The organism is Pseudomonas sp. YuFO8, from assembly GCF_035065025.1.
GTDB classification, from domain to species: domain Bacteria; phylum Pseudomonadota; class Gammaproteobacteria; order Pseudomonadales; family Pseudomonadaceae; genus Aquipseudomonas; species Aquipseudomonas putida_AE.
On sequence record NZ_JAXDEQ010000018.1, the window covers coordinates 1 to 55,614 of the forward strand.

58 protein-coding genes and 4 tRNA genes are annotated in these 55,614 nt (G+C 57.9%); 55 read left to right on the plus strand and 7 right to left on the minus strand.

What is annotated here, in order from left to right:
• Window positions 1-196: 196 nt before the first annotated feature.
• From birA to bfr, 49 genes are all read left to right on the plus strand, one after another.
• Entirely contained in the window at window positions 197-1,156 is a 960-nt protein-coding gene (gene birA / locus SOP95_RS17185) for a bifunctional biotin--[acetyl-CoA-carboxylase] ligase/biotin operon repressor BirA (protein WP_274074385.1), read from the plus strand.
• Complete coding sequence (locus tag SOP95_RS17190) at window positions 1,146-1,895, plus strand: pantothenate kinase (protein WP_323607742.1); 750 nt, start codon at window positions 1,146-1,148, stop codon at window positions 1,893-1,895. Before birA ends, SOP95_RS17190 begins: the two co-directional genes overlap by 11 nt.
• A 7-nt stretch (window positions 1,896-1,902) precedes the next feature.
• On the plus strand, window positions 1,903-2,343 hold the full coding sequence (locus tag SOP95_RS17195) for a hypothetical protein (RefSeq protein ID WP_274074387.1): 441 nt from the start codon (window positions 1,903-1,905) through the stop codon (window positions 2,341-2,343).
• A gap of 143 nt (window positions 2,344-2,486) precedes the next feature.
• A tRNA-Tyr gene (locus tag SOP95_RS17200) sits at window positions 2,487-2,571 on the plus strand.
• A 24-nt stretch (window positions 2,572-2,595) separates the two neighbouring features.
• A tRNA-Gly gene (locus tag SOP95_RS17205) sits at window positions 2,596-2,669 on the plus strand.
• A gap of 26 nt (window positions 2,670-2,695) precedes the next feature.
• Window positions 2,696-2,771: transfer RNA gene (locus tag SOP95_RS17210), tRNA-Thr, on the plus strand.
• A 169-nt stretch (window positions 2,772-2,940) separates the two neighbouring features.
• Window positions 2,941-3,016 (plus strand) — tRNA-Trp (locus tag SOP95_RS17215).
• 45 nt (window positions 3,017-3,061) lie between these two features.
• Window positions 3,062-3,430 (plus strand): preprotein translocase subunit SecE, encoded by a 369-nt coding sequence (secE, locus tag SOP95_RS17220; RefSeq protein WP_274074388.1) that lies wholly within the window; start codon window positions 3,062-3,064, stop codon window positions 3,428-3,430.
• A gap of 9 nt (window positions 3,431-3,439) precedes the next feature.
• Window positions 3,440-3,973: a transcription termination/antitermination protein NusG gene (nusG, locus tag SOP95_RS17225; RefSeq protein ID WP_007933727.1), complete on the plus strand. Its 534-nt coding sequence runs from the start codon at window positions 3,440-3,442 to the stop codon at window positions 3,971-3,973.
• A 117-nt stretch (window positions 3,974-4,090) separates the two neighbouring features.
• Window positions 4,091-4,522, plus strand: coding sequence for a 50S ribosomal protein L11 (rplK, locus tag SOP95_RS17230; protein ID WP_007933726.1), 432 nt, complete (start codon window positions 4,091-4,093; stop codon window positions 4,520-4,522).
• Entirely contained in the window at window positions 4,522-5,217 is a 696-nt protein-coding gene (gene rplA, locus SOP95_RS17235) for a 50S ribosomal protein L1 (RefSeq protein ID WP_003186095.1), read from the plus strand. Before rplK ends, rplA begins: the two co-directional genes overlap by 1 nt.
• A 198-nt stretch (window positions 5,218-5,415) precedes the next feature.
• Complete coding sequence (gene rplJ / locus SOP95_RS17240) at window positions 5,416-5,916, plus strand: 50S ribosomal protein L10 (RefSeq protein WP_007970413.1); 501 nt, start codon at window positions 5,416-5,418, stop codon at window positions 5,914-5,916.
• A gap of 75 nt (window positions 5,917-5,991) precedes the next feature.
• Window positions 5,992-6,357: a 50S ribosomal protein L7/L12 gene (gene rplL, locus SOP95_RS17245; RefSeq protein WP_034148078.1), complete on the plus strand. Its 366-nt coding sequence runs from the start codon at window positions 5,992-5,994 to the stop codon at window positions 6,355-6,357.
• Window positions 6,358-6,577: 220 nt separating this feature from the next.
• Window positions 6,578-10,651 (plus strand): DNA-directed RNA polymerase subunit beta, encoded by a 4,074-nt coding sequence (gene rpoB, locus SOP95_RS17250; protein WP_008018199.1) that lies wholly within the window; start codon window positions 6,578-6,580, stop codon window positions 10,649-10,651.
• Between the two features lie 64 nt (window positions 10,652-10,715).
• Window positions 10,716-14,915: a DNA-directed RNA polymerase subunit beta' gene (rpoC, locus tag SOP95_RS17255; protein WP_008065703.1), complete on the plus strand. Its 4,200-nt coding sequence runs from the start codon at window positions 10,716-10,718 to the stop codon at window positions 14,913-14,915.
• A 215-nt stretch (window positions 14,916-15,130) separates the two neighbouring features.
• A complete protein-coding gene (gene rpsL / locus SOP95_RS17260; RefSeq protein WP_003186084.1) occupies window positions 15,131-15,502 on the plus strand; it encodes a 30S ribosomal protein S12 in 372 nt (123 codons plus the stop codon).
• A gap of 119 nt (window positions 15,503-15,621) precedes the next feature.
• A complete protein-coding gene (rpsG, locus tag SOP95_RS17265) occupies window positions 15,622-16,092 on the plus strand; it encodes a 30S ribosomal protein S7 (RefSeq protein WP_002555493.1) in 471 nt (156 codons plus the stop codon).
• Window positions 16,093-16,122: 30 nt separating this feature from the next.
• Entirely contained in the window at window positions 16,123-18,228 is a 2,106-nt protein-coding gene (gene fusA, locus SOP95_RS17270) for an elongation factor G (RefSeq protein WP_034148075.1), read from the plus strand.
• A gap of 30 nt (window positions 18,229-18,258) precedes the next feature.
• Window positions 18,259-19,452: an elongation factor Tu gene (tuf, locus tag SOP95_RS17275; protein ID WP_008065716.1), complete on the plus strand. Its 1,194-nt coding sequence runs from the start codon at window positions 18,259-18,261 to the stop codon at window positions 19,450-19,452.
• Between the two features lie 158 nt (window positions 19,453-19,610).
• The gene (rpsJ, locus tag SOP95_RS17280; RefSeq protein ID WP_003186070.1) at window positions 19,611-19,922 is read left to right on the plus strand and encodes a 30S ribosomal protein S10; all 312 of its coding nucleotides are present in this window, start codon (window positions 19,611-19,613) and stop codon (window positions 19,920-19,922) included.
• 80 nt (window positions 19,923-20,002) lie between these two features.
• Window positions 20,003-20,638, plus strand: a complete 636-nt coding sequence (gene rplC, locus SOP95_RS17285; protein WP_003186059.1) for a 50S ribosomal protein L3 — start codon at window positions 20,003-20,005, stop codon at window positions 20,636-20,638.
• A gap of 12 nt (window positions 20,639-20,650) precedes the next feature.
• Window positions 20,651-21,253, plus strand: a complete 603-nt coding sequence (rplD, locus tag SOP95_RS17290) for a 50S ribosomal protein L4 (RefSeq protein WP_003228735.1) — start codon at window positions 20,651-20,653, stop codon at window positions 21,251-21,253.
• Window positions 21,250-21,549, plus strand: coding sequence for a 50S ribosomal protein L23 (gene rplW, locus SOP95_RS17295; protein WP_002555488.1), 300 nt, complete (start codon window positions 21,250-21,252; stop codon window positions 21,547-21,549). Before rplD ends, rplW begins: the two co-directional genes overlap by 4 nt.
• A gap of 14 nt (window positions 21,550-21,563) precedes the next feature.
• The gene (rplB, locus tag SOP95_RS17300; protein ID WP_003186055.1) at window positions 21,564-22,388 is read left to right on the plus strand and encodes a 50S ribosomal protein L2; all 825 of its coding nucleotides are present in this window, start codon (window positions 21,564-21,566) and stop codon (window positions 22,386-22,388) included.
• Window positions 22,389-22,404: 16 nt separating this feature from the next.
• Window positions 22,405-22,680, plus strand: a complete 276-nt coding sequence (rpsS, locus tag SOP95_RS17305) for a 30S ribosomal protein S19 (RefSeq protein ID WP_002555486.1) — start codon at window positions 22,405-22,407, stop codon at window positions 22,678-22,680.
• 11 nt (window positions 22,681-22,691) lie between these two features.
• Window positions 22,692-23,024 carry a 50S ribosomal protein L22 gene (gene rplV, locus SOP95_RS17310; protein WP_003103908.1) on the plus strand — a complete coding sequence of 111 codons (333 nt, stop codon included), beginning with the start codon at window positions 22,692-22,694 and terminating at the stop codon, window positions 23,022-23,024.
• 13 nt (window positions 23,025-23,037) lie between these two features.
• Window positions 23,038-23,724 carry a 30S ribosomal protein S3 gene (gene rpsC, locus SOP95_RS17315; protein WP_008065719.1) on the plus strand — a complete coding sequence of 229 codons (687 nt, stop codon included), beginning with the start codon at window positions 23,038-23,040 and terminating at the stop codon, window positions 23,722-23,724.
• A 12-nt stretch (window positions 23,725-23,736) separates the two neighbouring features.
• Window positions 23,737-24,150, plus strand: a complete 414-nt coding sequence (gene rplP / locus SOP95_RS17320; protein WP_003228729.1) for a 50S ribosomal protein L16 — start codon at window positions 23,737-23,739, stop codon at window positions 24,148-24,150.
• On the plus strand, window positions 24,150-24,341 hold the full coding sequence (gene rpmC / locus SOP95_RS17325) for a 50S ribosomal protein L29 (RefSeq protein ID WP_002555481.1): 192 nt from the start codon (window positions 24,150-24,152) through the stop codon (window positions 24,339-24,341). The genes rplP and rpmC overlap by 1 nt, the downstream gene beginning before the upstream one ends.
• A gap of 2 nt (window positions 24,342-24,343) precedes the next feature.
• A complete protein-coding gene (gene rpsQ, locus SOP95_RS17330) occupies window positions 24,344-24,610 on the plus strand; it encodes a 30S ribosomal protein S17 (protein ID WP_003176419.1) in 267 nt (88 codons plus the stop codon).
• A 23-nt stretch (window positions 24,611-24,633) separates the two neighbouring features.
• Window positions 24,634-25,002, plus strand: a complete 369-nt coding sequence (gene rplN / locus SOP95_RS17335) for a 50S ribosomal protein L14 (RefSeq protein WP_002555479.1) — start codon at window positions 24,634-24,636, stop codon at window positions 25,000-25,002.
• Between the two features lie 11 nt (window positions 25,003-25,013).
• Window positions 25,014-25,328, plus strand: coding sequence for a 50S ribosomal protein L24 (gene rplX / locus SOP95_RS17340; RefSeq protein ID WP_003186046.1), 315 nt, complete (start codon window positions 25,014-25,016; stop codon window positions 25,326-25,328).
• Between the two features lie 20 nt (window positions 25,329-25,348).
• Window positions 25,349-25,888, plus strand: a complete 540-nt coding sequence (gene rplE / locus SOP95_RS17345; RefSeq protein WP_003210069.1) for a 50S ribosomal protein L5 — start codon at window positions 25,349-25,351, stop codon at window positions 25,886-25,888.
• Window positions 25,889-25,901: 13 nt separating this feature from the next.
• The gene (gene rpsN, locus SOP95_RS17350) at window positions 25,902-26,207 is read left to right on the plus strand and encodes a 30S ribosomal protein S14 (protein ID WP_003176414.1); all 306 of its coding nucleotides are present in this window, start codon (window positions 25,902-25,904) and stop codon (window positions 26,205-26,207) included.
• A gap of 208 nt (window positions 26,208-26,415) precedes the next feature.
• Entirely contained in the window at window positions 26,416-26,808 is a 393-nt protein-coding gene (gene rpsH, locus SOP95_RS17355; protein ID WP_008065722.1) for a 30S ribosomal protein S8, read from the plus strand.
• 12 nt (window positions 26,809-26,820) lie between these two features.
• On the plus strand, window positions 26,821-27,354 hold the full coding sequence (gene rplF / locus SOP95_RS17360; protein ID WP_003176412.1) for a 50S ribosomal protein L6: 534 nt from the start codon (window positions 26,821-26,823) through the stop codon (window positions 27,352-27,354).
• A 10-nt stretch (window positions 27,355-27,364) separates the two neighbouring features.
• Window positions 27,365-27,715 carry a 50S ribosomal protein L18 gene (rplR, locus tag SOP95_RS17365; protein WP_003186037.1) on the plus strand — a complete coding sequence of 117 codons (351 nt, stop codon included), beginning with the start codon at window positions 27,365-27,367 and terminating at the stop codon, window positions 27,713-27,715.
• A gap of 3 nt (window positions 27,716-27,718) precedes the next feature.
• Window positions 27,719-28,219 carry a 30S ribosomal protein S5 gene (rpsE, locus tag SOP95_RS17370; protein WP_003186035.1) on the plus strand — a complete coding sequence of 167 codons (501 nt, stop codon included), beginning with the start codon at window positions 27,719-27,721 and terminating at the stop codon, window positions 28,217-28,219.
• Window positions 28,220-28,221: 2 nt separating this feature from the next.
• Window positions 28,222-28,398, plus strand: coding sequence for a 50S ribosomal protein L30 (gene rpmD / locus SOP95_RS17375; RefSeq protein WP_003176408.1), 177 nt, complete (start codon window positions 28,222-28,224; stop codon window positions 28,396-28,398).
• Between the two features lie 3 nt (window positions 28,399-28,401).
• A complete protein-coding gene (gene rplO, locus SOP95_RS17380; protein ID WP_003228720.1) occupies window positions 28,402-28,839 on the plus strand; it encodes a 50S ribosomal protein L15 in 438 nt (145 codons plus the stop codon).
• A complete protein-coding gene (gene secY, locus SOP95_RS17385; RefSeq protein WP_274074389.1) occupies window positions 28,840-30,168 on the plus strand; it encodes a preprotein translocase subunit SecY in 1,329 nt (442 codons plus the stop codon).
• A 24-nt stretch (window positions 30,169-30,192) separates the two neighbouring features.
• Complete coding sequence (gene rpmJ / locus SOP95_RS17390; RefSeq protein ID WP_002555468.1) at window positions 30,193-30,309, plus strand: 50S ribosomal protein L36; 117 nt, start codon at window positions 30,193-30,195, stop codon at window positions 30,307-30,309.
• A gap of 130 nt (window positions 30,310-30,439) precedes the next feature.
• On the plus strand, window positions 30,440-30,796 hold the full coding sequence (gene rpsM / locus SOP95_RS17395) for a 30S ribosomal protein S13 (RefSeq protein WP_009045849.1): 357 nt from the start codon (window positions 30,440-30,442) through the stop codon (window positions 30,794-30,796).
• 30 nt (window positions 30,797-30,826) lie between these two features.
• Window positions 30,827-31,216, plus strand: coding sequence for a 30S ribosomal protein S11 (rpsK, locus tag SOP95_RS17400; RefSeq protein WP_002555466.1), 390 nt, complete (start codon window positions 30,827-30,829; stop codon window positions 31,214-31,216).
• 18 nt (window positions 31,217-31,234) lie between these two features.
• The gene (gene rpsD / locus SOP95_RS17405; protein ID WP_003176404.1) at window positions 31,235-31,855 is read left to right on the plus strand and encodes a 30S ribosomal protein S4; all 621 of its coding nucleotides are present in this window, start codon (window positions 31,235-31,237) and stop codon (window positions 31,853-31,855) included.
• Window positions 31,856-31,877: 22 nt separating this feature from the next.
• Window positions 31,878-32,879, plus strand: coding sequence for a DNA-directed RNA polymerase subunit alpha (locus SOP95_RS17410; protein WP_007970428.1), 1,002 nt, complete (start codon window positions 31,878-31,880; stop codon window positions 32,877-32,879).
• 42 nt (window positions 32,880-32,921) lie between these two features.
• Window positions 32,922-33,308 (plus strand): 50S ribosomal protein L17, encoded by a 387-nt coding sequence (gene rplQ, locus SOP95_RS17415; protein WP_007970429.1) that lies wholly within the window; start codon window positions 32,922-32,924, stop codon window positions 33,306-33,308.
• A gap of 236 nt (window positions 33,309-33,544) precedes the next feature.
• On the plus strand, window positions 33,545-34,999 hold the full coding sequence (locus SOP95_RS17420; protein WP_323607754.1) for a catalase: 1,455 nt from the start codon (window positions 33,545-33,547) through the stop codon (window positions 34,997-34,999).
• Between the two features lie 149 nt (window positions 35,000-35,148).
• On the plus strand, window positions 35,149-35,613 hold the full coding sequence (gene bfr, locus SOP95_RS17425; protein ID WP_008053867.1) for a bacterioferritin: 465 nt from the start codon (window positions 35,149-35,151) through the stop codon (window positions 35,611-35,613).
• A 65-nt stretch (window positions 35,614-35,678) separates the two neighbouring features.
• Here bfr and uvrA read toward each other — a convergent pair whose 3' ends face one another.
• Window positions 35,679-38,513, minus strand: coding sequence for an excinuclease ABC subunit UvrA (gene uvrA / locus SOP95_RS17430; protein WP_323607757.1), 2,835 nt, complete (start codon window positions 38,511-38,513; stop codon window positions 35,679-35,681).
• A 191-nt stretch (window positions 38,514-38,704) separates the two neighbouring features.
• Here uvrA and SOP95_RS17435 point away from each other — a divergent pair, with 191 nt between their 5' ends.
• Both SOP95_RS17435 and SOP95_RS17440 read left to right on the plus strand, forming a co-directional pair.
• Window positions 38,705-40,102 carry an MFS transporter gene (locus SOP95_RS17435; protein WP_323607759.1) on the plus strand — a complete coding sequence of 466 codons (1,398 nt, stop codon included), beginning with the start codon at window positions 38,705-38,707 and terminating at the stop codon, window positions 40,100-40,102.
• A gap of 9 nt (window positions 40,103-40,111) precedes the next feature.
• Window positions 40,112-40,633, plus strand: a complete 522-nt coding sequence (locus SOP95_RS17440; RefSeq protein ID WP_020799826.1) for a single-stranded DNA-binding protein — start codon at window positions 40,112-40,114, stop codon at window positions 40,631-40,633.
• Window positions 40,634-40,738: 105 nt separating this feature from the next.
• Here SOP95_RS17440 and SOP95_RS17445 read toward each other — a convergent pair whose 3' ends face one another.
• The gene (locus SOP95_RS17445; RefSeq protein ID WP_274074393.1) at window positions 40,739-41,287 is read right to left on the minus strand and encodes a cysteine hydrolase family protein; all 549 of its coding nucleotides are present in this window, start codon (window positions 41,285-41,287) and stop codon (window positions 40,739-40,741) included.
• A gap of 102 nt (window positions 41,288-41,389) precedes the next feature.
• On the opposite strand from SOP95_RS17445, the gene SOP95_RS17450 reads away from it, so the two are divergent.
• From SOP95_RS17450 to SOP95_RS17460, 3 genes are all read left to right on the plus strand, one after another.
• On the plus strand, window positions 41,390-42,382 hold the full coding sequence (locus tag SOP95_RS17450) for a GlxA family transcriptional regulator (RefSeq protein ID WP_274074394.1): 993 nt from the start codon (window positions 41,390-41,392) through the stop codon (window positions 42,380-42,382).
• Between the two features lie 301 nt (window positions 42,383-42,683).
• Window positions 42,684-43,793, plus strand: a complete 1,110-nt coding sequence (locus SOP95_RS17455) for a DUF3182 family protein (protein ID WP_323607760.1) — start codon at window positions 42,684-42,686, stop codon at window positions 43,791-43,793.
• Window positions 43,783-44,541 carry an alpha/beta hydrolase family protein gene (locus tag SOP95_RS17460; protein ID WP_274074396.1) on the plus strand — a complete coding sequence of 253 codons (759 nt, stop codon included), beginning with the start codon at window positions 43,783-43,785 and terminating at the stop codon, window positions 44,539-44,541. The genes SOP95_RS17455 and SOP95_RS17460 overlap by 11 nt, the downstream gene beginning before the upstream one ends.
• 38 nt (window positions 44,542-44,579) lie before the next feature.
• Here the strand turns inward: SOP95_RS17460 and SOP95_RS17465 are convergent, their stop codons facing one another.
• From SOP95_RS17465 to SOP95_RS17480, 4 genes are read right to left on the minus strand one after another with little or no spacing between them, the layout of a single operon-like run.
• Window positions 44,580-45,566, minus strand: a complete 987-nt coding sequence (locus SOP95_RS17465; protein ID WP_323607761.1) for a lysylphosphatidylglycerol synthase domain-containing protein — start codon at window positions 45,564-45,566, stop codon at window positions 44,580-44,582.
• Window positions 45,553-46,848 (minus strand): cardiolipin synthase ClsB, encoded by a 1,296-nt coding sequence (gene clsB, locus SOP95_RS17470; protein ID WP_323607762.1) that lies wholly within the window; start codon window positions 46,846-46,848, stop codon window positions 45,553-45,555. Before clsB ends, SOP95_RS17465 begins: the two co-directional genes overlap by 14 nt.
• Window positions 46,845-47,642 carry an endonuclease/exonuclease/phosphatase family protein gene (locus SOP95_RS17475; protein WP_274074399.1) on the minus strand — a complete coding sequence of 266 codons (798 nt, stop codon included), beginning with the start codon at window positions 47,640-47,642 and terminating at the stop codon, window positions 46,845-46,847. Before SOP95_RS17475 ends, clsB begins: the two co-directional genes overlap by 4 nt.
• Window positions 47,639-48,565, minus strand: a complete 927-nt coding sequence (locus SOP95_RS17480) for a DUF72 domain-containing protein (RefSeq protein ID WP_323607763.1) — start codon at window positions 48,563-48,565, stop codon at window positions 47,639-47,641. Before SOP95_RS17480 ends, SOP95_RS17475 begins: the two co-directional genes overlap by 4 nt.
• Window positions 48,566-48,973: 408 nt before the next feature.
• Here SOP95_RS17480 and SOP95_RS17485 point away from each other — a divergent pair, with 408 nt between their 5' ends.
• Window positions 48,974-51,094: a mechanosensitive ion channel family protein gene (locus tag SOP95_RS17485; RefSeq protein WP_323607764.1), complete on the plus strand. Its 2,121-nt coding sequence runs from the start codon at window positions 48,974-48,976 to the stop codon at window positions 51,092-51,094.
• A 111-nt stretch (window positions 51,095-51,205) separates the two neighbouring features.
• On the opposite strand, the gene SOP95_RS17490 is transcribed toward SOP95_RS17485, so the two are convergent.
• On the minus strand, window positions 51,206-55,510 hold the full coding sequence (locus SOP95_RS17490) for a DEAD/DEAH box helicase (protein WP_323607765.1): 4,305 nt from the start codon (window positions 55,508-55,510) through the stop codon (window positions 51,206-51,208).
• Between the last annotated feature and the right edge of the window lie 104 nt (window positions 55,511-55,614).

Sequence of the window (55,614 nt, forward strand, 5' to 3'; positions counted from 1 at the left end):
CGATGCATCGCCGATGGTAGTGTGGGGTTTCCCCATGTGAGAGTAGGTCATCGTCAAGATTAAATTCCGAAACCCCTATCTGCGCATGCAGGTAGGGGTTTTGTTTTTGTCCGCAGGAAAATCTGTCACCCCGGGTTTCTATGCAAGGGCTCAGGGCGTGGCTATCATGCGGGCCTCATTGTGAGGCGAGACCTGCATGCTGACGTTGTTAGAGCTTCTTAAAGATGGCCGATTCCATTCGGGCGAGGCGCTGGGCGCTGCCCTGGGTATCAGTCGCAGTGCTGTGTGGAAGCAGCTTCAGCATCTTGAGGCTGAGCTGGGGTTGTCCATTCATAAGGTTCGAGGACGCGGCTATCAACTGGCTGCGCCGTTGACTCTGCTTGATCCCGTGGAGGTAGAGCGACTGGCTCCCTCTTGCAAATGGCCAGTTCTGGTCTTCGACTCTCTTGATTCCACCAATGCCGAAGCCTTGCGCGCCATCGAGCGGCACCAGGTTGCGCCTTTTGTTGTGCTTGCCGAGCGGCAGACTGCGGGCCGCGGGCGGCGAGGGCGAAAATGGGTCAGTCCATTCGCAGAGAATATCTACTACAGCCTGGTCTTGCGGATCGAGGGGGGCATGCGCCAGCTGGAAGGCTTGAGCCTTGTCGTGGGGCTCGCCGTCATGCAGGCCTTGCGCGAGCTTGGTATTCCCGGTGTGGGCTTGAAATGGCCCAACGATGTGCTGGTGGGGCAGAAGAAGATCGCCGGCATCCTGCTTGAGTTGGTGGGGGACCCTGCCGACGTCTGTCACGTGGTGCTGGGTGTCGGGATTAATGTAAACATGCAGATGACCGATGAAGTCGACCAGCAATGGACGTCCATGCGCCTGGAGTCGGGCAGGGCGTTTGATCGCAATCGCCTGGTCGCGCAGCTGGGGGAAATGCTGCAGAAGTACCTGGCTCGCCATCAGGCGGATGGCTTTTCGGCAATCCAGGCTGAGTGGGAGCAGCATCACCTGTGGCAGGGGCGTGCGGTGTCGTTGATTGCGGGTGCAAACCAAATAGATGGCGAAGTGCTGGGCATCGATGGTCAGGGTGCGCTGCGCTTGAAGGTGGGTGATGTGGAAAAAGTCTTCAGTGGTGGTGAGCTAAGTCTGAGGTTGCGTCATGATTCTTGAGCTCGACTGCGGAAACAGTTTCATCAAGTGGCGCGTCCTCGAGGCGAATGCCCGTCAGGTCGTGGGAGAGGGTGTCGTCGATTCCGACCTGGCATTGCTTGAGGGTGTGAAAGAGATTCAAGGCCTTGCCCTGAAGTTCTGTCGCCTGGTGAGTGTCAGGACGGCCGAAGAAACCGGTGACTTGATTGCCCGGCTGAAGGCGACCTTCGATATCTCAGTGGTCTGTGCAGCCCCCACAGAGGCAATGGCCGGTGTTCGCAACGGCTATGAGGAATTCGAACGACTGGGCCTTGATCGCTGGCTGGCGCTGCTGGGAGGTTTTCATCTGGCGTCTGGCGCCTGCCTTGTACTTGATTTTGGTACGGCGGTGACTGCGGACTTTGTTTCCGGGAATGGAGAGCATCTCGGAGGGTTCATATGCCCTGGGATGCCATTGATGCGAAACCAGCTGCGCACCCACACCCGCAAGATTCGTTATGGAGATCTGGCGGCTGAGCGCGCCTTGGAGCGGCTTGTTCCAGGTCGTACAACGGTCGAGGCGGTTGAGCGCGGCTGCCTGCTGATGCTTCGGGGGTTCGTTCTGACGCAGCTGGAGATGGCGCGTGGTTATTGGGGGGAGAGTTTTACGGTATTCCTCACTGGTGGCGATGCGACGCTGGTCAGCGAGATCGTGCCTGAGGCTCGGGTGGTTCCCGACCTGGTGTTCGTCGGCTTGGCGATGGCATGCCCTTTGTCCTGAGGTCTTTATGCGTTGGTTGTTTCTGCTGCTGCTCGTTCTCAATGTGTTCTATTACGTCTGGCATCAACAGGAGGCCCCCCTGCGAGCCAAGGATGTGACGCCCCTGAGCTTGTATCGCGGCTCCCAGCAGGACATTCGTCTCTTGAGCGAGGCGACGGACAAGGCCAAGGATAAAGGGCAGGTGGCGCAGGCAGAGGCGGAGTGCCTATATCTGGGTGGTTTTACTCGCCAGGAGGTCGAGCAAGCGCTTGAACGCAGGTTGACCGGCATGGGCGTGAAGTATCAGTCGCTGCCGCCCAGTGCCGCTGAACCCCCTGCGTACTGGGTCCGAGTGGCCCCTGAAAGCAAGCGCTGGCTGGATGACCTGCAGCTGATAAACCTTTCTAGAGAATTCAATGAGTTAAAACATAAAATAATGCTGTGTGGGGGGGTTGCACCCACCGAATAGTTTGCATAGAATGGCGCCCGCTCCACAGCGAAGACCTAAAGCGGTCAACGATGTGAAGCGAGGTCAACGCAGATAAGCTCAGGATTTTAATGAGAAAAATGCTTGACAGAAGGCTGGCATGATGTAGAATGCCGGCTCGCTTAGGAGGGGTTCCCGAGCGGCCAAAGGGATCAGACTGTAAATCTGACGTCTACGACTTCGAAGGTTCGAATCCTTCCCCCTCCACCATTTTTAGCGAGAGCTGCAAGCCTCGCGGGTATAGTTTAGTGGTAGAACCTCAGCCTTCCAAGCTGATGATGCGGGTTCGATTCCCGCTACCCGCTCCACGTTTGCAGGTTTTGCACAGTGTTACGCTCTTGTAGCTCAGTTGGTAGAGCACACCCTTGGTAAGGGTGAGGTCAGCGGTTCAAATCCGCTCAAGAGCTCCATATAACAAGGCAGATATGAAAATATCTGCCTTTGTTTTAATGGCCTGGTTGTGTTTCGTTGTGCTTGAGGGCGGTTTGAGTCCCAGGTGCTGGTGGAGTGCAAAGGTCATTGAGTAAGTGTTGTAAAGTCTTTTTCGGGCCTGCATAATGGTCGGCCTGATTTTGTTTTAGGTCAGTAGCTCAATTGGCAGAGCGACGGTCTCCAAAACCGTAGGTTGGGGGTTCGATTCCCTCCTGACCTGCCAGATTCACTCGGTGTGTCTGGCTTTCTTTTCACAGGATCTTCATAGATGACTCCTAAAGCTGAAGCTCAAGGCTCGCGCTTAGATCTGCTCAAGTGGCTAGTAGTAGTCGCTTTGGTGGCTGTTGGCGTTGTTGGCAATCAGTATTACTCTGCTTCGCCAATCCTGTACCGCGTGCTCGCTTTGCTTGTGATCGCTGCTGTAGCTGCCTTTGTAGGCCTGCAGACGGTCAAGGGCAAGTCTTTCTTTGTACTGGTTAAGGAAGCGCGCACCGAGATTCGTAAAGTCGTATGGCCAACTCGCCAAGAAACCACGCAGACCACGTTGATCGTTGTGGCTGTTGTCCTGGTTATGGCGTTGCTGTTGTGGGGTCTTGATTCCCTGCTCGGCTGGCTTGTTTCCTTGATTGTCGGCTAAGGGTGTCCCGTGGCTAAGCGTTGGTACGTTGTGCATGCTTACTCCGGTTACGAGAAGCATGTTATGCGCTCGCTGATCGAGCGCGTGAAGCTGGCTGGCATGGAAGATGGCTTCGGCGAAATTCTGGTTCCCACTGAAGAAGTGGTTGAAATGCGTAATGGCCAGAAGCGCAAGAGCGAACGTAAGTTCTTCCCTGGCTATGTGCTGGTCCAGATGGATATGAACGAGGGTACTTGGCACTTGGTCAAGGATACTCCTCGTGTGATGGGCTTCATCGGCGGTACTGCCGATAAGCCGGCACCGATCACGGATAAAGAGGCAGAAGCGATTCTGCGTCGCGTCGCCGATGGTAGCGACAAGCCTAAGCCGAAGACGTTGTTCGAGCCGGGCGAGTCGGTGCGCGTCAATGACGGTCCGTTTGCCGATTTCACCGGCACGGTCGAAGAGGTCAACTACGAAAAGAGCCGGATCCAGGTCGCGGTGCTCATTTTCGGACGCTCTACCCCGGTAGAGTTGGAGTTCAGTCAGGTCGAAAAGGTCTAACTGAACAAGCATCCCAACCCCGCAGCCTTAGGCTGTGGGGTTTTGTCGTCACTGGGATAAACGCGCAAGTAACCGGGGAGCCTTTCGAGGCGTTTGAACCCGTAATTGGAGTGCCTCATGGCCAAGAAGATTACCGCTTACATCAAGCTGCAAGTGAAGGCCGCTCAGGCTAACCCAAGCCCACCTGTTGGTCCTGCTCTGGGTCAGCACGGCGTGAACATCATGGAATTCTGCAAGGCTTTCAACGCCCGTACTCAGGGTCTTGAGCCAGGTCTGCCGACTCCAGTGATCATCACTGTCTACAGCGACCGTAGCTTCACGTTCGAAACCAAATCCACCCCTGCTTCGGTTCTGCTGAAGAAGGCGGCCGGTCTGACCAGCGGTTCCGCTCGTCCGAACACCGTTAAGGTTGGCACTGTAACCCGTGCTCAGCTGGAAGAAATCGCGAAAACCAAAAACGCGGATCTGACTGCAGCTGATATGGAAGCAGCCGTGCGTACTATCGCCGGTTCTGCTCGTAGCATGGGCCTTAACGTGGAGGGTGTGTAATGGCTAAGCTGACCAAGCGTCAAAAGGCTATCGCCGGCAAAATCGAAGCAGGCAAGGCCTACAACTTTGTAGACGCCGCTGCTCTGCTGGCTGAGCTGTCGACTGTCAAGTTCAGCGAGTCGTTCGACGTTGCTGTAAACCTGGGTGTTGACCCGCGTAAATCCGACCAGGTCGTTCGTAGCGCTACTGTGCTGCCACACGGCACTGGCAAGACCGTTCGCGTTGCTGTGTTCACCCAGGGTCCAGCTGCTGAAGCCGCTCTGGCTGCCGGCGCTGACCGTGTAGGCATGGACGACCTGGCTGCCGAAATGAAAGGCGGCGACCTGAACTATGACGTAGTGATCGCATCCCCGGATGCCATGCGCGTTGTAGGTCAACTGGGTCAGATCCTCGGTCCACGTGGTCTGATGCCTAACCCGAAAGTCGGTACCGTAACTCCAGACGTAGCTACCGCGGTTAAAAACGCCAAGGCTGGTCAGGTTCGTTATCGCACCGACAAAAACGGCATCATCCACACTTCCGTTGGCAAGATCGGCTTCGACGCCGTCAAGCTGAAGGAAAACGTTGAAGCCCTGATCGCTGATCTGAAGCGTATCAAGCCAGCTTCCTCGAAAGGCATCTACGTCAAGCGCGTTACCCTGAGCACCACTATGGGCCCAGGTCTGGTTATCGACCAGAGCTCGCTGGACGCGTAAGACACAGATTGGCGCGAGTGATCGCGCCAATTGAAAAATTGGGGTCCCTGCCTGGCGGGGGCTATCCAAGACCGTAGGCGACGCAAGTCTTAAACCACAAGCCTACGCAGATGGTGCTCCCGGTTCCTTACCGAATCAGACACCAAAACGACATCCGGTTTCGACCAGATGAAACGGTAACAAGCAGGAGTTAAACCCGTGGCAATTAAACTCGAAGACAAGAAGGCCATCGTCGCTGAAGTCAACGAGGCTGCCAAAGTCGCTCTGTCCGCTGTCGTGGCTGATGCCCGTGGCGTAACAGTAGGCGCGATGACCGGACTCCGTAAAGAGGCTCGTGAAGCTGGCGTTTACGTACGTGTTGTACGTAACACCCTGCTCAAGCGCGCTGTTGCTGACACTGAATTCAGTGTCCTCAACGACGTGTTCACTGGCCCTACCCTGATTGCCTTCTCCAAGGAACATCCAGGCGCTGCTGCCCGGATCTTCAAAGAGTTCGCAAAGGGTCAGGACAAGTTCGAGATCAAGGCAGCTGCGTTCGAGGGCAAGTTCCTCGCAGCTAACCAAATCGACGTACTGGCAACTCTGCCGACCCGTGACGAAGCAATTTCTCAGCTGATGAGCGTGATTCAAGGCGCTACCAGCAAATTGGCTCGTACTCTGGCGGCAATTCGCGACCAGAAAGAAGCTGCTGCAGCCTAAGGCTCGTCAACTTCTCGCGTTTTTTGTTTTTTTCGATGGTCGCGTAGGCCGTCCCCAATATCAGGAATTAGATTCATGTCTATCTCTCAGAACGATATCCTTGAAGCAGTTGGCAACATGTCCGTAATGGAAGTTGTTGAGCTGATCAAAGCTTTCGAAGAAAAATTCGGTGTTACCGCTGCTGCTGCTTCGGCAGGTCCAGCTGCTGCTGCCGCCGTTGTTGAAGAGCAAACTGAATTCAACGTCATGCTGACCGAAGCTGGCGAGAAGAAAGTTAACGTGATCAAGGCAGTACGTGAACTGACCGGTCTGGGCCTGAAAGAAGCCAAGGCTGTAGTTGACGGCGCTCCTGCCATGGTTCTGGAAGCTGTTGCCAAAGACGCAGCTGACAAAGCCAAAGCAACTCTGGAAGAAGCAGGCGCTAAAGTCGAGCTGAAGTAAGCATCGACTTTGCGTCTCCAGCCCGAGCGTTAAGCGACAGGCTGATGGCTGGTGGCTCTTGCCACCGGCCTTTTTCCGTTATTGGCAGCCGACTGGGTCGGTGCCGGTAACGAGCTGTAACCACCCGATGCGGTGGCGCAAACCATGGGGTTTGCACGATTTTCTGGCTGCTCCCGTCGGGAGGGGCCAAACAAGCAGGTGACCAAGCTGGGGAACGCTGATGGCTTACTCATATACTGAGAAAAAACGTATCCGCAAGGACTTTAGCAAGTTGCCGGACGTCATGGATGTGCCGTACCTCCTGGCCATCCAGCTGGATTCGTATCGTGAATTCTTGCAAGCGGGAGCGACTAAAGATCAGTTCCGCGACGTGGGCCTGCATGCGGCCTTCAAATCCGTTTTCCCGATCATCAGCTACTCCGGCAATGCTGCGCTGGAGTACGTCGGTTATCGCCTGGGCGAACCGGCATTTGATGTCAAAGAATGCGTATTGCGCGGTGTAACTTACGCCGTACCTTTGCGGGTAAAAGTGCGCCTGATCATTTTCGACAAAGAATCGTCGAACAAAGCGATCAAGGACATCAAAGAGCAAGAAGTCTACATGGGTGAAATCCCCCTGATGACTGAGAACGGTACCTTCGTAATCAACGGTACCGAGCGTGTAATCGTTTCCCAGCTGCACCGTTCCCCTGGCGTGTTCTTCGACCACGACCGTGGCAAGACGCACAGCTCCGGTAAACTGCTGTACTCCGCGCGCATCATTCCTTACCGCGGTTCGTGGCTGGACTTCGAGTTCGACCCGAAAGACTGCGTGTTCGTGCGTATCGACCGTCGTCGCAAGCTGCCTGCATCGGTACTGCTGCGCGCGCTCGGCTATACCACTGAAGAAGTGCTGGACGCGTTCTACACCACCAACGTATTCCACGTTAAGGGCGAGACCCTGAGCCTGGAGCTGGTGCCTCAGCGCCTGCGCGGTGAAATCGCTGTCCTCGATATCCAGGACGACAAAGGCAAGGTTATTGTCGAGCAAGGTCGTCGTATCACTGCTCGCCACATCAACCAGCTGGAAAAAGCCGGGATCAAAGAGCTGGATGTGCCTCTGGACTACGTCTTGGGTCGCACAACCGCCAAGGTCATCGTGCATCCGGCAACCGGCGAAATCCTGGCAGAGTGCAACACCGAGCTGAACACCGAGATCCTGGCGAAAATCGCCAAGGCCGGCGTTGTTCGCATCGAAACTCTGTACACCAACGATATCGACTGCGGTCCGTTCGTCTCCGACACGCTGAAGATCGACTCCACCAGCAACCAACTGGAAGCGCTGGTCGAGATCTATCGCATGATGCGTCCTGGCGAGCCGCCAACCAAAGACGCTGCCGAGACTCTGTTCAACAACCTGTTCTTCAGCCCTGAGCGCTACGACCTGTCTGCGGTCGGCCGGATGAAGTTCAACCGTCGTATCGGTCGTACCGAGATCGAAGGTTCGGGCGTGCTGTGCAAGGAAGACATCGTCGCGGTACTGAAGACCCTGGTCGACATCCGTAACGGTAAAGGCATCGTCGATGACATCGACCACCTGGGTAACCGTCGTGTTCGCTGCGTAGGCGAAATGGCCGAGAACCAGTTCCGCGTTGGCCTGGTACGTGTTGAGCGTGCGGTCAAAGAGCGTCTGTCGATGGCAGAAAGCGAAGGCCTGATGCCGCAAGACCTGATCAACGCCAAGCCAGTGGCTGCGGCGGTGAAAGAGTTCTTCGGTTCCAGCCAGCTGTCGCAGTTCATGGACCAGAACAACCCGCTGTCCGAGATCACCCACAAGCGTCGTGTTTCTGCACTCGGCCCTGGCGGTCTGACGCGTGAGCGTGCCGGCTTTGAAGTTCGTGACGTTCACCCGACGCACTACGGTCGTGTTTGCCCGATCGAAACGCCGGAAGGTCCGAACATCGGTCTGATCAACTCCCTGGCCGCCTATGCGCGCACCAACCAGTACGGTTTCCTCGAGAGCCCGTACCGTGTGGTGAAAGACGCTCTGGTCACCGACGAGATCGTGTTCCTGTCCGCCATCGAAGAAGCCGATCACGTGATCGCCCAGGCTTCGGCCACGATGAACGACAAGAAAGTCCTGATCGACGAGCTGGTAGCTGTTCGTCACCTGAACGAGTTCACCGTCAAGGCGCCGGAAGACGTCACCTTGATGGACGTATCGCCCAAGCAGGTAGTTTCGGTTGCAGCGTCGCTGATCCCGTTCCTCGAGCACGACGACGCCAACCGTGCGTTGATGGGTTCGAACATGCAGCGTCAAGCTGTACCGACCCTGCGCGCTGACAAGCCGCTGGTAGGTACTGGCATGGAGCGTAACGTAGCCCGTGACTCCGGCGTTTGCGTCGTGGCACGTCGTGGCGGCGTGATCGACTCCGTCGACGCCAGCCGTATCGTGGTACGTGTTGCCGATGACGAAGTTGAAACCGGTGAAGCCGGTGTCGACATCTACAACCTGACCAAGTACACCCGCTCCAACCAGAACACCTGCATCAACCAGCGTCCGCTGGTGCGTAAAGGTGATCGGGTTCAGCGTAGCGACATCATGGCCGACGGTCCGTCCACCGACATGGGTGAACTGGCACTGGGTCAGAACATGCGCATCGCCTTCATGGCATGGAACGGCTTCAACTTCGAAGACTCCATCTGCCTGTCCGAGCGCGTTGTTCAGGAAGACCGTTTCACCACGATCCACATCCAGGAACTGACCTGTGTGGCCCGTGACACCAAGCTTGGCCCAGAGGAAATCACTGCGGACATCCCGAACGTGGGTGAAGCTGCACTGAACAAGCTGGACGAAGCCGGTATCGTTTACGTAGGTGCTGAAGTTGGCGCAGGCGACATCCTGGTCGGTAAGGTCACTCCGAAAGGCGAGACCCAGCTGACTCCGGAAGAAAAACTGCTGCGTGCGATCTTCGGTGAAAAAGCCAGCGACGTTAAAGACACCTCCCTGCGCGTACCTACCGGTACCAAAGGTACTGTCATCGACGTACAGGTCTTCACCCGCGACGGCGTTGAGCGTGATGCTCGTGCCCTGTCGATCGAGAAGTCCCAGCTGGACGAGATCCGCAAGGACCTCAACGAAGAGTTCCGTATCGTCGAAGGCGCTACTTTCGAACGTCTGCGTTCCGCTCTGGTCGGCCACAAAGCCGAAGGCGGCGCCGGCTTGAAGAAAGGCCAGGACATCACCGACGAAGTTCTCGACGGTCTTGAGCACGGCCAGTGGTTCAAACTGCGCATGGCTGAAGATGCTCTGAACGAGCAGCTCGAGAAGGCCCAGGCCTACATCGTTGATCGTCGCCGTCTGCTGGACGACAAGTTCGAAGACAAGAAGCGCAAACTGCAGCAGGGCGATGACCTGGCTCCAGGCGTGCTGAAAATCGTCAAGGTCTACCTGGCAATCCGTCGTCGCATCCAGCCGGGCGACAAGATGGCCGGTCGTCACGGTAACAAGGGTGTGGTCTCCGTGATCATGCCGGTTGAAGACATGCCGCACGATGCCAATGGCACCCCGGTCGACGTCGTCCTCAACCCGTTGGGCGTACCTTCGCGTATGAACGTCGGTCAGATCCTTGAAACCCACCTGGGCCTCGCGGCCAAAGGTCTGGGCGAGAAGATCAACCGCATGGTTGAAGAGCAGCGTAAAGTTGCCGAGCTGCGCAAGTTCCTGCACGAGATCTACAACGAGATCGGCGGTCGTCAGGAAAGCCTCGATGACTTCTCGGACCAGGAAATCCTGGACCTGGCTCAAAACCTGCGTGGCGGCGTTCCAATGGCCACTCCAGTGTTCGACGGCGCCAAGGAAAGCGAAATCAAGGCCATGCTGAAACTGGCAGACCTGCCAGAAAGCGGCCAGATGCAGCTGACCGACGGCCGTACCGGCAACAAGTTCGAGCGCCCGGTTACCGTTGGCTACATGTACATGCTGAAGCTGAACCACTTGGTAGACGACAAGATGCACGCGCGTTCTACCGGTTCGTACAGCCTGGTTACCCAGCAGCCGCTGGGTGGTAAGGCGCAGTTCGGTGGTCAGCGTTTCGGGGAGATGGAGGTCTGGGCACTGGAAGCATACGGTGCCGCTTACACTCTGCAAGAAATGCTCACAGTGAAGTCGGACGATGTGAACGGCCGTACCAAGATGTACAAGAACATCGTGGATGGCGATCACCGTATGGAGCCGGGCATGCCCGAGTCCTTCAACGTGTTGATCAAGGAAATTCGTTCCCTCGGCATCGATATCGATCTGGAAACCGAATAACACGTGACGCGAATCGAGAGCGGGGCAGCACTGCCCGCTCTCTGCTCCGCCAGGAGGAAAGGCCTTGAAAGACCTACTGAATTTGCTGAAAAACCAGGGTCAAGTCGAAGAGTTCGACGCCATCCGTATCGGATTGGCATCGCCTGAGATGATCCGTTCGTGGTCGTTCGGTGAAGTTAAAAAGCCGGAAACCATCAACTACCGTACGTTCAAACCCGAGCGTGACGGCCTGTTCTGCGCCAAGATCTTTGGCCCGGTAAAGGATTACGAGTGCCTGTGCGGTAAGTACAAGCGCTTGAAGCACCGTGGTGTGATCTGCGAGAAGTGCGGCGTTGAAGTCGCGCTGGCAAAAGTTCGTCGTGAGCGCATGGCGCACATCGAACTGGCCTCGCCAGTTGCCCACATCTGGTTCCTGAAATCGCTGCCGTCGCGTATCGGCTTGCTGATGGACATGACCCTGCGCGATATCGAACGCGTTCTCTACTTCGAGAGCTACGTCGTTATCGATCCAGGCATGACCACCCTTGAAAAAGGTCAGCTGCTCAACGACGAGCAGTACTTCGAAGCGCTGGAAGAGTTCGGCGACGATTTCGATGCCCGCATGGGTGCCGAAGCTGTCCGCGAACTGCTGCACGCTATCGACCTGGAACACGAGATTGGCCGTCTGCGTGAAGAAATTCCGCAAACCAACTCCGAAACCAAGATCAAGAAGCTGTCCAAGCGTCTGAAGTTGATGGAAGCCTTCCAGGGTTCCGGCAACCTGCCAGAGTGGATGGTGCTGACCGTTCTGCCGGTTCTGCCGCCAGACCTGCGTCCACTGGTCCCGCTGGATGGCGGTCGCTTCGCGACTTCCGACCTCAACGATCTGTATCGTCGAGTGATCAACCGTAACAACCGTTTGAAGCGCCTGCTGGATCTGTCCGCTCCGGACATCATCGTGCGCAACGAAAAGCGTATGTTGCAGGAAGCTGTCGATGCACTGCTCGACAACGGTCGTCGTGGCCGCGCTATCACCGGTTCCAACAAGCGTCCTCTGAAATCCCTGGCTGACATGATCAAGGGTAAGCAGGGTCGTTTCCGTCAGAACTTGCTCGGTAAGCGTGTTGACTACTCCGGTCGTTCGGTAATTACCGTAGGCCCGACCCTGCGTCTGCACCAGTGCGGTCTGCCGAAGAAGATGGCTCTCGAGCTGTTCAAGCCGTTCATTTTCGGCAAGCTGGAAATGCGTGGTCTGGCGACCACCATCAAGGCTGCCAAGAAGATGGTCGAGCGCGAACTGCCAGAGGTTTGGGACGTTCTCGCTGAAGTGATTCGCGAACACCCGGTTCTTCTCAACCGTGCACCGACCCTTCACCGTCTGGGTATCCAGGCGTTTGAACCGGTACTGATCGAAGGTAAGGCTATCCAGCTGCACCCGCTGGTCTGCGCCGCGTACAACGCCGACTTCGACGGCGACCAAATGGCCGTGCACGTACCGCTGACGCTGGAAGCCCAGCTCGAAGCGCGTGCGTTGATGATGTCGACCAACAACATCCTGTCGCCAGCCAACGGTGAGCCAATCATCGTTCCGTCGCAGGACGTTGTATTGGGTCTGTACTACATGACGCGTGAAGCGATCAACGCCAAGGGCGAAGGTCGTGTGTTCGCGGATCTGCAGGAAGTTGACCGTGTGTTCCGTGCCGGCGAAGCCGCACTGCACGCCAAGGTCAAAGTGCGGATCAACGAAACCGTCAACGACCGTGATGGCGGCAGCGTGACCAACACCCGTATCGTCGACACCACTGTCGGCCGTGCGCTGTTGTTCCAGGTTGTGCCAAAAGGTCTGTCGTACGACGTCGTCAACCTGCCGATGAAGAAAAAGGCGATTTCCAAGCTCATCAACCAGTGCTACCGCGTGGTTGGTCTGAAAGAGACCGTGATCTTCGCTGACCAGTTGATGTACACCGGTTTTGCCTATTCGACCATTTCCGGCGTTTCCATCGGCGTTAACGACTTCGTTATCCCGGATGAAAAAGCCCGCATCATCGGTGCTGCCACCGACGAAGTGAAAGAGATCGAAAGTCAGTACGCCTCCGGCCTGGTAACCCAGGGCGAGAAGTACAACAAAGTGATCGACCTTTGGTCCAAGGCGAACGACGAAGTTTCCAAGGCGATGATGGCCAACCTCTCGAAAGAGAAAGTCATCGACCGTCATGGCGTCGAAGTCGACCAGGAGTCCTTCAACTCGATGTACATGATGGCCGACTCGGGTGCGCGGGGTTCCGCAGCACAGATTCGTCAGCTGGCCGGTATGCGTGGCCTGATGGCCAAGCCGGACGGTTCCATCATCGAAACGCCGATTACTGCGAACTTCCGTGAAGGTTTGAGCGTACTCCAGTACTTCATCTCCACTCACGGTGCTCGTAAAGGTCTGGCGGATACCGCGTTGAAAACGGCGAACTCGGGTTACCTGACCCGTCGTCTGGTAGACGTGGCGCAAGACCTGGTTGTAACCGAGATCGATTGCGGCACCGAACACGGTTTGCTGATGACTCCGCACATTGAAGGCGGTGACGTAGTAGAGCCGTTGGGTGAGCGCGTATTGGGTCGTGTTATCGCCCGTGACGTATTCAAGCCAGGTACCGAGGACGTTATCGTTCCTGCCGGCACCCTGGTGGACGAGAAGTGGGTCGAGTTCATCGAACTCAACAGCATCGACGAAGTGATCGTACGTTCGCCGATCAGCTGCGAAACCCGTTTCGGTATCTGCGCCAAGTGCTACGGTCGCGACCTGGCTCGTGGTCACCAGGTGAACATCGGTGAAGCGGTCGGCGTTATCGCTGCCCAGTCCATCGGTGAGCCGGGTACCCAGCTGACGATGCGTACGTTCCACATCGGTGGTGCGGCAAGCCGGACCTCCGCAGCCGACAGCGTTCAGGTGAAGAATGGCGGTACCGTCCGTCTGCACAACCTGAAACACGTTGAGCGAGTGGATGGTCACCTGGTTGCTGTGTCCCGTTCCGGTGAGCTGGCTATCGCTGATGACTTCGGTCGTGAGCGCGAGCGCTACAAGCTGCCGTACGGCGCCGTGATTTCGGTTAAAGAAGGTGACAAGGTCGACGCTGGCGCAATCGTGGCCAAGTGGGATCCGCACACTCACCCGATCGTTACCGAAATGAAAGGTACCGTGACCTACGTGGGCATGGAAGAAGGCATCACGATCAAGCGTCAGACTGACGAATTGACCGGTATGACCAACATTGAAGTACTCGACGCCAAAGACCGTCCAGCTGCCGGCAAGGATATCCGTCCTGCTGTGAAGATGGTCGATGACAACGGCAAGGATCTGTTGCTGCCAGGCACTGACGTTATCGCTCAGTACTTCCTGCCAGCCAACGCCCTGGTCGGTGTGGCGGACGGTGCGAAGATCGCGATCGGTGATGTTATCGCGCGTATCCCGCAAGAAACTTCGAAGACTCGTGACATCACCGGTGGTCTGCCGCGTGTTGCCGACTTGTTCGAAGCTCGTCGTCCGAAAGAAGCGTCGATCCTGGCTGAAGTCAGCGGCACCATCGCGTTCGGTAAAGAGACCAAGGGCAAGCGCCGTCTGGTTATCACCCCGAACGACGGTAGCGATCCGTATGAAGAGCTGATTCCGAAGTGGCGTCACCTGAACGTGTTCGAAGGCGAACAGGTAAACCGCGGCGAAGTTATCTCCGACGGCCCGAGCGATCCACACGACATCCTGCGTCTGCTGGGTGTGAGTGCGCTGGCCAAGTACATCGTCAACGAGATCCAGGACGTTTACCGTCTGCAAGGCGTGAAGATCAACGACAAGCACATCGAGACCATCCTGCGTCAGATGCTGCGTAAAGTTGAAATCGCTGAATCCGGCGATTCCAGTTTCATCAAGGGCGACCAGATGGAATTGACTCACGTTCTGGTAGAGAACGAGCGTTTGAGCGGCGAAGACAAGTTTGTCTCCAAGTTCACTCGCGTTCTGCTGGGTATCACCAAGGCGTCGTTGTCCACCGAATCGTTCATCTCGGCGGCTTCCTTCCAGGAAACCACTCGCGTACTGACCGAAGCGGCGGTAACCGGCAAGCGCGATTACCTGCGCGGCCTGAAAGAAAACGTGGTCGTGGGTCGTCTGATCCCGGCTGGTACCGGTCTGGCTTATCACAGCGAGCGTAAGCGTCGCCGTGATGCAGACAAGCCGTTGCGCGTGAGCGCCAGTGAAGTGGAAGCTGCACTGACCGAAGCGCTGAACTCGAGCGGTAACTGAGTTCTGCGGTAAATGAGCTGAGGCCCTGGTCACTCCGTTCATCGAATCGAGACAATTTGTCGAGGTTTGATAGGCGGGGAGGTCGGGGCCTTGCCTTGACTGGGGACAAGATCCTCTTTAGACTCTTGTACCCCTAAATTTGGCGGGAATTCGTTCCTGCCATTTTGCTTTTCTTGCAAGACAATAGCGTCGCAAGACAACAGTGGAGCTAGTAGATGGCAACTATCAACCAGCTGGTACGTCAGCCGCGTAAGCGTATCGTCGAGAAATCCGACGTGCCTGCGCTGCAGAACTGCCCGCAACGCCGTGGCGTGTGCACCCGTGTGTACACCACCACGCCGAAAAAACCTAACTCGGCACTGCGTAAAGTATGCCGTGTGCGCCTGACCAACGGTTTCGAGGTTTCCTCGTACATCGGCGGTGAAGGCCACAACCTGCAAGAGCACAGCGTGGTACTGATCCGCGGCGGTCGTGTAAAAGACTTGCCAGGTGTTCGTTACCACACCGTTCGCGGTTCGTTGGATACTTCCGGCGTTAAAGGTCGTAACCAGGGTCGTTCGAAGTACGGTACCAAGCGTCCGAAGTAATGGTCGCTTGCTGCAAAAAACTGATTTCTATTTTTCTGAGTCGATAAGAGTAAGGTCGGAGGCGTCCCGTAACGGGCACCGATTCCGAGCGAACCTGAAGACCGTTTGAGGGCTTATCCATGCCAAGAAGACGCGTAGCAGCCAAGCGCGAAGTGCTTGACGATCCAAAATACGGAAGCCAAATCCTGGCCAAGTTCATGAACCACGTGATGGAAAGCGGCAAGAAAGCCGTTGCCGAGCGTATCGTTTATGGCGCGCTGGAAAAGGTTAAAGAACGCAAGAACAGCGACCCCCTGGAAATCTTCGAGAAAGCTCTCGACGCCATCGCTCCGCTGGTCGAAGTAAAGTCGCGCCGTGTAGGCGGTGCTACTTACCAGGTTCCGGTTGAAGTTCGTCCGTCCCGTCGTAACGCTCTGGCAATGCGCTGGTTGGTAGACTTCGCCCGTAAGCGCGGCGAGAAGTCTATGGCTCTGCGTTTGGCTGGCGAACTGTTGGACGCTGCCGAAGGTAAAGGTGCTGCAGTTAAGAAGCGTGAAGACGTGCACCGTATGGCTGAAGCTAACAAAGCTTTCTCGCACTACCGCTTCTAATTTTAGCGTCACTCATTTTGCGAGGGCTTTATGGCTCGTACTACACCGATTAACCGCTACCGTAACATTGGTATCGTTGCTCACGTGGATGCTGGTAAAACCACCACCACCGAGCGCGTCCTTTTTTACACTGGCAAAAGCCACAAGATGGGCGAAGTGCACGACGGCGCTGCGACCACTGACTGGATGGTTCAGGAGCAGGAGCGTGGTATTACCATTACTTCTGCTGCTATTACCGCCTTCTGGCAGGGTTCTGCGAAGCAGCACAAAGACCAATACCGCTTCAACGTCATCGATACCCCGGGCCACGTAGACTTCACCATTGAAGTTGAGCGTTCCCTGCGTGTACTCGACGGCGCTGTCGTTGTGTTCTGTGGTACTTCCGGCGTTGAGCCGCAGTCCGAAACCGTATGGCGTCAAGCCAACAAGTACGGTGTTCCACGTATCGTTTACGTGAACAAGATGGACCGTGCCGGCGCGAACTTCCTGCGCGTGATCGCTCAGATCAAGCAGCGTCTGGGTCACACTCCGGTGCCGATCCAGTTGGCTATCGGTTCCGAAGACAACTTCCAGGGTCAGATCGATCTGATGACCATGGAAGCGGTTTACTGGAACGATGCTGACAAGGGCATGACTCCACGTCGCGAAGCCATCCCTGCTGAACTGCAGGAACTGGCTGAAGAGTGGCGCAGCAACATGGTAGAGGCCGCGGCCGAAGCCAGCGAAGAGCTGATGAACAAGTACCTGGAAGGTGAAGAGCTCACCATCGAGGAAATCAAGGCCGCTCTGCGTCAGCGTACTATCGCTGGCGAAATCGTCCTGGCTGTTTGCGGTTCTTCGTTCAAGAACAAGGGTGTTCCCCTGGTTCTCGACGCCGTTATCGACTACCTGCCGGCTCCAGTCGACATTCCTGCTATCAAGGGTTCCAACCCTGATAACGAGGAAGAAATGATGGAGCGTCATGCAGACGACAACGAGCCGTTCTCGGCTCTGGCGTTCAAGATCGCTACCGACCCATTCGTGGGTACCTTGACCTTCGTCCGCGTTTACTCGGGCGTGTTGGCCTCCGGCGACGGCGTGATCAACTCGGTTAAAGGCAAGAAAGAGCGCGTGGGTCGTATGGTGCAAATGCACGCAAACGCCCGTGAAGAGATCAAGGAAGTACGCGCTGGCGACATCGCGGCCCTGATCGGCATGAAGGACGTCACCACTGGTGAAACCCTCTGCAACGCTGACAAGCCAATCATCCTGGTTCGCATGGACTTCCCGGAGCCGGTTATTTCGGTTGCCGTAGAGCCTAAGACCAAGGATGACCAGGAAAAAATGGGTATCGCTCTGGGCAAACTTGCTCAGGAAGACCCGTCTTTCCGCGTCAAAACTGATGAAGAGACTGGTCAAACGATCATCTCCGGCATGGGCGAGTTGCACCTGGACATCCTGGTTGACCGGATGCGCCGTGAGTTCAACGTCGAAGCCAACATCGGTAAGCCTCAAGTTTCGTATCGTGAGCGCATCACGAAGAATTGCGAAATCGAAGGCAAGTTCGTTCGTCAGTCCGGCGGTCGTGGCCAGTTCGGTCACTGCTGGATCCGTTTTGCTCCTGCTGACGAAGGTCAGGAAGGTCTGCAATTCGTGAACGAAGTAGTGGGTGGTGTGGTTCCTAAGGAATACATCCCGGCTATCCAGAAGGGTATCGAAGAGCAGATGAAGAACGGCGTAGTTGCCGGCTATCCGCTGATCGGCCTGAAGGCTACCGTGTTTGATGGTTCTTACCACGACGTCGACTCGAACGAGATGGCGTTTAAGGTGGCTGCTTCCATGGCGACCAAGCAACTGGCCCAGAAGGGCGGTGGTGAGTTGCTCGAGCCGATCATGGCGGTAGAGGTTGTTACGCCTGAAGACTATATGGGTGACGTGATGGGCGACCTGAACCGTCGTCGCGGCATGATTCTGGGTATGGAGGATACGGTTTCCGGTAAGGTTATCCGTGCTGAAGTTCCGTTGGGCGAGATGTTCGGTTATGCGACCGACGTTCGTTCGATGTCCCAGGGTCGCGCAAGCTACTCTATGGAATTCAAAAAATACAATACGGCTCCGTCGCACATCGTCGAAACCGTTACCAAAAAACAAGGCTGATTCAGTCCTTTAGGCAAGGAGTTAATTGTCGTGGCTAAAGAAAAATTTGATCGTTCCCTACCGCACGTAAACGTTGGCACCATCGGCCACGTTGACCACGGTAAAACCACTCTGACCGCTGCTCTGACTCGCGTCTGCTCCGAAGTTTTCGGTTCGGCCGTAGTTGAATTCGACAAGATCGACAGCGCTCCAGAAGAAAAAGCTCGTGGTATCACCATCAACACCGCGCACGTCGAGTACAACTCGAACATTCGTCACTACGCTCACGTTGACTGCCCAGGTCACGCTGACTACGTGAAGAACATGATCACCGGTGCTGCCCAGATGGACGGCGCGATCCTGGTTTGCTCGGCCGCTGATGGTCCGATGCCACAAACCCGTGAGCACATCCTGCTGTCCCGTCAGGTAGGCGTTCCGTACATCGTGGTTTTCCTGAACAAGGCTGACCTGGTAGACGACGCTGAGCTGCTGGAACTGGTTGAGATGGAAGTTCGCGACCTGCTGTCCACCTATGACTTCCCAGGCGACGACACTCCGATCATCATCGGTTCTGCTCGTATGGCGCTGGAAGGCAAAGACGACAACGAAATGGGCACCACTGCCGTTCGTAAGCTGGTTGAAACTCTGGACACCTACATCCCAGAGCCAGAGCGTGCTATCGACAAGCCATTCCTGATGCCAATCGAAGACGTATTCTCGATCTCGGGTCGTGGTACTGTTGTGACTGGTCGTATCGAGCGCGGTATCGTTCGCGTTCAAGATGCACTGGAAATCGTTGGTCTGCGTGACACCACCACCACCACCTGCACCGGTGTTGAGATGTTCCGCAAGCTGCTCGACGAAGGTCGTGCTGGCGAGAACTGCGGCGTTCTGCTGCGTGGCACCAAGCGTGACGACGTTGAGCGTGGTCAGGTTCTGGTTAAGCCAGGTTCGGTTAAGCCGCACACCAAGTTCACCGCAGAAGTTTACGTTCTGAGCAAGGAAGAAGGCGGCCGTCACACTCCGTTCTTCAAAGGCTACCGTCCACAGTTCTACTTCCGTACTACTGACGTGACCGGTAACTGCGAGCTGCCAGAAGGCGTTGAAATGGTAATGCCAGGTGACAACATTCAGATGACTGTTACCCTGATCAAAACCATCGCAATGGAAGACGGTCTGCGCTTCGCTATCCGTGAAGGCGGCCGTACCGTTGGTGCTGGCGTTGTAGCTAAAATCATCGAGTAATCTCCTCACCGAGACAGCTTTGATGTTTTGAAAAGGCCCCCGCTCAGCGGGGGCCTTTTTTATTGGGTTGACACCTATCTGGGGCGTCTATAGAATTGCGCCTCCTTTTAACGGGCGTATTGCGCCCGGTGGGAATAGCAGCCGGAGTCTGAAATCCAATGCAAAATCAGCAAATCCGTATCAGGTTGAAGGCTTTTGACCATCGCCTGATCGACCAATCCACCCAGGAAATCGTGGAAACCGCGAAACGTACTGGTGCTCAAGTGCGTGGTCCAATTCCACTGCCTACCCGTAAAGAGCGGTTCACCGTTCTGGTCTCCCCGCACGTCAACAAAGACGCGCGTGACCAGTACGAGATCCGTACTCATAAGCGCGTTCTGGACATCGTCCAGCCAACGGATAAAACCGTTGATGCACTTATGAAGCTTGATCTTGCGGCCGGTGTGGAAGTGCAGATCAGCCTCGGCTAAGACTCGGTCTTAGTCGTGTAACGCTCTGAAATGGGCGGCCATAGCGGGTGAAAGCCCCGTACACTCATGAGGTTTACAACATGACTATTGGTGTAGTCGGTCGTAAATGCGGTATGACCCGTATTTTCACCGAAGAAGGTGTCTCCATTCCGGTCACGGTCATTGAGATCGAACCGAATCGCGTCACCCAGTTCAAAACTGAAGAGACCGATGGCTATCGTGCAGTGCAAGTCACTGTCGGCGAGCGTCGTGCTTCGCGTGTAACAGCAGCTCAGGCTGGCCACTTCGCTAAAGCGAACGTTGCCGCTGGTCGTACCGTAATGGAATTCCGCCTTGAAGAAGGCGAGTACCAGGCCGGCGATCTGATCAACGCTGAAATCTTCGCCGCTGGTCAACTGGTTGATGTAACCGGTCAGTCCAAGGGTAAAGGCTTCCAGGGTACGATCAAGCGTTGGAATTTCCGCGGGCAAGATAACACCCACGGTAACTCCGTATCCCACCGCGTTCCAGGCTCTATCGGCCAGTGCCAGACTCCTGGTCGTGTATTCAAGGGCAAAAAAATGTCCGGTCATATGGGCGCTGAGCGCGTGACCGTGCAGTCCCTCGAAGTAGTGCGCGTGGACGCTGAACGCAATCTGTTGTTGGTCAAGGGCGCTGTTCCTGGCGCTACTGGCGGCAACTTGGTTGTACGTCCAGCAGCCAAGGCTCGCGGTTAAGGGGAAGCTGACATGCAATTAAATGTAAATGACGCTCAAGCGATCGAAGTTTCCGAACTGACATTTGGCGGCGAATTCAACGAGACGCTGGTTCACCAAGCAGTCGTAGCCTACATGGCTGGCGGTCGTCAGGGTTCCAAGCAGCAAAAGACCCGTTCCGACGTTCGTGGTGGCGGTAAGCGCCCATGGCGTCAGAAAGGTACTGGCCGTGCTCGTGCTGGTACTATCCGTAGCCCAATCTGGCGTGGCGGCGGTACCACTTTCGCAGCTCGTCCTCAGGATCACTCCCAGAAGCTGAACAAGAAGATGTATCGCGCAGCAATGCGTTCCATCCTTGCTGAGCTGGTGCGTACTGATCGTCTGGTCGTGGTTCAGGATTTCGCCGTTGAAACGCCGAAAACCAAAGACCTGCTGGGCAAACTGAACAACATGAGCCTGACCGACGTTCTGATCGTGTCGGACGCTGTTGATCAGAACCTGTACCTGGCTGCTCGTAACCTGCCACACGTAGATGTACGTGACGTGCAAGGTTCCGATCCAGTTAGTCTGATCGCATACGACAAGGTGTTGATCACCGTGTCGGCCGTGAAGAAATTCGAGGAGCTGCTGGGATGAACCAGGAACGCGTATTTAAAGTTCTGCTTGGCCCGCACGTTTCCGAGAAGGCTACGGTTCTGGCAGACAAGAAAGGCCAGTTCGTTTTCAAGGTTGCTACTGACGCAACCAAGCTGGAAATCAAGAAGGCCGTCGAAAGCCTGTTCAGCGTGAAAGTAGAGCGTGTTACTACCCTGAATGTTCTGGGTAAGAGCAAGCGCACTGCTCGCGGTCTGGGCAAGCGTAATGACTGGAAGAAGGCAGTTATCTCCCTTCAGCCAGGCCAAGATCTCGATTTCAGCAGCAGTGCTGAGTAAGGAAGGGGTGCATCATGGCAATCGTTAAATGCAAACCGACTTCCCCTGGCCGCCGTTTTGTGGTCAAGGTGGTCAACCAGGAGCTGCATAAAGGCGCTCCTCACGCACCGCTGCTCGAGAAGAAGTCGAAGTCTGGTGGTCGTAACAACAATGGCCGTATTACCACTCGTCACATCGGTGGTGGTCATAAGCAGCATTATCGTCTGGTCGACTTCCGTCGCAACGACAAAGATGGCATCGCTGCCACTGTCGAGCGTATCGAATACGATCCAAACCGTACTGCTCACATCGCTCTGCTGCTGTACGCAGATGGCGAGCGTCGCTACATCATCGCCCCTAAAGGCGTGAGTGCTGGCGACCAGCTGATCGCAGGCGCACTGGCTCCAATCAAGCCAGGTAACGCTCTGCAACTGCGTAACATTCCAGTTGGTAGCACCGTACACGGCATCGAATTGAAGCCAGGTAAAGGCGCTCAGATCGCTCGTTCCGCTGGTGCTTCGGCTCAGCTGATCGCTCGTGAAGGCGTTTACGTGACCCTGCGTCTGCGTTCTGGTGAGATGCGTAAAGTGCTGGCTGAATGCCGCGCGACCCTGGGCGAAGTCTCGAACTCCGAGCACAGCCTGCGTTCGCTGGGTAAAGCTGGTGCCAAACGCTGGCGTGGCGTTCGCCCAACCGTTCGTGGTGTTGCCATGAACCCGGTTGACCACCCACATGGTGGTGGTGAAGGTCGTACCTCTGGTGGTCGTCATCCGGTATCGCCATGGGGCTTCCCGACTAAGGGCGCGAAGACTCGTGGTAATAAGCGTACCGACAAAATGATCGTCCGTCGTCGCAAGTAAATAGAGGGATACGACAGTGCCACGTTCTCTGAAAAAAGGTCCTTTTATCGATCTTCACCTACTGAAGAAGATCGAAGTGGCGGCGGAAAAGAACGATCGCAAACCGGTGAAAACCTGGTCGCGTCGTTCGATGATCCTGCCACAAATGGTCGGTCTGACCATCGCAGTACACAACGGTCGTCAACACGTCCCAGTTCTCGTTAACGAAGACATGGTCGGCCACAAACTGGGCGAGTTCGCCGGTACCCGCACTTATCGTGGGCACGTGGCAGACAAGAAAGCCAAGCGTTAAGGGGTTAGGAAATGGAAGTAGCCGCTAAGTTGTCGGGCGCTCGAATCTCCGCCCAGAAAGCCCGCTTGGTCGCCGACCAGATCCGCGGGAAGAAGGTGGGCGAAGCGCTCAACCTGTTGGCTTTCAGCAGTAAGAAAGCCGCCGAGATCATGAAGAAAGTGCTGGAGTCGGCCGTAGCCAACGCCGAGCATAACGAAGGCGCAGACGTTGATGACCTGAAGGTCAGCACCGTTTTCGTCAACGAAGGGCGTTCGCTGAAGCGCATCATGCCACGTGCCAAAGGCCGTGCTGATCGCATCGTCAAGCGGTCTTGCCATATCACTGTCAAGGTTGCTGACAAGTAACGGAGTCGAAGAGATGGGTCAGAAAGTACATCCCATTGGCATTCGCCTGGGAATCGTCAAGGAGCACACCTCCGTCTGGTACGCAGACGGTCGGACTTATGCGGACTATTTGCTCGCAGATCTGAAGGTGCGTGAGTATCTCCAAGACAAACTAAAAAGCGCGTCCGTAAGCCGTATCGATATCCATCGTCCGGCCCAAACTGCACGTATCACCATCCACACCGCTCGTCCAGGTATCGTTATCGGGAAGAAAGGTGAAGATGTTGAGAAACTGCGCCAGGACCTGACCAAGCAAATGGGTGTGCCTGTGCACATCAATATCGAAGAGATCCGCAAGCCGGAACTCGACGGTATGCTGGTTGCGCAGAGCGTAGCTCAGCAGCTGGAGCGTCGCGTAATGTTCCGTCGCGCTATGAAGCGCGCTGTACAGAACGCAATGCGCATTGGTGCCAAAGGCATCAAAATCCAAGTGAGCGGTCGTCTCGGCGGTGCTGAAATCGCACGTACTGAATGGTATCGCGAAGGTCGTGTGCCACTGCACACCCTGCGTGCCGACATCGACTATGCCAACTACGAAGCTCACACCACCTACGGTGTGATCGGTGTAAAGGTTTGGATCTTCAAAGGCGAAGTAATTGGTGGTCGCCAAGAAGAACTGAAACCACAAGCACCAGCGCCTCGTAAAAAAGCTGCTAAGTAAGGGGTACGCCAAATGTTGCAACCAAAGCGTACGAAGTTCCGCAAGCAAATGACTGGTCACAACCGTGGCCTGGCATTGCGCGGTAGCAAAGTCAGCTTCGGCGAGTTCGCGCTGAAGTCTGTAGCTCGTGGTCGTCTCACCGCTCGTCAGATCGAGTCAGCACGTCGTGCTCTGACCCGTCACGTAAAACGTGGCGGCAAGATCTGGATCCGTGTATTCCCGGACAAGCCGATCTCCAAAAAGCCTCTCGAGGTTCGGATGGGTAAAGGTAAGGGTAACGTGGAATACTGGGTTGCCCAGATTCAGCCAGGCAAAGTCCTGTATGAAATCGAGGGTGTTTCTGAAGAGCTGGCGCGTGAGGCTTTCGCCCTGGCTGCTGCAAAGCTGCCGCTCGCCACCTCCTTTGTTAAACGGACGGTGATGTGATGAAAGCGAATGAACTTCGTGAAAAATCCGCACAGCAGCTGAACGAGCAACTGCTCGGCCTGCTGCGCGACCAGTTCAATCTGCGTATGCAGAAAGCAACTGGCCAGTTGGGGCAGTCTCATCTGCTCTCGCAAGTTAAGCGTGACATCGCTCGCGTGAAGACTGTGCTCAACCAGCAGGCAGGTAAGTAATCATGGCTGAAGCCGAAAAAACTGTCCGTACGCTGACTGGCCGTGTTGTCAGCGACAAGATGGACAAAACCATCACCGTTCTGATCGAGCGTCGCGTTAAGCACCCGATCTACGGTAAATACGTTAAGCGTTCGACTAAGCTGCACGCGCACGACGAAACCAATCAGTGCCACATCGGCGACAAAGTCACTATTCGTGAAACTCGTCCTTTGGCCAAGACCAAGTCTTGGGCGCTGGTTGATGTTCTCGAACGCGCTGTGGAAGTCTAAGGACTAGGGGTCGGAGAAATTATATGATTCAGACTCAATCCATGCTCGATGTGGCCGATAACAGCGGCGCTCGCCGCGTTATGTGCATCAAGGTGCTGGGTGGCTCCCATCGTCGTTACGCTGGTATCGGTGACATCATCAAGGTTACCGTTAAGGAAGCAATTCCTCGCGGTAAAGTGAAAAAAGGCCAAGTGATGACTGCTGTTGTAGTCCGCACTCGTCACGGCGTACGTCGTGCTGATGGCTCCATTATCCGCTTTGATGGCAACGCTGCTGTTCTTCTGAACAACAAGCAAGAGCCGATCGGCACCCGTATCTTTGGGCCAGTGACCCGTGAACTTCGTACTGAGAAGTTCATGAAGATCGTCTCGCTCGCCCCAGAAGTGCTGTAAGGAGATCCGACATGCAAAAGATTCGTCGTGACGACGAGATCATCGTGATCGCCGGCAAAGACAAAGGTAAGCGCGGTAAGGTGCTGAAGGTTCTTGCTGACAACCGTCTGGTTGTTGGTGGTCTGAACCTGGTCAAGCGTCATACCAAGCCTAACCCGATGTCGGGCGTACAAGGCGGTATCGTCGAGAAAGAAGCGCCACTGCACGCTTCTAACGTAGCCATCTTCAACGGCGAAACCAACAAGGCTGACCGCGTTGGTTTCAAAGTAGAAGACGGTAAGAAAATTCGTGTCTTCAAGTCGACCCAAAAAGCGGTTGATGCTTGAACACTGCTAGGTAGAAGACCATGGCACGACTAAAAGAGATTTACCGGAAGGAAATCGCTCCGAAACTTAAGGAAGAACTTAAGCTTTCGAACGTGATGGAAGTTCCGCGCGTTACCAAAATCACCCTGAACATGGGTCTGGGCGAAGCGATCGGCGACAAAAAAGTCATCGAGCACGCTGTTGCTGACCTGGAAAAGATCACCGGCCAGAAAGTCGTTGTGACCTACGCTCGCAAATCCATCGCTGGCTTTAAAGTCCGTGAAGGTTGGCCGATCGGCGTCAAAGTGACCCTGCGCCGTGAGCGTATGTACGAGTTCCTGGATCGTCTGCTGTCGATCTCCCTGCCTCGGGTTCGCGACTTCCGCGGCCTGAATGCCAAGTCCTTCGATGGTCGTGGTAACTACAGCATGGGCGTGAAAGAGCAGATCATCTTCCCGGAAATCGACTACGACAAGATCGATGCTCTCCGCGGTCTGGACATCACCCTGACCACCACTGCCAAGAACGATGATGAAGGCCGCGCTCTGCTGCGTGCGTTCAAATTCCCGTTCCGCAACTGATTGGAGTAGGACCATGGCCAAGATGAGCATGAAAAACCGCGAGCTGAAGCGTCAGCTCACGGTTGCCAAGTACGCCAAGAAGCGTGCAGCACTGAAAGCTATCATCGTTGATCTGAACGCAAGTCCAGAAGCACGTTGGGAAGCTACAGTAGCCCTGCAGAAGCAGCCACGTGACGCAAGCGCTTCGCGCATGCGTAACCGCTGCCGCCTGACCGGTCGTCCACACGGCGTTTACCGCAAGTTCGGCCTCGGCCGTAACAAACTGCGTGAAGCGGCAATGCGTGGTGACGTACCAGGTCTGGTTAAAGCCAGCTGGTAAGTACTGTCAAAGTCTCGGTGCGAAGGTTCGCAAGAACCTGACCACCGGTGGCCTTGAATCTGGAACAAGCCCCTTTTGGGGCTTGTTTCATTTCCGGAGTGTGTCTAGAATACCCGGCTCGCCTGAGCCCGTGTTTTTTTACCCGGAGATTCTCGGCGACACGTAGTAGCCGCAAGGCTAATTTTTCTGTATTAGGAGCGTCTAGCCCATGAGTATGCAGGACCCGTTAGCGGACATGCTAACTCGAATCCGTAATGCCCAGATGGCTGAAAAGTCCGTCGTAAGCATGCCATCTTCCACGTTGAAGGTAGCTGTTGCCAAAGTCCTGAAGGACGAAGGTTACATCGCGGGTTATCAGATCAGCAGCGAAACCAAACCACTGCTGTCTATCGAGCTGAAATATTTCGAAGGCCGTCCGGTTATCGAAGAAGTGAAGCGCGTTAGCCGTCCAGGCCTGCGTCAGTACAAGTCCGTCGATGATCTGCCAAAAGTTCGTGGCGGTCTCGGTGTGTCTATCGTCTCCACCAACAAGGGTGTGATGACTGATCGTGCTGCGCGCGCTGCCGGTGTCGGCGGCGAAGTTCTTTGCACTGTGTTCTAAGGGGGGATAAGCATGTCTCGCGTCGCTAAGAACCCCGTTAAGCTGCCAGCCGGCGTCGAAGTAAAATTCGCAGGCCAACAGCTTTCGGTGAAGGGTGCCAAGGGCACTCTCGAACTGAACATCCATTCGTCCGTTGAGATCGTTGAAGAAGCTGGTGAGCTGCGTTTCGCTGCTCGCAATGGCGATCAACAAACTCGCGCAATGGCTGGTACCACTCGTGCGTTGGTAAACAACATGGTCCAAGGCGTAAGCCAAGGCTTCGAGCGCAAGCTCCAGCTGGTCGGTGTTGGTTACAAAGCGCAAGCAAAAGGCACAGTGCTGAACCTGGCTCTTGGCTTCTCGCATCCAGTGGATTACGAACTGCCGGAAGGCATCACCGCTGAGACTCCTAGCCAGACCGATATCCTGATCAAGGGCATCGACAAGCAGCTGGTAGGTCAAGTGGCCGCCGAGATCCGCGACTTCCGTCCACCAGAGCCGTACAAAGGCAAAGGTGTGCGCTACGCGGACGAAGTCGTCCGTCGTAAAGAAGCCAAGAAGAAGTAGGGCATAGCAAATGACCGACAAAAAAGTTACTCGACTGCGTCGCGCTCGCAAAGCACGCCTGAAAATGCACGAACTCGAAGTCGTGCGTCTCTGCGTGTTCCGCTCTTCGCAGCACATCTACGCCCAGGTCATTTCGGCCGACGGCAACAAAGTCCTGGCAAGCGCCTCGACTTTGGATAAAGAACTGCGTGATGGCGCCACTGGCAACATCGACGCGGCCACTAAGGTTGGCCAGCTGGTCGCTACGCGTGCTAAGGCCGCTGGCGTCTCGCAGGTGGCTTTCGACCGCTCTGGCTTCAAGTACCACGGCCGCGTTAAAGCGCTGGCTGATGCTGCTCGTGAAGCTGGGCTGGAGTTCTAAGTTATGTCAAATAACGACCAAAAGCGCGACGAAGGCTACATCGAGAAGCTGGTTCAAGTTAACCGCGTAGCCAAAACCGTTAAAGGCGGCCGTATCTTCACTTTCACCGCGTTGACCGTGGTTGGTGATGGTAAAGGGCGTGTTGGCTTCGGCCGTGGCAAGTCGCGTGAAGTGCCTGCTGCGATCCAGAAGGCAATGGAAGCTGCTCGCCGCAACATGATCCAGGTTGATCTGAACGGCACCACCCTGCAGTACGCAATGAAGTCCGCCCATGGCGCTTCGAAGGTGTACATGCAGCCTGCTTCTGAAGGTACCGGTATCATCGCTGGCGGCGCTATGCGTGCCGTTCTCGAAGTTGCTGGCGTTCAGAACGTTCTGGCCAAGTGCTACGGCTCGACTAACCCTGTAAACGTGGTTCACGCCACTTTCAAGGGTCTGAAGGCTATGCAGTCTCCTGAATCCATTGCCGCCAAGCGTGGCAAAAGCGTCAAGGAGATCTTCTGATCATGGCTACCGTTAAAGTTACGCTGATCAAAAGCATGACCGGCCGCATCCCTAACCACAAACTGTGCGTTAAGGGTCTGGGTCTGCGTCGCATCGGTCACACTGTAGAAGTCCAGGATACTCCCGAGAATCGCGGGATGATCAACAAGGCTTACTACATGCTGCGTGTCGAGGGTTAATCGATGAAACTCAATGATCTGAGTCCAGCGCCGGGTTCCCGTCGCGAAAAGCATCGTCCGGGCCGTGGTATCGGTAGTGGTTTGGGTAAGACTGGTGGCCGTGGTCACAAAGGTCAGACTTCCCGCTCCGGTGGCACCATTGCTCCAGGCTTTGAAGGCGGTCAACAGCCGCTGCATCGTCGCCTGCCGAAGTTCGGTTTCGTTTCCCTGAAAGCCATGGACCGCGCAGAAGTGCGTCTGTCCGAGCTGGCCAAAGTGGAAGGCGACATCGTCACCGTGCAGTCCCTGAAAGATGCCAACGTGATCAACGTCAACGTACAGCGTGTGAAAATCATGCTGTCCGGTGAAGTGACTCGCGCTGTCACTATCGGCAAGGGAATCGGCGCCACCAAAGGTGCGCGTGCGGCTATCGAAGCAGCTGGCGGCAAGTTCGAGGAATAAATGGCTAAGCAAGGTGCTCTCTCTGCGCTCGGCAAAGGCGGTATGTCTGAACTCTGGGCTCGTCTGCGTTTTCTGTTCCTGGCGATTATCGTCTACCGAATAGGCGCACACATCCCGGTTCCAGGTATCAACCCGGACCGACTCGCGGACCTGTTTCGACAGAATGAGGGGACCATTCTTAGCTTGTTCAACATGTTTTCCGGCGGCGCGCTGGAGCGGATGAGCATCTTTGCACTGGGGATCATGCCGTACATTTCGGCATCGATCATCATGCAACTGATGTCAGCCGTCAGCCCGCAGCTGGAGCAGTTGAAGAAGGAAGGTGAAGCTGGCCGTCGCAAGATCAGCCAGTACACCCGCTACCTCACTGTCGTCCTTGCTCTTGTCCAGGCCATTGGCATGTCCATTGGTCTGGCGGGGCAGGGCGTTTCGTTCACTGGTGACTTTAGCTTCCATTTCGTCGCGGTAACCACTTTTGTGGCTGGTGCGATGTTCATGATGTGGCTGGGTGAGCAGATTACTGAGCGTGGTGTTGGCAACGGTATCTCGATGTTGATTTTTTCGGGTATCGTCGCCGGTCTTCCGAGAGCGATCGGGCAGTCTTTCGAGTCTGCACGTCAGGGTGATATCAACATCTTCGCCCTGGTTGCCATCGGTTTGCTGGCAGTAGCGATCATCGGTTTCGTGGTGTTCATTGAGCGTGGTCAGCGTCGTATCGCTGTTCACTACGCCAAGCGTCAGCAGGGCCGCAAGGTCTTCGCTGCGCAGACTAGCCACTTGCCGCTGAAAGTGAACATGGCCGGTGTTATTCCGGCCATTTTCGCGAGCAGCATTTTGCTGTTCCCGGCTTCGCTGGGTGCCTGGTTCGGTCAGTCTGAAGGTATGGGCTGGTTGCAGGACATCTCGCAGTCGATCGCTCCTGGTCAGCCGTTGAATATTCTGCTGTTTAGTGCAGGGATTATTTTCTTCTGCTTCTTCTATACGGCGTTGATGTTCAATCCGAAAGACGTAGCGGAAAACCTGAAGAAGTCCGGTGCCTTTATTCCGGGCATCCGTCCAGGTGAGCAGTCTGCGCGCTACATTGATGGCGTTCTGACTCGTTTGACCCTGTTCGGTGCTCTTTACATGACGGCCGTGTGCCTGTTGCCCCAGTTCCTGGTGGTTGCAGCCAACGTTCCGTTCTACCTTGGCGGGACCTCGTTGCTGATCGTCGTCGTGGTTGTGATGGACTTCATGTCCCAAGTACAATCGCACCTCGTTTCGCACCAGTACGAATCCCTGATGAAGAAAGCCAACCTGAAGGGTTACGGCAGCGGCATGCTGCGCTGACCCATAAGGTTCGAGGAGTTGGTGATGAAAGTTCGTGCATCGGTGAAAAAGCTGTGCCGTAACTGCAAGATTATTCGCCGCGAAGGTGTTGTTCGAGTAATTTGCAGCGCGGAACCGCGTCACAAACAGCGCCAAGGCTGAGTGTGATTGTGCTTCAAGCCCGGCAGCTAGTGCGCTGCCGGGTTGATTATTTGTTATTACAGCGATATTATCTCGCGCCCTATTTCTTGGCTTCCGGGGCGTAGGTAGCTGTCAATTGGAGTCCCACTGAATGGCCCGTATTGCAGGCGTTAACATTCCAGATAACAAGCATACTGTTATCTCGCTGACCTACATCTATGGTGTTGGTCGCACTACTGCACAGAAAATTTGTGCAGAGACTGGGGTAAACCCAGCAGCAAAGATCAAAGATCTGAGCGACGAGCAGATTGAACAGCTGCGTGGCGAAGTGGCGAAGTTCACCACTGAAGGTGACCTGCGTCGCGAAATCAACATGAAAATCAAGCGCTTGATGGACCTCGGTTGCTATCGCGGTCTGCGTCATCGTCGTGGTCTGCCAGTACGCGGTCAGCGTACCAAGACCAACGCGCGTACCCGTAAAGGTCCGCGTAAGCCGATCCGCAAGTAATCGCCCCAGCGAATCGACAGGAAAATTATCATGGCAAAACCTGCTGCTCGTCCTCGTAAAAAAGTTAAAAAGACAGTGGTTGATGGCATCGCCCACATCCATGCATCTTTTAACAACACCATCGTGACCATTACCGACCGTCAAGGTAACGCTCTTTCCTGGGCTACCTCCGGTGGTTCGGGTTTCCGCGGTTCCCGCAAGTCCACCCCGTTTGCTGCTCAAGTAGCTGCTGAACGTGCTGGTCAAGCTGCGCTGGAATACGGCCTGAAAAACCTCGACGTAAACGTCAAAGGTCCAGGTCCAGGTCGTGAATCCGCAGTCCGCGCTTTGAACGGCTGTGGCTACAAGATCGCCAGCATCACCGACGTGACGCCAATCCCGCACAACGGGTGCCGTCCGCCGAAGAAGCGCCGCGTGTAATCCAGGAGATTGTAAAGAATGGCTCGTTACATTGGTCCAAAATGCAAACTCGCTCGTCGCGAAGGCACCGATCTCTTTCTGAAGAGCGGCGTGCGCGCGATCGAATCGAAGTGCAACATTGAAGCAGCACCTGGTATCCACGGCCAACGCCGCGGTCGCCAGTCCGACTACGGCACCCAACTGCGTGAAAAGCAGAAGGTCCGTCGTATCTACGGCGTTCTCGAGCGTCAATTCAGCGGCTACTACAAAGAAGCTGCTGGCAAGAAAGGTGCAACTGGTGAAAACCTGCTGCAACTGCTCGAATGCCGTCTGGACAACGTTGTATACCGTATGGGCTTTGGTTCGACTCGTGCCGAATCCCGTCAGCTGGTATCGCACAAGTCGATCAGCGTAAACGGTCAGACCGTTAACGTTCCGTCCTACCAGGTTCGTGCTGGTGACGTGGTCGCTGTTCGCGAGAAAGCAAAAAACCAACTTCGCATTGTCCAAGCTCTCGATCTGTGTGCCCAACGTGGCCGCGTAGAATGGGTAGAAGTAGACACTGAGAAGAAGTCGGGCGTTTTCAAGAACGTTCCAGCTCGCAGTGATCTGTCCGCCGACATCAACGAAAGCCTGATTGTCGAGCTCTACTCCAAGTAAGGGCTAGAAAATAGGTGCATCCATGCAGATTTCGGTAAATGAGTTCCTGACACCTCGCCACATTGATGTGCAAGTTGTCAGTCCAACCCGCGCCAAGATCACGCTCGAGCCTCTCGAGCGTGGCTTTGGCCACACCCTGGGCAACGCGCTGCGCCGCATCCTGTTGTCCTCAATGCCCGGCTGTGCAGTAGTCGAGGCCGAGATTGACGGTGTGCTCCACGAGTACAGCGCCATCGAAGGTGTACAGGAAGACGTAATTGAAATCCTGTTGAACCTTAAAGGTCTGGCTATCAAGCTGCACGGCCGTGACGAAGTTACGCTGACCTTGTCGAAGAAGGGTTCGGGGGTGGTTACCGCTGCCGATATTCAGCTGGATCATGATGTCGAGATCGTTAACCCCGATCACGTAATCGCTAACCTGGCGTCTAACGGCGCCCTGAACATGAAGCTCGTAGTAGCTCGTGGTCGTGGTTATGAACCGGCAGACTCGCGTCAGAGCGATGAAGACGAAAGCCGCAGCATCGGTCGCTTGCAGCTTGACTCTTCGTTCAGCCCGGTTCGCCGTATCGCATACGTGGTGGAAAACGCCCGTGTCGAACAGCGTACTAACCTGGACAAGCTGGTTATTGATCTGGAAACCAACGGTACCCTGGATCCTGAAGAGGCTATCCGCCGTGCTGCAACCATTCTGCAACAGCAGTTGGCTGCGTTCGTCGACCTCAAAGGTGACAGTGAGCCAGTGGTTGTCGAGCAGGAAGACGAGATCGATCCGATCCTGCTTCGCCCGGTTGACGATCTGGAACTGACTGTACGTTCGGCTAACTGCCTTAAGGCGGAAAACATCTACTACATCGGCGACCTGATTCAGCGTACCGAAGTAGAGCTGTTGAAGACTCCGAACCTGGGCAAGAAATCCTTGACTGAAATCAAGGACGTTCTGGCCTCCCGCGGTCTGTCCCTCGGCATGCGCCTCGACAACTGGCCGCCTGCAAGTCTTAAGAAGGACGACAAGGCGACTGCCTGATCGTCGTAATCACCGAACGTAGTGTTTGGTAAGGAATGAACCATGCGTCATCGTAAAAGTGGTCGTCACCTGAGCCGCACCAGCTCGCACCGCAAGGCCATGTTCCAAAACATGGCGGTGTCGCTGTTCGAGCACGAGCTGATCAAAACGACTCTGCCAAAAGCTAAAGAACTGCGCCGCGTTGCCGAGCCGCTGATCACTTTGGCCAAGACAGATAGCGTTGCTAACCGTCGTCTGGCTTTCGACCGTACTCGTTCGAAAGCTATCGTTGGTAAGCTCTTCAACGACCTGGGCAAGCGTTACGCTACCCGTGAGGGTGGCTACCTGCGCATCCTCAAGTGCGGTTTCCGCGCTGGCGACAACGCGCCTATGGCGTACGTCGAGTTGGTTGATCGTGCTACTGCTGGCGAAGCTGTATCTGCCGAGTAAGACGTCAGTCTGAAACAAAAAACCGGGCCTAGTGCCCGGTTTTTTGTGCCTGTAGTAAACGCGCCCTTTGTACAAGTCTCTCCTTCGTCACGTCGTCATTATGTGATGGGGATGATCATTAGTATTTCTCTATCGATGTCTACAGATTAATGAATTTGTAGCTGACATAGCGATGATCAATACTCCTTCTCAGCCGATAGCCGGCAGTTCAAGACCGATAGATGAAGGAAGATCGCATGAGCCAAAACAAAACGCTTACCACCGCCAGTGGCGCTCCTGTTGCCGATAACCAGAATTCCCGTTCCGCCGGCCCTCGCGGCCCACTGCTGCTCGACGACTTCCACCTGATCGAAAAGCTGGCACACTTCAACCGCGAAAACATCCCGGAACGCCGTGTGCACGCCAAAGGCTCAGGCGCCTACGGTACCTTTACTGTTACGCGGGATATCACCCAATACACCAGCGCCAAGCTCTTCGAGACCGTCGGTAAGCAAACGCCAACCTTCCTGCGATTTTCCACTGTCGGTGGTGAACGCGGTTCAGCGGATACCGAGCGCGATCCTCGTGGTTTCGCGCTGAAGTTCTACACCGAGGAAGGCAACTGGGACATTGTCGGCAACAATACGCCGGTGTTCTTCATCCGTGATCCGCTGAAATTCCCGGACTTTATCCACACCCAAAAACGCCTGCCGCAAAGCAATCTCAAAAGCGCACAGGCCATGTGGGACTTCTGGTCGCACTCTCCGGAAGCGCTGCACCAGGTCACCATTCTGTTCTCCGACCGGGGTATTCCTGATGGCTACCGTCACATGCACGGCTTCGGCAGCCACACTTACAGCCTGATCAGCGCCAATGGCGAGCGCCATTGGGTCAAGTGGCACTACAAGACCCAACAAGGGATCAAGAATCTCGCCCCTGCAGAGGCGGCGCGCCTGGCAGGCACCGATCCGGATTACGCCCAGCGCGACCTGTTCGAAGCCATCGAGCGCGGTGACTTTCCGAAATGGCGTGTGTGCATTCAGATCATGACCGAGGCCCAGGCCGCAGCACACTACGAGAACCCGTTCGACGTGACCAAGACCTGGTCGCAGAAGGAGTTCCCGTTGATCGAAGTCGGTGAGTTGGAGCTCAATCGAAACCCGCTGAACTACTTCGCCGAAGTCGAGCAAGCCGCGTTCGGCCCCAGCAACATGGTGCCAGGCGTCGGTCTTTCGCCAGACCGCATGCTGCAAGGTCGTGTGTTCGCTTACGCTGATGCGCACCGCTACCGTGTCGGCACCAATCACCAGCAGTTGCCGGTCAACGCGTCACGCAGCCCGGTGAATACCTATCAGCGCGATGGCTCCATGGCTTTTGGCAGCAATGGCGGTGCGGCACCGAACTACGAGCCCAATAGCTACATCGAGTCGCCAAAGCAGGCGCCTCGTTATGCTGAGCCTGCGCTGGCCTTGAGTGGTGCGGCCGATCGCTACGATCATCGCGAAGATACCGACTATTACAGTCATGCCGGTGCGCTGTTCCGCCTGATGAGTGACGAGCAAAAAGCGCTGTTGGTCAATAACATCGCCAGCGCCATGGCGGGTGTTTCCACCGACGTGGTTGATCGTCAATTGCAGCATTTCTACAAGGCGGATCCGGCGTATGGAGAAGCAATCGCAACGCTGCTCAACGTACAGCTTAACGAAGTCTAAATGAGAAGCAGAACCGCCCTTAATTGGGCGGTTTTTGCGTTATTTAAGCTGCTTTTCTCAGAATATCTTCGCTTTTATTGCGTCTTCCGAGTGACGTTGGCGCCAGGTTGGTTCAAACTACAGACTTTCAAGCAGGGAGATGTAGGGCGATGCAAGGCCACCCAGACGTTATCGATTACCTCAACACGTTGCTGACCGGCGAACTGGCCGCGCGTGATCAATATTTCGTCCACTCGCGGATGTATGAGGACTGGGGTTTCACCAAGCTCTACGAACGAATCAACCACGAGATGGAAGAGGAAGCAGGGCACGCTGATGCACTGATGCGCCGGATCCTGATGCTCGAAGGCACGCCGCGCATGCGTCCGGACGATCTGGATGTCGGCACCACGGTGACAGAGATGCTCGAAGCGGACCTGCGCCTGGAATACAAGGTACGGGCTGCGCTGTGCAAGGGCATCAAGCTCTGCGAGCAGCACAAGGACTATGTCAGTCGCGAAATGCTACGGGTCCAGTTGCATGACACCGAAGAAGATCACACCTACTGGCTCGAGAAGCAGTTGGGCTTGATCAAGTTGATCGGTCTCGAGAATTACCTGCAATCCCACACCTGATTGCGGCGGATACAAAAAAGCCCCTGCCACTGATGAAGTGACAGGGGCTTTTTCATGGGGCTCGATCAGGCCCGGTCGCGCTCCAGCAAAGGCTTGAGGTAGTAACCGGTGTGGGACTGCTTCATCTCGGATACTTCCTCAGGCGTGCCGACGGCAATGATCTGCCCGCCCTTCGAACCTCCTTCCGGCCCCAGGTCCACCAGCCAGTCGGCGGTCTTGATGACGTCCAGGTTGTGCTCGATCACAACCACGGTGTTGCCGTGGTCACGCAGGCGATGCAACACGTCCAGCAGTTGCTGGATGTCCGCGAAGTGCAGCCCGGTGGTGGGTTCGTCGAGGATGTACAGGGTCTTGCCGGTATCACGCTTGGACAGCTCGCGGGACAGTTTCACCCGCTGGGCTTCACCGCCGGACAGCGTGGTCGCCGATTGCCCCAGCTTGATGTACGACAGACCGACGTCCATCAACGTTTGCAGCTTGCGCGCCAGGGCCGGTACCGCATCGAAGAACTCCCGGGCTTCCTCGATGGTCATCTCGAGGGTTTCATGGATGCTCTTGCCCTTGTACTTAATCTCGAGGGTTTCACGGTTGTAGCGCTTGCTCTTGCAGACATCGCAGGGCACGTAGATGTCCGGCAGGAAGTGCATTTCCACCTTGATCAGGCCATCACCCTGGCAGGCCTCGCAGCGGCCGCCCTTGACGTTGAAGGAGAAACGCCCGGGGCCATAACCGCGGGAGCGGGATTCCGGCACGCCGGCAAACAGCTCGCGAATCGGTGTGAACAGGCCGGTGTAGGTGGCCGGGTTGGAACGCGGCGTACGACCGATGGGGCTCTGGTCGATGTCGACGACCTTGTCCAGGTGCTCCAGGCCCTTGATGCTGTCGTGAGCGGCCGCTTCGAGGGTGGTCGCACCGTTGAGTGCCGTGGCGCTCAACGGGAAGAGCGTGTTGTTGATCAGCGTCGACTTGCCTGAGCCGGACACGCCGGTCACGCAGGTCAGCAGGCCGATCGGGATCTCCAGGTCGACATTGCGCAGGTTGTTGCCACGGGCACCCTTGAGTGTCAGCGACAGCTTTTTGTTGCGCGGCGTACGTTTGGCCGGCACCGCGATCTTCACCCGGCCCGACAGGTACTTGCCGGTCAGGGAGTCGGGATGCGCCATTACCTCGGCCGGCGTACCTTCGGCGACGATGTGCCCACCGTGAACCCCCGCGCCCGGGCCGATATCCACGACATAGTCGGCCAAGCGAATCGCGTCTTCATCGTGCTCGACCACGATTACCGTGTTGCCGATGTCTCGCAGGTGTTTCAGGGTGCCGAGCAACCGGTCGTTATCGCGTTGGTGCAGGCCGATCGAAGGTTCGTCGAGGATGTACAGGACGCCGACCAGGCCGGCACCGATCTGGCTGGCCAGGCGAATACGCTGGGCCTCGCCACCGGACAGGGTGTCCGCGCTGCGATCCAGCGACAGATAATCGAGGCCGACGTTGACCAGGAACTGCAGGCGTTCGCGAATTTCCTTGAGGATCTTGTCGGCAATCTCGCCACGACGGCCAGTCAGCTTCAACCCACCGAAATAATCGCAGGCATCGCCGATGGGCAGGTTGGTCACCGCCGGCAGGGTTTTTTCGCCGACCCACACATGCCGCGCCTCACGACGCAGGCGGGTGCCGCGGCAATCAGGGCAGGACTGGGTGCTGAGGAACTTGGCCAGTTCTTCGCGTACCGAGGCCGACTCGGTTTCGCGATAACGACGCTCCAGGTTGGGCACGATGCCTTCGAACGGGTGCGAGCGCTTGACGATATCGCCCCGGTCATTCAGGTATTTGAAATCGACGTTTTGCGAACCGCTGCCGTGCAGGATGCTCTTCTGCTGATCGGCCGGCAGTTCGTTGAACGGCACTTCCAGGCTGAACTTGTAGTGGGAGGCCAGCGAGCCGAGCATCTGGAAATAATAGACGTTGCGCCGGTCCCAGCCGCGAATCGCGCCTTCTGCCAGGGTCAGTTCACCGTTGACCAGGCGCTTGATGTCGAAGAACTGCTTGACCCCCAGGCCATCACAGGTCGGGCAGGCGCCGGCCGGGTTGTTGAAGGAAAACAGCTTGGGCTCGAGTTCGCTGATGGCATGGCCACAGATCGGGCAGGCAAAACGCGCGGAGAAGATCATCTCTTCGCCCGGCTCGTCGTCCATCGGCGCCACCAGGGCGATGCCGTCTGCCAGTTTCAGCGCGGTCTCGAAGGATTCGGCCAGGCGCTGTTGCAGGTCGGCGCGAACCTTGAAACGGTCGACCACGACATCGATGGTATGTTTTTTCTGCTTGTCGAGCTTGGGGGCTTCGTCCAGCTCGTAAAGCTTGCCGTTGATCCGCGCACGGACGAACCCTTGGGCGCGCAGCTCTTCGAAGACTGAAAGGTGTTCACCTTTGCGCTCGCGAATGACCGGGGCCAGCAGCATCAGCTTGCTGCCCTCCGGTTCGGCGAGGACCAGGTCGACCATCTGGCTGACGGTCTGCGCTTCCAGGGGAATGTCGTGGTCCGGGCAGCGCGGAATGCCGACGCGTGCATACAGCAGGCGCAGGTAGTCGTAGATTTCGGTGATGGTGCCGACGGTCGAACGCGGGTTGTGCGAGGTCGACTTCTGTTCGATGGAGATCGCCGGCGACAGGCCTTCGATGGTGTCGACGTCAGGTTTTTCCATCATCGACAGGAACTGCCGGGCGTAGGCCGACAGCGACTCGACATAACGACGCTGGCCTTCGGCGTACAGCGTGTCGAAAGCCAGGGAGGACTTGCCGGAGCCGGACAGGCCGGTGATGACGATCAGCTTGTCCCTTGGCAGGGTCAGGTCGATGTTCTTCAGGTTGTGGGTTCGGGCCCCACGAATCAGGATCTTGTCCAAAGTGGCCTCGCTCGGCGGGCGTCGAAAACGTAGGAGTATACGGCCAAATACTGGATGGATGCACACTATCGAATACTGGTTTTGTCGCCTTACATGAAAGCTCTTTCATCTACACGTGGCAAAGCGTCGCGATATACCCTGTCAATCGATGGGACTGGTAGAATCGCCGCCGGTTCACATGAGGTTTTTCCATGCACGATCCCCACAGCGAACGCATGAGTGGCAGTGAGACCCGCGCAGCAAGCGGTCTGGCCCTGGTGTTCGCCTTCCGTATGCTTGGCATGTTCATGGTGTTGCCGGTATTGGCGACCTATGGCATGGACCTGGCGGGAGCGACCCCGGCCCTCATCGGGCTGGCGATTGGCGCTTACGGCCTGACCCAGGCGATTTTCCAGATTCCCTTCGGTTTCATTTCCGACCGCATCGGGCGCCGCCCGGTGATTTACCTGGGGCTGATCGTCTTCGCCCTCGGCAGCGTCCTGGCGGCCAACGCCGACTCGATCTGGGGCGTGATCGCCGGGCGCATCCTGCAAGGTGCTGGCGCGATTTCCGCGGCGGTGATGGCCTTGCTGTCCGACCTGACCCGCGAGCAGCATAGGACTAAAGCCATGGCCATGATCGGCATGACGATCGGCCTGTCGTTTGCGGTCGCCATGGTGGTAGGGCCGTTGCTGACCCGTGCTTTCGGCCTGTCCGGATTGTTCCTGGCCACCGGTGGCATGGCACTGTTCGGTATCGTGATCGTGATGTTCATGGTGCCGCGCTCCACGGGTCCGTTGCAGCACCGTGAATCCGGCGTCGCCCGCCAGGCACTGATACCGACGCTCAAGCACCCGGACCTGCTGCGCCTGGATCTTGGTATCTTCGTGTTGCATGCGATGCTGATGTCGAGTTTCGTCGCCTTGCCCCTGGCGCTGGTCGAGAAAGCCGGCCTGCCCAAGGAGCAGCATTGGTGGGTGTACCTGACCGCGCTGCTGATTTCCTTCTTCGCCATGATTCCGTTCATCATCTACGGCGAGAAGCGACGCAAAATGAAACGAGTTTTGCTCGGCGCCGTCGTGACGCTGATGCTCACTGAGCTATTCTTCTGGCAGTTCGGCGACAGCTTGCGAGCTCTGGTGATTGGAACCGTGGTGTTTTTCACGGCCTTCAATCTGCTGGAAGCTTCGTTGCCGTCGCTGATCAGCAAGGTTTCACCGGCGGGCGGCAAGGGCACGGCGATGGGGGTCTACTCCACCAGTCAGTTCCTCGGTTCGGCACTGGGCGGCATACTCGGCGGCTGGCTGTTCCAGCATGGCGGTCTGTCGGTTGTGTTCCTTGGATGCGCCGGTCTGGCTGCCCTCTGGCTGGCCTTTGCTGTTACCATGCGTGAACCTCCCTACGTGACAAGCCTGCGCTTGCCATTGTCGCCCGAGGCGATCCGCGAAGCGGGGCTGGTTGAGCGCCTGAAGGCCGTCGTAGGGGTAACAGATGCAGTGATAGTCGCTGATGAGGCGGCCATTTACATCAAATTGGACACCGAACTATTGGATCGCACCACCCTTGAAAGCCTGGTGAACAACCCGGCCGGGGCAGCGTGCGTAGCCTAGGAGAACGTAATGGCCCGTGGGGTTAACAAAGTCATATTGGTCGGCACTTGCGGCCAGGATCCTGAAGTTCGTTACCTGCCGAATGGCAACGCCGTGACCAACCTGAGTCTGGCAACCAGCGAACAGTGGACCGACAAGCAAACCGGTCAGAAAGTCGAAAAAACCGAATGGCACCGTGTGTCGATGTTCGGCAAGGTCGCAGAGATCGCCGGCGAATACCTGCGTAAAGGTTCGCAGGTCTACATCGAAGGCAAACTGCAGACCCGCGAGTGGGAAAAAGACGGTATCAAGCGTTACACCACTGAAATCGTGGTCGACATGCAAGGCACCATGCAATTGCTGGGCGGTCGTCCACAGCAGGGTGACCAGCAAGGCCAGGGCGGTGGTAACAACTACCAGCAATCCGCGCCACGCCAGCAGGCTCCGCGTCCACAGCAGTCGGCCCCGCAACAGTCGCGCCCGGCTCCTCAGCAGGCCGCTCCGCAGCCGGCTCCGGACTTCGACAGCTTCGATGACGATATTCCGTTCTAAAACAGCGGTAAGCCCCGAGCTACAAGCGGCGAGCTGAAAAACAAAACCCGCACTTCGATCTGAAGTGCGGGTTTTTTTTTGCGGTGAAACTCCTTGAAAGAAGTTTCAGTTCGCGAGGAATTCGTCCGTGGACACCACGTTGGCGTAGGCAAAGCCCAGGGCCGACATGAAGGCTGCATGTACATGAGCCGCCGGAACGGTCACGCCGTTGAACTCCAGGTCACGGGAGGCACAGGCATCGTGGATCACCGTGACGCTGTAGCCGAGGTCGTTGGCAGCGCGGGTGATGCCGTCGACACACATGTGGCTCATGCTGCCGACCACCACCAGTTCCTTGATGCCTTGCTCGTCGAGAATGGACTGCAGTTCGGTTTCGCGGAACGAGTTGACGAAGTGTTTGAGCACCACTGGCTCATTGTCCTGGTTGAGCACTTTAGGGTGCAGCTTGGCGCCGTCGGAGCCTGGGGTGAAAAACGGTGCGTCTTCGGAAGTGAATTCGTGGCGGATGTGCACCACCGAATCCCCGGCATCACGAAAGGCCTTGAGCAGGCGGACGGCGTTGTCTGCCGCGGCATCGGCGCCGGCCAGCGGCCACTTGCCTTCTGGGAAGTAGTCTTTTTGGATATCGACTACGATGAGTGCTTGCTTGGCCATGACTGTTTCCTCGAAGTGCGGTTTGGGTGTGGAATGGAGTATTGGCCCTGGCCGAGCGTCCGGGGATTGGCCGCACCGACAATAGAAGGGGGAAAACTGACAATGGATGCACAAAGGGCGATCGCCGAGCTGGGCGTGTTGATCTATCCCGGCGCGCAGATGGCGGCGGTGCATGGCTTGACGGACCTGTTCGGGGTGGCCAACCGGATCGCCGCCGAGCATCAAGAGGCGCGCTTGCCCTTGCTGCGCGTGAGCCATTGGCAGGTCGATGGCCAGCAGGCACCGTCGCGCGTCTATGACAGTCATCCCGCGACAGACGACGCATTGGTGGCGGTATTGATTCCACCGTCGATTGCCGGGTTCACCGAAGGCCAGGCGCCGCAGCCGTTGCTGCGCTGGCTGCGCCAACAACACGCCAGCGGCGCGACCCTCGGGGGCGTCTGCGTGGGTTCGCTGCTGTTGGCTGAAAGCGGACTGCTCGACGGGCGCAGCGCCACCACTCACTGGACTTCGGCAAAGTCCTTCAGCGAGCGTTACCCGGCGATCAAGCTCAAGGCCGATACTCCCATCGTCGATGACGGTGACCTGATTACCACCGCCGGACTGATGGCCTGGTCTGAATTGGGACTGCGCCTGGTGGATCGACTGTTGGGGCCGAGCATTGCCACCGGCACTGCGCGTTTCCTGGTGGTGGAACACAGCGACAGCGCCAGTGAGTGCGGCAGCAATTTCGCGCCGATTCTCAACCATGGCGATGCCTCGATTCTCAAGGTTCAACACTGGCTGCAAAGCACTGGCGCCACCGATGTCTCGCTGGCGACCATGGCTGAGCGGGCAGGGCTGGAAGAGCGTACGTTCCTGCGCCGTTTCCGCGCGGCGACGGGGCTCAAGCCTACGGAATATTGCCAGCATCTGCGGGTCGGCAAGGCTCGGGAAATGCTCGAGTTTACCAACGGCACCATCGATCACATTGCCTGGACCGTCGGGTATCAGGATCCGGGAGCGTTTCGTTCGACGTTCAAGAAGATTACCGGGCTGGCGCCGAGTGATTATCGGGCGCGGTTTGGGGTGATGCCCAGTGTTGCAACCCGTTAGCGGCTGCATCACACAACCCTGTGGGAGCGGGCTTGCTCGCGAAAGCGGTATGTCAGTCAAAACTGGTGGGACTGGAAGATTGCTTTCGCGAGCGAGCCCGCTCCCACAGGGGGGGCGATGTCAGGTTTGAATCGTGCAAAATGCCGGTATGAAAAATCCGGTCGTGCAGAATAAGGCGGGCGAGGTGCCACTATCGTTTCTGCTACAGGCTGATTTACATAGCATTTTTCTCAGCAGGCGGTTGGCCTGAACCCTGCACCCCATCAGCTACATTCATATCGCGACAACTGAAGGGGGACGCATGACCCCAACAAACCGCAAGAAACTGGTCGTCGCCCATTCGGTGCGCGACGATGCACCGGTTCACGAAGTCGAAACCAATCGCGCCCTGGCCCGTTGGCTGGCGCAAATCCTCGGGCTCAAATTCGGCGGCAGCTACGACCCGCAGGTACACAGCGGTCGAGACATCTATCTGTTACCGACCCAGACCCTGGTGGGGGCCGCAGCCGCCCGGCATTTGGGCGTCAAGGGACCGGAGGATTTGTGGGGCGGTTATGTCGAGCATGATTTCATCTGCACCAAAGCCATCAGCCATGGTTTGTTGAATCGACATGCCCATGCTCCGCAAGGCTGGGCGCCGTTGTTTTCCGAACGGGTGCGCACGGTGGTGCTTGATGGTCTGAGTGTGTTCTCGTTCGAGGATGCGCGTCCGGCGGCGGAGCATCTGCTCTACAGTGGCGCGATCCGCATCAAGCCGATTCATGCCTGTGCCGGGCGTGGTCAGGAAGTCATCAAGAGCCTCGACCAGTTCGACGAAATCCTCGCCCGTCCTGATGCGAAAGCGCTGTTCAGTGAAGGCGTGGTGCTGGAGCAGGACCTGGACCAGGTGATTACCCACAGCGTCGGGCAGAGTTTCATTGGTGAAAAGGTGCTCAGTTACTGCGGTGATCAATACTTGACCACAGACGCCCACGGCGAAGAGGTCTATGGTGGTTCCAATCTGCTGGTGGTGCAGGGTGGCTACGACGATCTGCTGACCCTGGATTTACCCGACGATGTGCAACTGGCGATCCGGCAGGCTCAGGTATTTGACGGTGCCGCAGACGAAGCCTATCCCGGTTTCTACGCCTCACGGCGCAATTACGACATCGCCCAGGGTATCGCCAGTGATGGCCAGCAACGCAGCGGCGTGCTCGAGCAATCCTGGCGCATGGGTGGGGCTAGCAGCGCTGAAGTCGCAGCCTTGCAGAGTTTCGTCAACGATCCGGGGATGCGCGCGATTCGCGTGTCTTCGGTGGAGACCTACATCGATCAGCCGCTGCCGGCGGACGCCATCGAGGTGTACCGCGGGCCGGCGGAAAACAGCGATTTCCTCCTCAAGTACGTAACGGTCACATCCTATGACGGCTAGAAGCGAAAGCATTCAAATCGACATCGACGACGAACAGATGAGCGGGACTTTTCTCAGCCCCAAATCGAAAGTCCCCGGCGTGTTGTTTGTGCACGGCTGGGGCGGCAGTCAGGAGCGAGACCTGGAACGGGCGAAGGGCATCGCCGGATTGGGTTGTGTGTGTTTGACCTTCGATCTGCGCGGGCACACCGGCGGCACGGGTATTCCGCTGACCCGGGTAACCCGCGAAGACAACCTGCGCGACCTGCTGGCGGCCTACGACCGTTTGCTCGCGCACCCGGCGCTGGATACCTCGGCGATTGCCGTGGTCGGCACCAGCTACGGCGGTTACCTGGCCTCGATCCTCACTTCGCTGCGGCCGGTGCGCTGGCTGGCGTTGCGGGTGCCGGCGCTGTACCGCGACGATCAATGGCACACCCCCAAGCGCGACTTGGACAAGCTCGACCTGCGCGACTACCGCAGCACCCTGGTGCGCGCCGATAGCAACCGGGCGCTGCATGCCTGTTCGCAATTTACCGGGGATGTGTTGCTGGTAGAGTCGGAAACCGATGTCTACGTACCCCACGCGACCATCATGAGTTATCGCGCGGCGTGTCAGCAGACCCACTCGCTGACTCACCGCATCATCGATGGGGCGGATCATGCGCTGAGTGAACCCGTTTCACAGCAGGCCTACACCTCGATCCTGGTGGACTGGATCACGGAAATGGTGGTGGGTGAGCGGTTGAGCATTATTCAGTCCTCATAATCTTGTGGTGTTCTTTCGGGCTTCGAAAACAGCACCCATCACTTGGGCTTCTTCGAGATCCGCAACGACTTGGCCTTGGCCTCCACCAGCAGGTACATCACCAGCGTGATCAACAGCGGCAACAGGAAATAGATCGCCCGATAAGCCAGCAACCCCGCCACCAGGCTGCCCCGTGAGGCTTCGTGTTGCAGCAGTGCCACGAACACCGCTTCCAGCACACCGAGCCCGGCCGGAATGTGGGTGATGACCCCGGCGATGGCGCTGATCAGCAACACACCCAGCACCAGCGGATAGTCCAGTTTGCTCGGCAACAGGGTGAAAATCACTGCGGCCATCAACGACCAGTTCAGCGCCCCCAGGGCCAGTTGCAGGATTGCCATGCGCAGCGACGGCAAGTTGATTTCCACCCCACGAATCGACCATTCCCGACGCTTGGAGAACTGGCACGCCGCCAGATACCCCGCACTCACCAATAGCAGCAACACGCCCACCGCCTGTAGCGCGCCGCTGCTCAGTTTCCAGCCTGGTGGCATGCGCACCAGTCCGCTGCTGAACACCGCGCCGGCGATCACCATGTAGCCGAACCAGTTGGTCGCCAGGCTCAGGCCGAGGATTTTCGCAATGTTGGATTTGCTCACCCCGAGCCGTGAATACAGGCGATACCGCATGGCAATGCCGCCGACCCAGGCGCTCAGGTTGAGGTTGAAGGCGTAGCTGATGATGCCCACCGGCAGGATCTGTTTCCACGTCAGGTCCTGGCGGATGTAGGTGCGGCCAATCAGGTCGAAACAGGCGTAGACCAGAAAACTCACCAGGGTCAGGCCGGCCGCGATGATCAAGGTGCGTACCTTGAAATCGGCCAGGGTCTCTAACACTTCGTTCCATTCAATGCGCTGGGCGAACATCGTCAAGAGGACGATCAACGCCAGGAAAAACAGCATCGTCAACGGTCTTTTCCAACGGCTCCAGCGCGATTTGGCCGGGTGCTCGGCGTGGGACGCCGCCTGTGCTTCAGTGCGGCTCATGTTGATCGCTCCCGGTCGGTGGGGTGAATGCTTTCAATCGTGGTTTGTGCGCGGGCAACCAGCCGGCCCATGCCGGAAAATGCCGCAGGAAGTGAAACACCATGAAGCCCACGGTCATGTGCCAGATTCGCCCGCGCGGGGCTTTGTCCACGGACATGGCCTTGCAATGGTTATCGCTGAGTTCCTCGAGCCGTTCGAACAGGTCACGGTTGAACGCACGGTCACGGATCAACACGTTGGCCTCCAGGTTCATCGACAGGCTCAACGGGTCGAGGTTGCTCGAGCCGACGGTGCTCCAGTCTTCGTCCACCAACGCGACCTTGCCGTGCAGTGGGCGGTCGCAGTATTCGAAGATTTTCACACCGGACTTGAGCAGGTAATCGTAAGTCATGCGCGCTGCCAGTTTGGCCACCAGCATATCCGGCTGGCCCTGCAGGATCAGGCGCACTTCAACGCCGCGGCGCGCCGCGTTACGGATCTCGCGCAGCAAGCGATAGCCTGGAAAAAAGTAGGCGTTGGCGATGACCACGCGCCGCTGCGCCGTGCGCAGCGCCAGGCGGTAAACCTCTTCGATGTCGGTCGAATGCTCGGCGTTGTCGCGGTACACCAGCCGCACCTGGCCATCGTGATCGGTCACGACCAGTTCCGAGCGCCGTTGCCGACGGCGTTGCCACCAGTATTTCGCGCGGGCCGGGCGACCGCATTGCAGCAGGGCAAAGTGGTGGATGTCGGCCACCGCCGGGCCTTGCACTTCAACCGAATAATCCTGTTTGGCTTCCGGGCCGAAGTCGGCCAGATGATCGGCGGAGAAGTTGATCCCGCCGATGAACGCAAGCGTTCCGTCCACCACCACGATCTTGCGATGCAGGCGGCGGAACCAGTTGGTGCGGATGCCCAGGCGCTTGGGGGCCGGGTCGAACATCTGCAAATGCACGCCGGCACCGCTCAGGGCGGTGAGATACCCGGCAGACAACTCTCCGCAGCCAAACCCGTCAAAACTGGCCGTCACGCGTACGCCCCGTTGAGCCGCCTCGATGAGCACGTCCTTCAGTTCTTCGCCCACCTTGTCCTCGAACACAATGAAGGTTTCCAGGAGGATCTCGGTTTTGGCCTGGCGCATGGCCTCGAACACCCTGGGGAAATAGGCTTCGCCATTTTCCAACAGTTCGACCCGATTGTTACCCTGCCAGCCGTACTCGACGTCGACCCTTTGCGGCTCGCTCATGGGCGGCGCGGCTATCGTTTTTTCCAGCGCGGTTTTTTCCATCGACGGGCTACTCATAGCTCAATCTCCACCGACAACGGTGCGTGATCCGAAAGGTGTGACCAGGGCCGGGTGGCCAGTACCTGCGGACGGCTGGCCTTGAGGTTGCGCACGTAGATGCGGTCCAGGCGCAGGGTCGGCAATCGCGCGGGAAAACTGCGCGCCGGCTTGCCATGGTGCTCGGCGAACACTTCGCGCAAACCGCAGGGCTTGAGCAGGGCATCGGCGCGTTGGCGCCAGTCATTGAAATCACCGGCCACGATCACCGGCGCGTCGCCTGGCAACGACTCAAGGCGGCGCTCCAGCAACTTGAGCTGTTCATTGCGGTGGTTTTCGCGCAATCCGAGATGAACGCATATGGCATGCACCTCCGGGCCTTCGCCAGGCAGGCGCAGCACACAGTGCAAAATGCCGCGGTTCTCGTGGCCGCTGATGGACACGTCGAGGTTGTCGTGGCGAACGATCTGGAATTTCGACAGCAAGGCGTTACCGTGATCGCCTGCCGGATAGACCGCATTGCGGCCGTAGGCAAACTGCGGCCAGAGGGTATCGGCGAGGAATTCGTACTGGGGTATCGCCGGCCAATTGTCGTAGCGCTTGGGGTGATGTTCGTGGGTGCCGTGTACCTCCTGCAGAAACACCACGTCGGCAGACACGCTGCGCACCGCTTCGCGCAGTTCAGGCAGGATGAAGCGCCGGTTCAACGCCGTGAAACCCTTGTGGGTGTTGACCGTCAGCACGGTGAAACGGTGCACCGTGCTCTCGATGGTCGCCTGCTCGTCGGTGGTACCAACCGGTTCGGAAATGCTCATGGCAACACTCCTTCGGCAGCGGGTTCGCCGGGGGCAGTGAGCAGCTCTTTGTCGAGGTCGAAGCGCTCCAGCAAACGACGCGCATCGAAGGGCGCGCGAACCTTGATGTCGTTATCGAAATAGCAGAACACTTCCCGAGACTTGCGCGCCCTGGGTTTCAGGCGCGGCGCGATCAAATGCGGATCGGCCGGTTGCCGCCCCTGATGCCAGGCCTCGATCCGGTCGCCCCAACGCTTCAGTGCCTGAGGGGTGTAGCCGCTGGCGTAGAGCTCTTCGGCACCGTGCAGCCGCAGGTACACGAAGTCGCTGGTGAGGTCCTCGCGGTACGGCCATTTGCCGGCGGTGTCGGCGATGACCAGGGCCGTGTTGTGGCGTTTGAGCAGGCGGACAAATAGCGGATCGATGAAGCTCTCGTTGCGGATTTCCACGGCATGGCGCAAGGGCTGTTTCCTGCTCGCCTTCAGGCTGGCGTGGCCGTTTACGTGGGAATCGTGCTGGCGGGCGAGGGCGGCGGCCTGTTGGGTGTCGTGGGGCAATTGTTCGAGGAAGGTCTCGAACAGTTCGGCGTCGAATTTGAAGTTGGGCGGAAACTGCCAAAGAATCGGGCCGAGTTTTTCCTTGAGTTCCAGCACCCCGGAGGCGAAGAAATTCGCCAGGGGTTTGTGGATGTCACGCAGACGCTTGATATGGGTGATGAAACGCGGGGCTTTGACGCTGAACACGAAGTGCGCCGGGGTTTCGGCATACCACTGGGCGTAGCGTTCGGGCCGTTGCAGGGCGTAGAACGATCCATTGATCTCGATGCTGTTGACCGCCCGTGAGGCGAATTGCAATTCGCGCCTCTGGGCCAGGCCCTTCGGGTAGAAATCCCCCCGCCAGGGCGTGTAGCGCCAACCTGATATACCGATGTGAATCGCCGCCATGTCGCCTCCCGTGTGACTGCCCCCTGATCTTTTGATGACTGTGGGGCAGTGGCGAAAGTTTCGATGGAGCTACGGACGGTCACGTTTTACAAGTCACCACAAAACCAGTAGGAGCCGGCTTTCTGGCGATGGCGGCGGCACATTCGACATGGATGTGACCGACATATCGCTATCGCCAGCAAGCCGGCTCCTACGGGGGATCAGAGGCCTGCGACCAGGCCGGTGAACATGATCGCGCTGGCGGCTTTTCCCTCGGGCACTAGACTGGTGGCGATGGTAAAAATACAGGGATGAACATTTGATATTTGTCTTGAGCGCAAAGATTGCTGGGGATTTGCCGGCCAGCAGCGAACTAGTCCGGCAATTCTCGATCAGTTCCTTACAGTCCTATCCAAAGGAGCGGATGCCTTGATCAGGCTCAAGACAGCGATATTACTGGGGGCGCTGTTGTTTTTCGGCAGCGAGGAACTGCAGGCAGCGGCCATACCGGGCGTGCCGGCCGCCGCCACACCGGCGGCACACCCGGAACCCTTGGTCCAGGGCGGGTTGCTGGGCGCCATCAGTTCGAGCATCGACGACGTCCAGAGCAAGCTCAACCTCGACAAGGACCTGCTCGACGCCTGGCGTTTGCGCGCTGATCGTGCGGCCGATGAGGTAGACCAACTGGTCAATCGCCCATCGACCCGTTCGAGTTGGAGCGTGGCGGGGGATTTCCTGCTGCTGACGGCGGTGTGGGCGGGTGTCTTCGGCCTGCTCTGGATGTTCGGCAAATTCTTGACCGAACGCCTGTGCCGCCATCGTGTGCTGCTCAGCCGAGAGCGTGGGCAGGCCTTGCTGGGTTATGTCTTGCCCTACAGCATCCCCGCGGTGATCAGCCTGCCGTTGACGATTTATGCCAGCCAGTTATTGCCGGTGTCGGCCGGCAGGGCGCTGGCGTTGTGTTTTGCCTATGCCACCAGCAGTGGCGTGTTCGCTTCGTCGTTGGTGATGTCCCTGGTGGTGCTGTTCAATGTCGGTCACAAACGCCGGGCGGTGCAGATCATTCGCCAGGACAGCCCACGACCGCTGTTCGCGATTGGTTTCCTGGTCGCCCTGAGCGACGCCTTGACCAGCCCGCAGATCGCCCATCAACTGGGGAACAATCTCACCAGCAGCATCGCTGTATTTACCGGGCTGGCGGCCTCGATTTCCTTTGGTTTGCTGGTGTTCCGCCTGCGCCGTCCGGTCGCCCAGGTGATCCGTATCCTGCCGCTGGCCCAGCGTCGGGCGCAGCCAGCGTTGCGCGAAACCCTGCGGATTTTTTCCGGGCTCTGGTACTGGCCGATCCTGTTGATGGTGCTGGTCTCTGTCATCAACCTGATCGGCATTGGCGATGACAACCAGCAAGTGCTGCGCAGCGCGCTGTTCACCACGGTGTTGCTGATTGCGACGGTGTTTCTCAGCACGACGCTGCACCACCTGTTCAAGACCCGCAGCGAGTCCGAGGTGCGCCGCAGTGGCGCCTACAAGGAACGCTTCCTGAGCCTCTCCCACGCGTTGTTGCGCATCGCCATGGCCATCGTGTTCATCGATATCCTCGGACGAATCTGGGGCGTGTCGCTGTTCGATTTTGCGGTCAGCAATGCCGTGGGACGGGCGATCAGTGACTCCTTGAGTCATATCGGCCTGATCTTCCTGGTGACCTGGATGGTCTGGGTGGTGCTCGACACGGCGATCCAGGAGGCCCTGAAACCTCCGGCCAGCAAACGCGGGGCACGCCAGCCGAGTACGCGTATCAAGACCATCCTGCCGTTGCTGCGCAATGCGATCAAAATCATTCTGGTGGTGATCTGCGCCATCACCACCATGGCCAATCTTGGCATCAATGTCGCGCCTTTCCTGGCCGGTGCCGGGGTCATTGGCCTGGCCATCGGTTTTGGCTCCCAGCAACTGGTGCAGGACGTAATTACCGGGTTGTTCATCATCATCGAAGACACCCTGTCGATCGGTGACTGGGTGGTGCTCGATTCCGGGCATGCCGGCACGGTCGAAGGCCTGACCATCCGCACCTTGCGCCTGCGCGACGGCAAGGGCTTCGTGCACTCGGTGCCCTTTGGCCAGATCAAGGCCGTGACCAACCAATCACGGCAGTTTGCCTATGCGTTCTTCTCCGTGCAGTTCACCTATGACACCGATGTCGACAAGGCCATCGAACTGATTCGCGAGGCGGGGCATTCGATCAGTGAAGACCCGTTCCTGCGGTACAACCTGCAAGGGCCACTGGATGTGTTCGGCGTCGACAGGATGGACCTCAATGGCGTAGTGCTGACGGCACAATTTCGCACCGTGTCGGGCGGGCAATATGCGGTGAGCCGGGCGTTCAACCAGCGGTTGAAAAAGCTTGTGGATAACAGTCCGTGGGTGCATTTCGCGCAGACTTATCCACAGCAGGTTTTAGTGCAGGGGCCGGCGGCGGAGCCTGTGCATGATGGGGCGGCTGAGCCGGAACATGCGGCGGTGTTGATGCCGGATCGGCCACGGCCTCAATAAATTTGGCGGCTGTTATGGCCCCATCGCCAGCAGGCTGGCTCCCACAATGGATCTGTGAACACCGGTCCAGTGGGAGCTAGCCTGCTGGCGATGGGGCCGGCGCAGGCAACCCTAATGCCGGATCAGCTTGCTCTGCACTTCAACCATGGCCTGATGCTCCAGCTCCAGCCACACATGCTTCTTGCCCGCAATCTCCGCCGCTGCCGGTAAACCATCGCGATACACCAGCCGATTGCTCGCCAGCGCCGGCACTTTCGCACCGGGCAACAGGGTGCCGGCAAGGTTCAGCGGATCGACCCCGCACACCGCGACCAAGCTGCCGTCATGGGGTCGGCGGCGGACTTCGCGCAGCAATGGAATCGCCTCCGGCAGCGCGAATTGCTCGCCCGCCAAGCCACTGACAAAACGTCCGCCACGAATCTCACCCCGCGCTTCCAGCCGATGGAAGGTGCGCAGCAATTCCCGCCAGCTCGGCAGCCAATCGGCCTCACGCTCCAGCAAGCGCCAGAACACCACGCCGTAGCGGCGCAACAAGGTCATGGCGATGTGTTCCAAGGTGTCGGCGGGCGTTGGCGTCGGTCGCGGGTTATCCACAACCGGCGCGGTCACTGCGCGTCGCAACAGCGCCCAGCGCCCGGCGTCGTCCATGCCGCCGACAAAGGCCCCGCGTCCGCGTCGGCTGCTACGCTGCTGGCGCTTGCTGGCCGGTGTGATCAGCGCCCGCAGGCCGGCAAAACTGTCGGCGTTCACCAGCCCCGCACCCACCAGCTCCTGCAGGGCGATTTCCAGCTCCGCGCGCAGCAGGTGGGCTTCGTGAATCAGCTCATCGAAAAACAGCGCGCCGTGCTGGCTGAGGGCGGCGTGTACCTTCTGTGTCTTGGGCGACAGTTCGCTGACCGGCGTTTGCTCGGTCAAGTCGCTCCAGAGTCCGACCCGATTACGCGGCAACAGCACGATCGGTGTACTGCGCAGGGCGGTGCCGGTGCTGCGGTTGCGCGCAGTCAGTCGGCTCCAGACCAGTTTGCCGCTACGGCACGCCTCATCGAGCCAGGTGGGCGAATAGTCCTTGATCCGCGCGGGCAAAAGGTCGCTGTCCCAGGCCGACGCGGCGGCGGGGTAGCCTTCGAACTGGGCGACGATCGCCGGCAGCACCGTGCTGCCCTGGCCACGGGTGGCGTTGGACAGGTGCTGCCAGTCGAACAGGAAGCGCATGAAATCCTGCAAGGCCACGGGCTCGATTTCCCGGCGCAGGCGCTTGACGGTGTAGCGATGAATCCGCGCCAGCAAATGTCGCTCACACCATTCTTCTTCGGTATTGCCTGGGGTGAAGCGCCCGCGCAGCACATAGCCTTCGCGTTCCAGGTGCGCCAATGCCTGGGTGACTTTCAGAGCGGGCAATTCGAGGGGGGCGGCAATCGCCTGCATCGGCAATGGACCAAAGGCGCTGAGCCGCGCTCGAATCACTTCTACGACGGCGTCGTCCGGCGTCCAGGCCAGATCGAAACCCGGCAGAGCCTGCAAGGGTGGAGTCCGATCCGCTTGTGGATAAATCGCCTGCAGGCACGTCAGCCGTTCCAGCGCCAGCCACAGTGATTGGTTGATGCGGCAGGCTCGGCCGCTGTCAGCCAGGGCATTCAACCATTCCAGCCAATGCGGGTTGGCGCTGGCCTCGGCGTCGGTGATGCAGGCCAGGCTCATCAAGGTCTCGTGCATCTCATCGACATTGCCGGGCGTGGGCCAGGCCTCTTCCCGCACGGCGTCAATGGCGTCGGCGTCCAGCGCGCCCAGGTCGTCAGTGGACTGCGGCTCGCTCCAGCGGCGGTTGAGCACCGCCTGCGTGCGGCGTTCCTCCAGGGGCGCATCGTCGAGAAAGGTGTAGGGCCTGGCGCTGAGGATTTCCGCGGCCAGGGGCGAGGGCGCGGGCAGGTCGCGGCTGATCAGGCGGACCTCGCCGCGTTCCATGCGCCGCAGGAGGGCCAACCAGCCGTTGCTGTCCATGGCATCGTGCAGGCAATCGTCGAGGGTCTGCTCCACCAGCGGATGGTCGGGAATGTCGCGCTCGCCCACGAGGTTTTCCACGCAGGCAATCTGGTCGGGGAACACGCTGGCGGTGAGGTCTTCGCTTTTCATCCGCTGGATCTGCGGCGGCACCTTGCGCCCGCCGCGAAAGCGCGGCAGCGCCAGCGCCACACCGGCATTCCAGCGCCAGCGCACGCCAAACAACGGGGCATCGAGCACGGCCTGGATCAGGATGTGCTCAGCGGTGTTGCTGTGCAGGTAGCGCCACACATCAGCCAGCTCAAAGCTGTGGCTGGAGGACAGCGACAACACGATGGCGTCCTCGCTCGCGGCGGCCTGCAACTCGAAGTTGAAGGTGCGACAGAAGCGTTTGCGCAAGGCCAGGCCCCAGGCGCGGTTGATGCGACTGCCGAACGGGCTGTGGATAACCAGCTGGGTGCCACCGGACTCGTCGAAGAAGCGCTCCATCAGCAAGGTGTCTTGCGACGGCAACGCGCCCAGTGTCTGCCGTGCGCGGGCCAGGTATTCCACCAGTTGTTCGGCGCTGGCCAGGTTCAGGCCCAGGGTCTGCGTCAGCCAATCGAGGGCAGGCTGCAAGTTACCCGGCGTCGCGCCCAGCAGAGTATCGAGCTGGGCCTGCAAGCGCGCCACGGCAAACGACAGTTCGGCGCTACGCCCCGGAGCCTCGCCGAGCCAGAACGGAATGGTCGGCGGCTGACCCTGGGCATCCTCCACCCGGACCTTGCCGGTGTCGACCCGCAGGATCCGGTACGAGGTATTGCCCAGCTGGAACACATCCCCGGCAATGCTCTCCACCGCGAAGTCTTCGTTGACGCTGCCGATGTTCAGGCCTTGTGGCTCGAGCAGAACGCTGTAGTCGGCATTGTCGGGGATGGTCCCGCCGCTGGTCACCGCCGTCAGCTTGGCGCCCCTGCGACCGCGCAGGGTGCGGCTCACGGCGTCACGATGCAGATAGGCACTGCGGATGCCCTGGCGCCCGTCGAAGCCCTCGGCGAGCATCTGCAGTAGCGCCTGATAGTGTTTTTCGTCGAGCCTGCTGTAGGGCGAGGCGTTGCGGAACAATTCCAGCAGCGCCTGCTCCGGCCATTCCTGGCAACTGACTTCGGCGATGATCTGTTGCGCCAGGACGTCCAGCGGCGCTTCGGGGATCAGCAGGGTGTCGAGCTCGCCCCGGCGCACGCAGTCGAGCAGCGCGACGCATTCGATCAGGTCGTCGCGGGTGGTAGCAAACAGGCGGCCCTTGGGGGTGCCGCCGACCTGGTGCCCGGAGCGACCAACCCTTTGCAAAAAGCCGGCAATCGAACGCGGCGAGGCGATCTGGCACACCAGGTCGACATCGCCAATGTCGATGCCCAGCTCAAGCGACGCGGTGGCAATCAACACTTGCAATTCGCCACGCTTGAGCCGCTGTTCGGCGTCCAGGCGAAACTCCTTGGCCAGGCTGCCGTGGTGGGCGGCCACCGCGTCCTTGCCCAGGCGTTCGCTCAGGTGGCGGCTCAGGCGCTCGGCGAGACGTCGGGTGTTGACGAACACCAGCGTGGTGCGGTGTGCGCGGGCGAGGGCGGCAAGTCGGTCATAGACCAGTTCCCAGACATCGTTGGCCATCACTGCCGATAGCGGCACGGGCGGCACTTCGATGTCCAGGTCACGTGGGCGGGCGTGGCCGATATCGACGATCTCGCAGGGTCGATCACGACCGACCAGAAAGCGCGACACCGCCTCAATGGGTTTTTGCGTGGCCGACAGGCCGATGCGCACCAGCGGTTCGGCGCACAGTGCCTGCAAACGCTCGAGGCTCAGCGCCAGGTGGCTGCCGCGCTTGCTGGCGGCGATGGCGTGGATTTCATCAACGATCACCGTGCCGGTGGTGCTGAGCATCTGCCGCCCGGAGTCGGAACCGAGCAGCACGTAAAGCGATTCCGGGGTGGTGACCAGAATGTGCGGCGCGGTCTTGCGCATCGCCGAGCGATCTTTTTGCGGTGTATCGCCGGTGCGCACGGCGGTGCTGATCCGCAGCTCGGGCAGGCCCATCCGCCGCAACTGTTCGGTGATGCCGGCCAATGGGTCTTGCAGGTTGATCTGGATGTCGTTGGACAGCGCCTTGAGCGGCGAGACGTAGACCACCAGGGTTTCGTTTGGCAGGCCTTGGGAGTTTTCCAGGCCACGGTGAACCAGGTCGTCGATCACGGCGAGGAAGGCGGTGAGGGTCTTGCCGGAACCGGTGGGGGCGGCGATCAGGGTCGAGCGGCGCTGGCGGATCAGCGGCCACGCCCGGGCCTGGGCGGCGGTGACCGTCGCGAATTTGTTGCTGAACCAGGCGCTGACGGCGGGGTGGAAGCCGGCCAGGGCACTGTCTGCGGGGATGGGCAGGTTCATGTTCTGATTTATGCGGGTGAGGGCGCGAAGATGCAAGTACCACTCAAGATCTTCGCCAACCTTCAGGGCCAGCAGCATCACAAATCCCGCACATCTACACTTTA

Excerpts from the sequence above, each read along its gene's own strand:
- rpsG (WP_002555493.1), top strand. The coding sequence starts at position 15,622 with ATGCCAAGAAGACGCGTAGCAGCCAAGCGCGAAGTGCTTGACGATCCA.
- birA (WP_274074385.1), top strand. The coding sequence starts at position 197 with ATGCTGACGTTGTTAGAGCTTCTTAAAGATGGCCGATTCCATTCGGGC.
- SOP95_RS17480 (WP_323607763.1), bottom strand. The coding sequence starts at position 48,565 with ATGGCGGCGATTCACATCGGTATATCAGGTTGGCGCTACACGCCCTGG.
- SOP95_RS17465 (WP_323607761.1), bottom strand. The coding sequence starts at position 45,566 with ATGAGCCGCACTGAAGCACAGGCGGCGTCCCACGCCGAGCACCCGGCC.
- rpsH (WP_008065722.1), top strand. The coding sequence starts at position 26,416 with ATGAGTATGCAGGACCCGTTAGCGGACATGCTAACTCGAATCCGTAAT.
- SOP95_RS17435 (WP_323607759.1), top strand. The coding sequence starts at position 38,705 with ATGCACGATCCCCACAGCGAACGCATGAGTGGCAGTGAGACCCGCGCA.
- SOP95_RS17460 (WP_274074396.1), top strand. The coding sequence starts at position 43,783 with ATGACGGCTAGAAGCGAAAGCATTCAAATCGACATCGACGACGAACAG.
- rplO (WP_003228720.1), top strand. The coding sequence starts at position 28,402 with ATGAAACTCAATGATCTGAGTCCAGCGCCGGGTTCCCGTCGCGAAAAG.
- rplA (WP_003186095.1), top strand. The coding sequence starts at position 4,522 with ATGGCTAAGCTGACCAAGCGTCAAAAGGCTATCGCCGGCAAAATCGAA.
- SOP95_RS17450 (WP_274074394.1), top strand. The coding sequence starts at position 41,390 with ATGGATGCACAAAGGGCGATCGCCGAGCTGGGCGTGTTGATCTATCCC.
- rpsD (WP_003176404.1), top strand. The coding sequence starts at position 31,235 with ATGGCTCGTTACATTGGTCCAAAATGCAAACTCGCTCGTCGCGAAGGC.
- SOP95_RS17445 (WP_274074393.1), bottom strand. The coding sequence starts at position 41,287 with ATGGCCAAGCAAGCACTCATCGTAGTCGATATCCAAAAAGACTACTTC.
- rplR (WP_003186037.1), top strand. The coding sequence starts at position 27,365 with ATGACCGACAAAAAAGTTACTCGACTGCGTCGCGCTCGCAAAGCACGC.
- rplV (WP_003103908.1), top strand. The coding sequence starts at position 22,692 with ATGGAAGTAGCCGCTAAGTTGTCGGGCGCTCGAATCTCCGCCCAGAAA.
- rplN (WP_002555479.1), top strand. The coding sequence starts at position 24,634 with ATGATTCAGACTCAATCCATGCTCGATGTGGCCGATAACAGCGGCGCT.
- secY (WP_274074389.1), top strand. The coding sequence starts at position 28,840 with ATGGCTAAGCAAGGTGCTCTCTCTGCGCTCGGCAAAGGCGGTATGTCT.
- rpmC (WP_002555481.1), top strand. The coding sequence starts at position 24,150 with ATGAAAGCGAATGAACTTCGTGAAAAATCCGCACAGCAGCTGAACGAG.
- rpsE (WP_003186035.1), top strand. The coding sequence starts at position 27,719 with ATGTCAAATAACGACCAAAAGCGCGACGAAGGCTACATCGAGAAGCTG.
- rpmJ (WP_002555468.1), top strand. The coding sequence starts at position 30,193 with ATGAAAGTTCGTGCATCGGTGAAAAAGCTGTGCCGTAACTGCAAGATT.
- secE (WP_274074388.1), top strand. The coding sequence starts at position 3,062 with ATGACTCCTAAAGCTGAAGCTCAAGGCTCGCGCTTAGATCTGCTCAAG.
- rplB (WP_003186055.1), top strand. The coding sequence starts at position 21,564 with ATGGCAATCGTTAAATGCAAACCGACTTCCCCTGGCCGCCGTTTTGTG.
- rplC (WP_003186059.1), top strand. The coding sequence starts at position 20,003 with ATGACTATTGGTGTAGTCGGTCGTAAATGCGGTATGACCCGTATTTTC.
- rplX (WP_003186046.1), top strand. The coding sequence starts at position 25,014 with ATGCAAAAGATTCGTCGTGACGACGAGATCATCGTGATCGCCGGCAAA.
- rpsN (WP_003176414.1), top strand. The coding sequence starts at position 25,902 with ATGGCCAAGATGAGCATGAAAAACCGCGAGCTGAAGCGTCAGCTCACG.
- rpsK (WP_002555466.1), top strand. The coding sequence starts at position 30,827 with ATGGCAAAACCTGCTGCTCGTCCTCGTAAAAAAGTTAAAAAGACAGTG.
- SOP95_RS17410 (WP_007970428.1), top strand. The coding sequence starts at position 31,878 with ATGCAGATTTCGGTAAATGAGTTCCTGACACCTCGCCACATTGATGTG.
- rpsJ (WP_003186070.1), top strand. The coding sequence starts at position 19,611 with ATGCAAAATCAGCAAATCCGTATCAGGTTGAAGGCTTTTGACCATCGC.
- SOP95_RS17195 (WP_274074387.1), top strand. The coding sequence starts at position 1,903 with ATGCGTTGGTTGTTTCTGCTGCTGCTCGTTCTCAATGTGTTCTATTAC.
- rplL (WP_034148078.1), top strand. The coding sequence starts at position 5,992 with ATGTCTATCTCTCAGAACGATATCCTTGAAGCAGTTGGCAACATGTCC.
- rplE (WP_003210069.1), top strand. The coding sequence starts at position 25,349 with ATGGCACGACTAAAAGAGATTTACCGGAAGGAAATCGCTCCGAAACTT.
- SOP95_RS17420 (WP_323607754.1), top strand. The coding sequence starts at position 33,545 with ATGAGCCAAAACAAAACGCTTACCACCGCCAGTGGCGCTCCTGTTGCC.
- SOP95_RS17490 (WP_323607765.1), bottom strand. The coding sequence starts at position 55,510 with ATGAACCTGCCCATCCCCGCAGACAGTGCCCTGGCCGGCTTCCACCCC.
- SOP95_RS17475 (WP_274074399.1), bottom strand. The coding sequence starts at position 47,642 with ATGAGCATTTCCGAACCGGTTGGTACCACCGACGAGCAGGCGACCATC.
- SOP95_RS17190 (WP_323607742.1), top strand. The coding sequence starts at position 1,146 with ATGATTCTTGAGCTCGACTGCGGAAACAGTTTCATCAAGTGGCGCGTC.
- rplW (WP_002555488.1), top strand. The coding sequence starts at position 21,250 with ATGAACCAGGAACGCGTATTTAAAGTTCTGCTTGGCCCGCACGTTTCC.
- SOP95_RS17440 (WP_020799826.1), top strand. The coding sequence starts at position 40,112 with ATGGCCCGTGGGGTTAACAAAGTCATATTGGTCGGCACTTGCGGCCAG.
- rpsC (WP_008065719.1), top strand. The coding sequence starts at position 23,038 with ATGGGTCAGAAAGTACATCCCATTGGCATTCGCCTGGGAATCGTCAAG.
- rpsL (WP_003186084.1), top strand. The coding sequence starts at position 15,131 with ATGGCAACTATCAACCAGCTGGTACGTCAGCCGCGTAAGCGTATCGTC.
- rpmD (WP_003176408.1), top strand. The coding sequence starts at position 28,222 with ATGGCTACCGTTAAAGTTACGCTGATCAAAAGCATGACCGGCCGCATC.
- rplQ (WP_007970429.1), top strand. The coding sequence starts at position 32,922 with ATGCGTCATCGTAAAAGTGGTCGTCACCTGAGCCGCACCAGCTCGCAC.
- clsB (WP_323607762.1), bottom strand. The coding sequence starts at position 46,848 with ATGAGTAGCCCGTCGATGGAAAAAACCGCGCTGGAAAAAACGATAGCC.
- rplF (WP_003176412.1), top strand. The coding sequence starts at position 26,821 with ATGTCTCGCGTCGCTAAGAACCCCGTTAAGCTGCCAGCCGGCGTCGAA.
- rplK (WP_007933726.1), top strand. The coding sequence starts at position 4,091 with ATGGCCAAGAAGATTACCGCTTACATCAAGCTGCAAGTGAAGGCCGCT.
- rpoB (WP_008018199.1), top strand. The coding sequence starts at position 6,578 with ATGGCTTACTCATATACTGAGAAAAAACGTATCCGCAAGGACTTTAGC.
- fusA (WP_034148075.1), top strand. The coding sequence starts at position 16,123 with ATGGCTCGTACTACACCGATTAACCGCTACCGTAACATTGGTATCGTT.
- rpsM (WP_009045849.1), top strand. The coding sequence starts at position 30,440 with ATGGCCCGTATTGCAGGCGTTAACATTCCAGATAACAAGCATACTGTT.
- bfr (WP_008053867.1), top strand. The coding sequence starts at position 35,149 with ATGCAAGGCCACCCAGACGTTATCGATTACCTCAACACGTTGCTGACC.
- SOP95_RS17455 (WP_323607760.1), top strand. The coding sequence starts at position 42,684 with ATGACCCCAACAAACCGCAAGAAACTGGTCGTCGCCCATTCGGTGCGC.
- rpsQ (WP_003176419.1), top strand. The coding sequence starts at position 24,344 with ATGGCTGAAGCCGAAAAAACTGTCCGTACGCTGACTGGCCGTGTTGTC.
- rplD (WP_003228735.1), top strand. The coding sequence starts at position 20,651 with ATGCAATTAAATGTAAATGACGCTCAAGCGATCGAAGTTTCCGAACTG.
- rplP (WP_003228729.1), top strand. The coding sequence starts at position 23,737 with ATGTTGCAACCAAAGCGTACGAAGTTCCGCAAGCAAATGACTGGTCAC.